Consider the following 57,671-nt stretch of genomic DNA (forward strand, 5'->3'; position numbering starts at 1 on the left):
ACCATCGCCGAGGCCAAGCGCCTCCACGCGAAGGTCCAGCGCACCAACGTGCTCATCAAGATCCCCGCGACCCTCGAGGGCCTGGAGGCCATCTCGGCGACGCTGGCCGCGGGCATCAGCGTGAACGTCACCCTGATCTTCTCCCTCGAGCGCTACCGTGCCGTGATCAACGCCTACCTCACCGGCCTCGAGCAGGCCAGGGACAACGGCCACGACCTGACCAAGATCCAGTCCGTCGCCTCGTTCTTCGTCTCCCGCGTCGACGCCGAGATCGATGCCCGGCTCGATAAGATCGGCACCGACGAGGCCACCGCCCTCAAGGGCAAGGCAGGCCTGGCCAACGCACGCCTGGCCTACCAGATCTTCCAGGAACAGTTCTCCACCGAACGCTGGCAGGTCCTCAAGACCGCCGGCGCGAACGCCCAGCGTCCCCTCTGGGCCTCGACCGGCGTCAAGGACCCCAACCTCCCCGACACCCTCTACGTCACCGGCCTCGTCGCCGCGCACGTCGTGAACACCATGCCCGAGAAGACCCTCGAGGCCACCGCCGACCACGGCGTCGTCGAGGGCGACACCATCACCGGCACCTACGACGAATCCAACGAAATCCTCAACCAGCTCGACGCGATCGGCATCTCCTACGACGAAATCGTCGACAAACTCGAAACCGAAGGCCTCGACAAATTCGTCACCAGCTGGTCCGAACTCCTCGAGACCGTCCAGACCGCCCTCGACTCAGCGAAGGGCTGACTCCGATGGGTTCGTTTGCTCTTATCGCGTCGGGTGCGGCTCTTGCTGCTGTCGAGTCGGTTGTACCTGTGTTGGTGAGGGATCGTTTCGCTTCGCGGTTGTTCGCGAAGGACTCCACCTTGTGGGGTGTTGATGCGGAGCGTGAGGCATCGGTTCGTCTTGGGTGGATCGATTTGTTTGAGGGTTCGCGTGCCCTGGTGTCGGAGATCGCCGGTCTTCGCTCCGACCTGAACGCGGAGGGCGTGGATCGGATCGTGCTGTGCGGCATGGGTGGTTCCTCGCTTGCGCCGGAGGTCATCACGAAGGAAGCCGGCGTTGAACTGGTCGTGCTGGACGCCACGGATCCCGAGCAGGTGGGTTCGGCCCTGGTGGATCTGCAGCGCACGGCGCTCGTGGTGTCGTCGAAGTCCGGTTCTACCATCGAGACGGACTCGCAGCGCCGTTTGTTCGAGCAGGCGTTCAGCGACGCCGGCATCGACGCCGCTTCCCGGATCGTGGTGGTGACGGACCCGGGGTCCCCGCTGGAGGAAGCAGCACGGAAGGCCGGTTACCGCAAGGTCTTCAACGCCAATCCGCAGGTTGGTGGCCGCTACTCGGCGTTGACCGCTTTCGGACTGGTTCCTTCCGGCCTTGCCGGAGCGGACATCGAGACCCTGCTCGATGACGCCGAGGAAAGCGCGGAGTTCCTCGGTGACGATGACGTCGACAATGTCGGACTGCAGTTGGGGGCGGTCCTGGGTGGCACTGCGCCTTTGCGCGACAAGATTGTCTTCGCCGATGCCGGTTCGGGTCTGCCGGGCTTCACGGACTGGGTTGAACAGCTCATCGCCGAATCCACGGGCAAGCTCGGCACGGGCCTGCTGCCCGTCGTCGCCTCGACCGGCGCCCCGGAGTTGGCCGCGGTGGCGGAGGACGTCATGCCGGTGATACTGGCACCCTTCAATGAGGCACCCTTCAATGAGGCACCCGGTGGTGAGTCTGGTGGTGAGTCTGGTGGTGAGTTTGGTGGTGAGTCCGGTGGTGAGTTGATGACCGGTACCGGTGTGACCGTCAGCGGGACCCTGGGCAGCCAGATGTTCGTCTGGGAGTATGCGGTCGCGGTCGCCGGGCGCCTGCTGGGGATCAACCCGTTCGACCAGCCCGACGTCGAGGCTGCGAAGAAGGCCGCCCGTGGTTTCCTGGAGGCGCAGCCGGAGCCCACGGCGGCCGCGTTCGTCGATGGCGCCGTGGAGATCCGCGGCGAGGCCGGCCTGCTGGGCTCGTCGGGCACGCTCGGGGAGGCACTGCGGGCACTGCTCGCTGCGTTGCCCGCCGACGGTTATCTGTCGGTCCAGGCGTATCTGGACCGTTTCCGTCAGGTGGCCCTGGAGGAGGTCCGCTCGCCGCTGGCGGCTTTGACCGGCCGCCCGGTGACTTTCGGGTGGGGGCCCCGGTTCCTGCATTCCACGGGGCAGTACCACAAGGGTGGTTCGCCGATCGGCGTGTATCTGCAGGTCACCGGTGCCAGCGGCACGGATCTTGCGGTCCCGGACAGGCCGTTTACTTTCGGGCAGCTGATCTCCGCGCAGGCTGCAGGGGATGCTCAGGTGCTTGCCGATCAGGGGCGGCCCGTGCTGCGCCTGCATCTGACGGACCGTGCTGCGGGCGTCGCTCAGCTGCGTGCTGCCATTTCCGCCCTCGCCGTTTCCGGCCAGGGCCATCACGAGAACGGTTGAGTATGGCTGACAGGACGACGGCCAGAGCCGCCAATCCCCTGCGGGATCCGCGTGACCGGCGGTTGAGCCGGATTGCCGGTCCCTCGTCGCTGGTCCTGTTCGGTGTGACCGGGGACCTCGCGCGGAAAAAGCTCATGCCGGCCATCTACGATCTCGCGAACCGGGGGCTCCTGCCGCCAAGTTTCGGTCTGGTCGGTTTCGGCCGTCGGGACTGGAGCGACGAGGACTTCGTGGAGCAGGTCAGGGAGTCCGTGACGCAGTACGCACGAACACCCTTCAACGAGACCGTGTGGCAGCAGTTGTCGGCGGGCATCCGGTTCGTGACGGGGGAGTTCGACGACGACGAGGCCTTCAAGAACCTCAAGGGGTGCCTCGACGAGCTCGACCAGAGCAGGGGCACCCGCGGCAACCACGCGTTCTACCTCTCCATCCCGCCCAACGCGTTCGAAGCGGTCTGCCAGAAGCTCTCCGAGCACGGCCTGGCCCAGCCCGACGACGGACAGTGGCGTCGCGTGGTCATCGAAAAGCCCTTCGGGCACGACCTCGAGTCCGCGCGCGAGCTCAACAGCATCGTCGAGGAGGTCTTCCCGCCCGATGCCGTGTTCCGCATCGATCACTACCTCGGCAAGGAGACGGTTCAGAACATCCTCGCGCTGCGCTTCGCGAACCAGCTGTTCGAACCCCTGTGGAACGCCAACTACGTCGACCACGTGCAGATCACCATGGCCGAGGACATCGGGATCGGCAGCCGGGCAGGCTATTACGACGGGGTGGGCGCGGCCCGCGACGTCATCCAGAACCACCTCCTGCAGTTGCTCGCCCTCACCGCGATGGAGGAACCGATCTCGTTCGACGCCCAGCACCTCCGGGCCGAGAAGGAGAAGGTCCTCGCGGCGGTCTCCCTGCCCGAGGACCTCTCCGGACGGTCGGCGCGCGGCCAGTACGAGGCCGGGTGGCAGGGCGGTGAGCGCGTGAACGGTTTCCTCGAGGAGGACGGCATCCCGGCCGGCTCCACGACGGAGAGCTTCGCCGCGCTGCGCCTGGACATCCATACGCGCCGCTGGTCCGGGGTGCCGTTCTACCTTCGCGCCGGCAAGCGGCTCGGTCGCAGGGTCACGGAGATCGCCGTCGTGTTCAAACGCGCTCCTAACCTGCTGTTCCGGGACCACAACGAGGAGGACTTCGGGCAGAACGCCGTCGTCATCCGGGTCCAGCCCGATGAGGGCGTGACCATCCGGTTCGGTTCCAAGGTGCCCGGCACCCAGACCGAGGTCCGCGATGTCACCATGGACTTCGGCTACGGCCACTCCTTCACCGAGTCGAGCCCCGAAGCCTACGAGCGGCTCATCCTCGATGTCCTGCTCGGCGAACCCCCGCTCTTCCCCCGCCAGGAGGAAGTGGAACTGTCGTGGAAGATCCTCGACCCGTTCGAGAAGTACTGGAAGTCCCTCGACGGCCAGCCCGAACCCTACGTGCCCGGCAGCTGGGGTCCGGCATCCGCCGACGAGCTGCTCGCAGCCGATGGACGAACCTGGAGAAGGCCATGATCGTAGAACTCCCCGACACCACCACCTCGAAGGTGTCCAAGGAACTGATGTCCATGCGCGAACGCGGCGGCGTCGTAGCGCTGGGACGCGTGCTGACGCTCGTGGTCATCACCAAATCCGGCTACGAGGAACAAGCCATCGACGCCGCGAACGAAGCGAGCCGGGAACACCCGTGCCGCATCATCGTCCTGGCCGAGGAATCCCCCCACGAGCCCACCCGGCTCGACGGCCAGATCCGCGTCGGCGGTGACGCCGGAGCGTCGGAAGTCATCGTGCTCCGCGGGTACGGCGAGCTCGCGCACGAGAACGAGTCCCTGGTATCGGCCCTCCTGCTGCCGGACGCCCCGATCGTGGCCTGGTGGCCGCACGGAGTGCCGAAAGCCGCCTGCCAGACATCGATCGGCAGCATCGCGCACCGCAGGATCACCGACTCCGCCAACGAGCCCGACCCCACAGCCGCGCTGTTCAACATCAGCAGCACCTACGCCGCCGGCGATACCGACCTCGCCTGGACGCGCCTGACCCACTGGCGCATCCAACTCGCCGCCGTCCTGGACCAACTCGAGGGCGACGAGCCCATCACCGCGATCACCGTCGAGGGCGCGTCCGACTCCCCCAGCACCGTGCTCCTCGCGGCCTGGCTCACCAGAGCGCTCAATGCCCCCGTGACCATCGTCGCCAGCGAAGCGGGAACCGGGCTCAAGCGCGTTCGCCTCACAAGAAAAGGCGGAGACATCGAACTGCACCGCCCCCACCACGACGTCGCCGAACTCCACCAACCCCACCAGCCCGTCCAGCACATCTCCCTCCCCCGAAGGGGCCTGCGGGACTGCCTCGCGGAAGAACTACGACGACTGGACCCGGACGAGGTCTTCGGCGAAGTCATCACCCAAGGCCTCACCCGCACCAACCTGAGGAGTGTCCGAACCAGTGAGCGCTGAACCGAAAGTCAGCATCCATCCTTCCCAGACCTCGCTCGCGGCGGCGGTGGCGGCCCGCCTGATCACGCGGCTGGTCGACGTTCAGAGCGACCGCGGCACGGCGACCGTCGTGCTGACGGGAGGATCGATGGGCACCGCTGCGCTGGAGGCCGTGGCAGAGTCCCCGGCACATTCCGCCGTGGATTGGGCGAATGTCCATTTCTGGTGGGGTGACGAGCGGTTCCTGGGGACCGACGATCCCGACCGCAATGCTGTCCAGGCCCGTGGTGCGCTCCTCGACCACATCACGGTGGATCCGGACAAGGTGCACGAGTTCGGGTCGAAGGACGAGTTCCCCGACGAGAACGCGGCGGCCCTGGACTACGCCGAGCAACTGGCGGCAGCTGCGAGGGCGGAAGTCGACATCGACGCGGATGCGGTGCAGCCGGATCCCCGCCTACCGCGCTTCGACGTCCTGCTGCTGGGTGTCGGTCCCGATGCGCACATCGCGTCCCTCTTCCCTGAGATGGCGGGTATCCGCACCAAGGGTACGACGACGGTGGGCGTCGCCGATGCGCCGAAGCCTCCTCCGCAGCGAGTGTCCCTGACGCTCGAGACCATCAATACTGCGCAGGAGGTCTGGCTGTCCGTCAGCGGCAGCGACAAGGCCGGCGCCGTGGGCCTCGCCCTCGCAGGAGCAGGGCACGTCCAGGTCCCGGCTGCGGGAGCCCGTGGAGTACGGAAGACGCTATGGCTCATCGACCAGGACGCGGCACAAAAACTGCCCGGCCGGCTGATCGACCAGGATGACGAATCGGGCGACTGATACCGGCATCGGACATGACAGGGCCCCCGCTTCCTTCTTGGAAGCGGGGGCCCTGTCGGGTCTGAAGCGAGCCTGAAGCCCTACGACTCGCCTGCGAAGCGCTGAATCAGCCCGAGAGCGACGATGACGACGCCCCAGGCGAGACCGAGTGCGACGGTGAAGCGGTTGAGGTTCCGTTCGGCTACTCCGGACGATCCCATGCTCGAGGTCATACCGCCACCGAACATGTCCGACATTCCGCCGCCACGGCCCTTGTGGAGCAGGATCAGCAGGGTCAGCAGGAGGCTGGTGATCCCGAGCAGGACGAGCAGGATGATACGAAGGATTTCCACGGGGCCCTTTCAAGGCTCGAGAGCCGCTCGATGGAGCGGCAGGCGCACGGAACTAGTCTGTCACCAGATGCTGTTCGAACCTGACAATACTAGCAAACTCGGAAACGTCGAGGCTCGCACCGCCGACGAGCACGCCGTCGACGTCGCGCTCCCTGAGGATGCTCGCGGCGTTGGCCGCCTTCACCGATCCGCCGTAGAGCAGGCGGGTTTTGGACGCGGTCTCGGTGTCGAACAGGGTACCGAGTTCGGCACGGATGGCGGCGCACATCTCCTGGGCGTCGTCCGGTCCTGCGACTTCTCCCGTGCCGATGGCCCAGACGGGCTCGTAGGCGACCACGAGGGCCGCAGCCTGTTCCGCGGACAGACCGGCTACGCCCTTGCGGAGCTGCTCGAGGGTGTGCGCGACGTGCGTTCCGGCCTGGCGGATCTCGAGGCCCTCACCGATGCAGAGGACGGGCACGAGTCCGTGACGGTAGGCAGCGTGGACCTTGCGGTTCAGCACCTCGTCCGACTCGTTGTGGATGGTGCGGCGTTCGGAGTGGCCGACCAGCACGTAGGTGCAGTCCAGTTTGCCGAGGAACTGACCCGAGATATCGCCGGTATACGCGCCTGAATCCTCGGGCGAGAGGTCCTGCCCTCCGTAAACCACTTCCAGGTTGTCACCCTTGACGAGCGTCTGCACGCCGCGGAGGTCGGTGAAGGGAGGGAAAACCGAAACCTCCACCCGCGAGTAGTCGTGGCCCGCGTCGTCGAGAGTCCAGGCGAGCTTCTGCAGGAAGGTGATGCCCTGCATGTGGTCGAGGTTCATCTTCCAGTTACCCGCGATGAGCGGTCGGCGGTCGAACGCGCCGTTGGTCGAGGTGGTCATCGTCTACTCCATCTGCTTCGTTTCATGGCGGCGGGATCCGCGCGGCCTGAGCCCCGCGGATCCCGCCCGTCCTGTGCGCCCGTGTCGGGCGGCTGGTCCTGCGGGGTTGCTAGCCCGCCGACCGCCTGGTTCTCCGCTAGTCGCGGGAGAGGGCGGTCAGGCCTGGCAGTTCCTTGCCCTCGAGGTATTCGAGGCTCGCTCCCCCACCGGTCGAAATATGCCCGAACTGGTCGTCGGCAAAACCGAGACCGCGCACGGCGGCCGCGGAGTCTCCTCCACCGACCACGGTCAGCGCACCGGCAGCCTGCGCATCGACGAGGGCCTGGGCCACCGAGCGCGTGCCACCGGCGAAGGAATCGAACTCGAAAACTCCCATCGGTCCGTTCCAGAACACGGTCTTCGCCTCGGCGATGTTCGCCGCGAAATCCTCGCCCGTCACGGGACCTATGTCGAGCCCGATCCCCTGCGCGCCGTACGGCCCCGACTCGATTGCATCGGCCGCGATCACGCTGTGCCTGGCATCCGCAGCGAACTTCTCCGCGACGACGATGTCCGTGGGCAGGACGAACTGGGTACCGTCGCGTGCCCCGCGCTCGAGGTAGCCGCGGACAGTGTCGACCTGGTCCTCCTCGAGGAGACTCGCGCCCACCTTGTGTCCCTGGGCGACGAGGAACGTGAACACCATTCCCCCACCGACGAGGATGCGGTCGGCGGTGCCGATCAGGTTCTCGATCACGGCGAGCTTGTCGGAGACCTTCGAGCCACCGAGCACCACGACGAAGGGCCGCTGCGGGTCCTTCGTCAGCTTCTCGAGCACCACGAGTTCCGCCTTGACCAGGTCACCCTGGTAGGCAGGCAGGAGGGCTGCGATGTCGAACACGCTCGCATGCTTGCGGTGCACCGCGCCGAACGCGTCGTCCACATAGGCCCCGTCCTCCCCCGCGAGGTCGGCGAGCTCGCGGGCGAACGCGGAACGCTCACCGTCGTCCTTGCTCGTCTCCCTCGCGTCGAAGCGCACGTTCTCGAGGACGAGCACCTCACCCTCGGTCAGGGCGGCAGCCGCACTCCGGGCTTCGTTCCCCGTGGTATCGGCGGCCAGGGTGACGGGGAAATCCGCCAGATCCCTCAGGACATCGACGGCCGGCTTGAGTGAGTACTTCTCCTCGGGCGCTCCCTTGGGCCGTCCGAGGTGGGCCAGGACGATCACGGCGGCCCCTGCCTCGCTCAACTTGCGCAGAACGGGCAGGGATGCACGCACGCGGCCGTCGTCGGTGACCTTGAGCGCAGGGGTCTCGCCCTCGAGCGGGACGTTCAGGTCCGAGCGCACGATGACGCGACGTCCACGTACTCCTTCAGCGAGGAGCTCGTCGAGTGATGCGTAAGCCATGGGCGGGTCCGCCTAGGAAAGCTTGGCAGCGACGATTTCGGTCAGGTCGACCAGGCGGCTGGAGTAGCCCCACTCGTTGTCGTACCAGCCGACCACCTTGACCTGGTTGCCGAGGACCTTGGTCAGGCCCGAGTCGAAGATGCACGACGACGGGTCCGTGACGATGTCCGAGGAGACGATCGGGTCATCGGTGTAGGAGAGGTAGCCCTTGAGTGGGCCATCCGCTGCGGCTGCGGCGTAGGCTGCATTCACTTCGTCCACGGTGACCTCACGGCCCAAGGTGACCGTGAGGTCGGTAGCCGAGCCTGTGGGCACGGGAACGCGGATGGCGAAGCCGTCGAGCTTGCCCTTGAGCTCCGGGAGGACGAGGCCGATCGCCTTCGCTGCGCCCGTCGAGGTGGGAACCATGTTGATCGCTGCTGCGCGGGCGCGGCGGAGGTCCTTGTGGGGGCCGTCCTGCAGGTTCTGGTCCGCCGTATAGGCGTGGATCGTCGTCATCAGACCGCGTTCGATGCCGAAGGCGTCATTGAGCACCTTGGCGAGGGGGCCGAGGCAGTTCGTGGTGCAGGATGCGTTGGAGATGATGTGGTGGTTCTCGGGGTCGTAGTCACCGTCGTTCACTCCGAGCACCACGGTGAAGTCCTCGTCGGACGCGGGAGCGGAGATCAGGACCTTCTTGGCGCCGGCGTCGATGTGCTTCTGCGCATCGGCTGCCTTGGTGAAGAAGCCGGTCGACTCGATCACGATGTCGACACCGAGGTCTGCCCAGGGGAGATTCGCGGGATCGCGCTCGGCCAGGACCTTGACGCGCTTCCCATCGACGACGAGGTCACCGCCCTCGACCTCGACGGAAGCCTTGAGGCGACCGGTGACGGAGTCGTACTTGAGCAGGTGCGCGAGGGCCTCGGGACTCGTCAGGTCATTGACGGCAACGATCTCGAGGTCGGTGCCCTGCTCGAGGGCCGCGCGGAAGTAGTTGCGGCCGATACGTCCGAAGCCATTGATTCCAACACGAGTAGTCACGGGTTTCCATCTCCTTCATAGGTGGTGCCGCCGGCCGACCGGTTCTCGGGTGGCGCCGGCGACAAATACATCTAGTACCGGGCACCCCTTCGTGCCGACGTTGATCGGGTCCTGCTCACTCCCTGCGGAGCGGTATCCGTGGCGGGAGCCGTACCGGGATCACTCCCTGCACGGCTCCAACCTTACTCAGCGCGGCGTTTCCGCACGCACTCGTGACGCGGGTTGCTCCGGTGGTGTGCCCATGATCAGGCACACCCGTCCGGAGCAGGATTTCCTTCGTGGTCCGTGAACGGGGGTCAGCGGCCCGGCGTGATGAGGATCGAGGCGCCGGTGGTCGCTGCCTGGAAACGGGTCTGGACATCGGCCCAGTTCACCAGGTTCCACCAGGCCTTGACGTAGTCGGGCTTGACGTTGACGTAGTCCAGGTAGAACGCGTGCTCCCACATGTCGAGCATCAACAGCGGGATGGTGCCCACGGGTACATTGCCCTGCTGGTCGTAGAGCTGCTCGATCACGATGTTCTTGCCCAGCGGCTCGTACGCCAGGACGGCCCAGCCGGAGCCCTGCAGCGACGTCGCCGCGGCGGTGAAGTGCGCGCGGAACGCGTCGAAGGACCCGAACGCGTCGGCCAGGGCTGCTGCGAGCTCGCCCTCGGGCTTGTCGCCGCCCTCGGGGGACATGTTCTTCCAGAAGATGCTGTGGTTGATGACACCGCCGACGTGGAACGCGAGGTCCTTGGAGAGCTTGGGGATGGTGCCGAACTCGCCCTTCTCGCGGGCCTCGGCGAGCTGCGCGAGAGCGTCGTTGGCGCCCTTGACGTAGGTGGCCTGGTGCTTGGAGTGGTGCAGCTCCATGATGCGGCCCGAGATGTGCGGCTCCAGGGCCGCGTAGTCGTAGTCGAGATCCGGCAGTACGTATTCGCTCACGTAGTCCTCCATGTAGTGATCTGATGTACCCGCGCGCTCCTGGGCCCCTTCAAGGGTCCGGACGGTGGGCGCCCCGCTCGATCAGAAGCGGGCTTGCCGTTCCATCCTATGCACTCATTCACTCGTCCAGCATGTCCGGGGTCACATTCGCATCGGTCCCCGGGATCCCGATGTCGGAGGCGCGCTTGTCCGCCATGGCCAACAACCTGCGGATGCGTCCCGCGATGGCGTCCTTGGTCATCGGCGGGTCGGCGAGGCGCCCCAGTTCATCGAGGCTCGCCTCCTTGTGGGCGACCCGCAGCTCACCCGCGTAGCGCAGATGCTCGGGCACCGCCTCCCCCAGGATCTCGAGCGCGCGATCGACCCGCGCTCCGGCCGCGACGGCGGCTTGGGCGGACCTCCGCAGGTTGGCGTCGTCGAAATTCGCGAGGCGGTTTGCCGTCGCCCGAACCTCCTTCCGCATGCGGCGCTCCTCCCAGACCATCAGGGCGTCATGGGCACCCATGCGGGTCAGCAGCGCTGCGATGGTGTCGCCATCGCGGATGACGACCCGGTCGACGCCGCGCACCTCCCGGGCCTTGGCCGCGATGTCGAGGCGACGCGCGGCGCCCACCAGGGCCAGCGCGGACTCGGGTCCGGGACAGGTCACCTCGAGGGAGGACGAGCGCCCCGGCTCCGTCAGGGATCCGTGGGCGAGGAACGCTCCGCGCCAGACCGCCTCCGCGTCGGCCGTGGAACCATTGACGACGGCGGACGGCAGACCCCGGACGGGGCGGCCGCGGGTGTCGAGCAGGCCCGTTTGGCGGGCGAGGGATTCGCCGTCGCGCACCACCCGTACGACGTAGCGGTTGCCGCGCTTCAGGCCTCCGCCGGTGACGACGATGATCTCGCTGTTGTGTCCGTACACCTCGGCGATGGCAGCGCGCAGGCGGCGTGCCGTCGAGGCGAGATCCACTTCGGCCTCGATCACGATCCTGCCGGAGATGATGTGAAGGCCCCCCGCGAATCTCAGCAGCGCGGACACCTCGGCCTTGCGTACCGAAGACTTCTTGACGTCGAGGTGGGACAGCTCTTCTTTGACGTCGGCGGTCAGGGCCACAAATACACTCCTAGTTCTCCCCAAACATGTCGTTGTAGGACGTCGCCAGCCGCAGCGGATCGTGTACGGGCTTACCGGTCGAAGCTCCCACTCTACCGAAGACCGCGCGTCCGCCCATCCTCGCGACGGCGCCCTCGAACTCCGCGCGGTCCGCGACGACGGCGGGATCGGCAAGGACGACGTCGACCGTGAATTCGGGGGCGTAGCGCGAGATCACGGTGAGATGGTCGATCGCACTCATGCCCTGGGTTTCCTTGGTGTCATTGCTCAGGTTCATGGTGAGGCAACGTTTGGCAGACGTCCTGCAGAGGGCATCGCGGAGCTCGGGGAGCAGCAGGTGCGGCAGTACGGACGTGTACCAGGAGCCGGGCCCGAGGATCACCCAGTCGGCGAGTTCGATCGCTTCCAGTGAATCCTTGCAGGCGGGTGCGGACGGCGGCAGGAGCCGGACGTTGCTCACATTGCCGCCCTCTGCGGCGACCGCGAGCTTCGCCTGGCCGGTGACGGTCCTGACGCGCAGCGAGCCGTCCACCTCGCTCAGCACATCCCCCTCGATGGTCAGCGGCACACTGGCCATCGGCAGGACCCGTCCGCGGGCTCCGAGCAGGGCCCCGGCCCACTGCAGGCCGGCCACCGGGTCTCCGAGCAGCTCCCACAGGGTGACGATGAGGAGATTCCCCATTGCATGGCCGTCGAGGGATCCCTCCACGCCGTCGCGGGAGGTGAAACGGTGCTGCATGACGTCGCGCCAGGTGCGTCCCCAGTCGGTGTCGTCGCAGAGTGCCGCCAGGGCCATCCTGAGATCCCCCGGAGGAAGCATCCCGAGTTCGTGGCGGAGGCGGCCGGAGGATCCGCCGTCGTCGGCGACCGTCACTACGGCGGTCAGTTCCTGCGTCAGGAGGCGCAGTGCGGAGAGCGACGCCGAGAGTCCGTGACCGCCCCCCAGCGCGACGACGGAGGGCCCGGCGCCTTGCCCCTCACCCTTCCTGCGGGCGGCCGGGGGGATGAGGGGCAGCGGCCCCGAGAACAGTGCCACTACTCACGCCCGAGGTCGCGGTGGTGCGCCGTGACCTGGACGCCCGGCAACTGCGCCAGGCGCTGCGCAATCTCCTCCGTCACCGCGACAGAGCGGTGCTTTCCGCCCGTGCAGCCGACGGCGATGGTGGCGTAGTGCTTGTTCTCCCGACGGTAGCCGTCGAGGACGGGCGCGAGCGCGTGGACGTACCGGTCGATGAAGTCCCCCGCCCCCTGCGCGCCGAGCACGAAGTCGCGCACCGGAGCGTCGAGGCCAGTCTGCGGACGCAGGACGGGCACCCAGTGGGGGTTCGGGATGAACCGGACGTCCGCCACATAGTTGGCGTCCACGGGCAGTCCGTACTTGAAGCCGAAACTCATGACGTTGAGCCTCAGGACGATCGGTCCTGATTCGGAGAACAGTTCGGTGACGCTGGTGGCCAGGGCGTGCACGTTGAGTTCGGTCGTGTCGATCACGATGTCGGAGGAGTGCTTCAGCTCTTTCAGTACCTCGCGCTCGGCAGCGATGCCGTCGGAGATACGTCCGTCACCCTGCAACGGGTGGGGGCGGCGGCCCTGCTCGAACCGGCGCACCAGCACCGCGTCATCGGCGTCGAGGAAGAGCACCCTGTAGTTGACGCCCGCCGCACGGAGTCCCGCGAGCGACGCCTTGATGTCACTGAACAGCTCCTTGCCGCGGACATCGATCACCACGGCGAGCTTCGGGATGGATTGCGGGGTGCGGGCGACGAGCTCGGTGAGCGTGGTCAGCATCTGCGGTGGAAGGTTCTCCACCACGTACCAGCCATGATCCTCGAGGGCGTTGGCGGCCGTACTGCGCCCGGCGCCAGACATACCGGTCACCACCAGCAGCTCGGACTCGGTGGGTTTGACCGGAGTCAGGCTCGTGGCCTCAGTCATCGTGGTGCATCCGTTCCGGCTCGACGGGGGCTTCGGTCACTCTGGATGCCCCGGTATATGCGGTCTGTGTGATCTCTGCGGCTCTGCTGCGGCAGCGCCTTCAGCCTAACTAATCTTCCATGATCTCGCCCGTGGTCATGTTGACGGCAGGAGCGGGAGCATCCTCGGCACCCACGGCGAGGGAGGTTCGAATGGTCTCAGCGAGGGAAGGACCGACGCCGGGCACCTCGACCAGCTCCGCCACGGACGCCACGCGGATCTTCTTGACCGAGCCGAAGTGCTTGAGCAGGGCCTTCCGCTTCGCCGGACCCAGGCCGGGCACCTCGTCGAGCGCGGAGGCCGTCATCGATTTGCCGCGCTTCTGCCGGTGGAACGTGATCGCGAAGCGGTGTGCCTCGTCGCGAATGCGTTGGAGCATGAAAAGGCCCTCGGAGGCGCGCGGCAGGATGACGGGGAATTCACTGTCCTGCACCCACACCTCCTCGAGTCGCTTGGCGAGGCCGATGACGAAGACGTCGTCGATCCCGAGGTCCGCGAGCGCGCGGGAAGCCGCAGCCACCTGGGGCGGTCCACCGTCGACGACGACGAGGCTCGGCGGGTAGGCGAACCGACTACGGGAGATTGCCGTCGTCGTGTCCCTGACGGGCTCCCCCTGCTCGCCCACCTCGGGGTGCTCGAGGATCGAACCCTCGTCCTCGGCCTCAGGATCCGCCCCAAGGTCCGGATCCGGAGCAGCCGGATCGCGCTGCTCGCCGGCCTTGCCTGCAAGGTAGTTGCGGAATCGGCGGTAGATGACGTCGTACATCGACGCCGTGTCGTCGCGGGCCGCTTCTCCCGTGATCGAGAACTTGCGGTACTCGGACTTGCGCGGCAGTCCGTCCTCCACGACGACCATCGACGCCACCACGTTGGTGCCCTGCACGTGCGAGATGTCGAAACACTCGATGCGCATCAGGGGCTGGGGCAGGTCGAGGGCTTCCTGGAGTTCCTGCAGCGCAGCGGACCGCGTGGTGATGTCACCGGCCCGGCGGCTCTTGTGCAGGCGGAGAGCATCAGCGGCGTTCTGCTCGACCGTGCCCATCAGCGTGGCCTTGTCGCCGCGCTGCGGCACACGGACGTCGACGCGGCCTCCCCGGAGTCCGCGGAGCCACTCGAGCACCTGGTCGGCGTTGCTCGGGAGGACCGGGACCAGGACCTCCTTCGGGATCTGTTCGTTGCTGCTGCTGGCGTCCCCGTAGACCTGCTGCAGCAGGTGTTCCACAAGGTCCGGCGTGTCCATGTCCTCGACCTTCTCGACGACCCATCCCCGCTGTCCCCTGATACGACCTCCCCTGACGTGGAAGACCTGGGCCGCAGCTTCGAGCTCGTCCTCCCTGAGGGCGAAGATGTCCGCGTCGGTGTCCTCGCTGAGGACGACAGTGTTGCGCTCGAAGACCCGGCGGAGCGCTGAGATGTCGTCACGCAGGCGCGCGGCGGACTCGTAATCGAGTTCCGCGACGGCCTCCGCCATCTTCTTCTCCAGGCCGGAGATGAATTTCTTTGCCTCGCCCGACATGAAATCGCAGAAGTCGTTCGCGAGGGCCTTGTGGTCCTCGGCGCTGATCCGGCCGACGCACGGTGCGGAGCACTTGTCGATGTACCCGAGCAGGCAGGGCCGGCCGGTCCGCTCGGCGCGCTTGAAGACTCCGGTGCTGCACGTCCTGACCGGGAAGACCCGGATCATCGTGTCGACCGTCTCGCGGATGGCCTTCGCCGGGTAGAACGGCCCGAAGTAGCGGGTGTCCTTCCGCTTGTCCCCGCGCATGACCTGTACTCGGGGATACTTCTCCCCCAGGGTCACGGCGAGATAGGGGTACGACTTGTCGTCGCGGAACATGATGTTGAAGCGCGGATCGAACTCCTTGATCCACGTGTACTCCAGCTGGAGCGCCTCCAGCTCGCTGCCGACCACGGTCCACTCGACACTAGCTGCGGTGAACACCATGGTGCGCGTCTTGGCCAGGAGTCCCTGCGGGTTCGCGAAGTAGGAGTTGAGGCGGGAACGGAGGTTCTTGGCCTTCCCGACGTAGATGACCCGACCGTGCTCGTCCCGGAAACGGTATACCCCAGGATCGAGCGGGATCTCGCCTGTTTTCGGCCGATATGTCACTGGGTTCGCCACGCCCTCAATCCTAGGACGGACCGGTGACACGTCGTGACCCGGCGGATTGCTTTCCGCTGACCGCTGACGGGATCCGCGACGCAGGTCCGGCAGGTACAGGAACGCTGTGCTGCTGCGCTACTCGGCAGCTGGGCTCTGGTTGTAGTGGGGGGCGCGCTCCTGACCGCTGAGCGCGGCGATGCTGTCCATGATGGTGTCCGTGGCGGTCCGCCGCGCCGGCAGCGGGTGAGCCGGTCCGGTCTTCGCGAAGACGAGCGGTGCGCCGATCCGCATCGTGAAGTGCTGGGGGCGGACTCCCCTCCTGCCTGCAGGCTGCAGGGCATCGGTGTCGACGAGGCCGACGGGCACCACGGGCGCTCCCGTGGTGAGTGCGAGCCACCCGACGCCGGTCCTTCCCCGGTAGAGACGGCCGTCGCGCGAGCGGGTCCCCTCGGGGTATATGCCCACGCCGTCCCCGCGCTCCAGCAGTTCGAGAAGGGTACGCAGTGCCTGGACGCTGGCGGCCTGCTGCCCGCGCTCGACCGGTATGGACCCCACGCCCTCGAAGAAGGATTTCATCAGGGCCCCCCGGACCCCGGTTCCGGTGAAGTACTCGGCTTTGGCGAAGAAGGCGACGGGCCGCGGCATGAGCGCCTGCACGAGCACGCTATCGAGGAATGACAGGTGGTTGGGCGCGACGATGAACGGTCCGTCCTTCGGGACGTGGTGGAGCCCCTCGACGGTGGGCCTGCAGAGACCGGCGATCAATCCTCGGGTGGTGCTGCGCGTCAGGTCATAGACCCCCACGAAGTACCTCCAGCAGTTCGTCCGCGGACTGCACGACGGCGGCAGCACCCGCATCTTCCAGTTCACCTGGAGCGGCGAACCCCCACCCGACACCGATGCAGGGAATGCGGTTCGCGGTGGCACCCTCGACGTCGTGCCTGCGGTCACCGATCATCACGGCGTGCTCCGCGTCCTGCCGATGGGCATCGAGTGCAGCGCGGATGATGGGGGCCTTACCGCCGACAGTCGCACTCTCGTCACGCGGAGAGCCGTGCACGGACGCGAAGAGATGGCGCATCCCCTGCGCGGTCAGAAGCTCCTCCGCCAGCCACTCGGGTTTCTGGGTGGCCACGGCGACGACGGCTCCCTCGGCGGTCAGCGCCTCGACGCATCTCGCAATTCCCGGATAGGGACGGCTCTGCGCCATCCCCGTCGCCACGTAGCCTGCGCGATAGGTCGCCATGACCTGCGGGATGCAGGAATCAGGTACCCCACCGAGCGCTGACAGCGAATGCACCAGCGGCGGGCCCACCATCGCCTGGAGCACGCCCTCGTCCGGCACGGGCAGACCATGCACCCGCAGGGCGGCGCTGATGCCTCCGGTGATGGCTCCCGCCGGGTCGACGAGCGTTCCGTCGAGGTCGAAGAGTATCAACGCATGCATATGTGCCACCGGCCAAGCTTGCCATAGCACCGGGAGGGCATGCATCACGCATGCCCTCCCGGGTATATTCGCGGTCGGCCGAGGTGCTAGACGGCGGCCTTCTCCAGGACCTCTTTGAGGAAAGTCCCGGTGTAGCTCCTGTCGCTCTTCGCCACCTGCTCGGGAGTACCCGTCGCGATGATCTGTCCACCGCCCGAACCACCGTCCGGCCCCAGGTCGATCACCCAGTCGGCGCTCTTGATGACGTCGAGGTTGTGTTCGATGGTGATCACGGTGTTGCCCTTGTCCACGAGACCCTGCAGCACGATGAGGAGCTTCCGGATGTCCTCGAAGTGCAGGCCCGTCGTCGGCTCGTCGAGGACGTAGACGCTACGACCGTTGGACCGCTTCTGCAGTTCGCTCGCGAGCTTCACGCGCTGCGCCTCGCCTCCCGACAGGGTCGTCGCGGGCTGCCCGAGCCGAACATAGCCGAGCCCGACCTCCACGAGGGTATTGAGGTGTCGCGCGATCGGGCTGAAGGCCGCGAAGAATTCCGCGCCCTCCTCGATCGGCATGTTGAGCACATCGGCGATGGTCTTTCCCTTGTAGTGCACCTCGAGCGTTTCGCGGTTGTAGCGCGCTCCGTGGCACACCTCGCACGGGACGTAGACATCGGGCAGGAAGTTCATCTCGATCTTCAGCGTGCCGTCGCCCGAGCACGCCTCACAGCGGCCCCCCTTCACGTTGAAGGAGAACCGGCCCGGGAGGTAGCCGCGGACCTTCGCCTCGGTGGTCTCCGCGAACAGCTTCCGGATGTTGTCGAAGACGCCGGTGTAGGTGGCCGGGTTGGAACGGGGAGTCCGGCCGATGGGGCTCTGGTCCACGTGGATCACCTTGTCCAGGTGCTCCAGTCCGTCGATGCGCTTATGTCGCCCGGCTACCTGCTTGGCACCGTTCAGCTTGTTCGCCAGCACCTTGTAGAGGATGTCGTTGACCAGGGTCGACTTGCCCGAACCGCTCACGCCGGTGACGGCCGTCAGGACGCCGAGCGGAATCGTGGCGTCCAGGTTCACGAGGTTGTGCTCCCGCGCACCGACGATCTTCAACTGGCGGGACCGGTCGATCTTCCGACGTTTCTTCGGGATCTCGATCTTCCGCCGTCCCGAGAGGTAGTCCCCGGTCAGCGACCTCTCGTTCGTGAGCAGATCCTCGAGCAGGCCAGAGTGGACCACCTCACCGCCGTGCTCCCCGGCACCCGGCCCGATGTCGACGATCCAGTCGGCCTCGGCAATCGTGTCCTCGTCATGCTCGACGACGATCAGCGTGTTGCCGAGGTTCCGCAGGCGGGTGAGCGTCTCGATCAGGCGGCGGTTGTCACGCTGGTGCAGTCCGATGGACGGCTCGTCGAGCACGTAGAGCACACCGACGAGTCCGGAACCGATCTGCGTGGCAAGGCGGATGCGCTGGGCCTCGCCCCCGGAAAGTGTGCCGGATGCGCGTTCGAGGTTCAGGTATTCGAGACCGACGTCAAGAAGGAACGTGAGCCGCGCCTGGATCTCCTTGAGGACCTGGTTGGCGATCTGCGCCTCACGCCCTGTGAGCACGAGATTGTCGAGGAAGTCGGCACAGTCGCGCATCGGCATCGCGGCGACCTCGGCGATGGAGCGGCCGTTGATGAGGACCGAGAGCGAGGCGGGATTGAGCCGAGCGCCACCGCACGTGGGGCACGGGATTTCCCGCATGTACTCCTCGTAGCGGTCCCTGGCATTGTCCGACTCCGTCTCGAGGTGCTTGCGCTGGATGTACTGGATGGCGCCCTCGAAACCGGTACTGTACTTCCGCTCGCGGCCGAAACGGTTCTTGTACTGCACCACGACCTTGTGGTCCTTGCCGTAGAGCGCCGCCTCGCGGGCCCGGTCCGGAAGCTTCCGCCACGGCGTCGTGATGTCGAAGTTGAGCTCCGACGCGAGTCCCTCGAGAAGGCGCGTCCAGTATTCGAGCGTGGCAGTCCCGAGGGACCACGGGGCAATGGCGCCCTCGGCGAGGCTGAGGTCGGGATTGGGGACGACGAGCTCCTCGTCGACTTCGAGCTTGGTGCCGATGCCGGTGCAGGCCGGGCACGCACCGAAGGGGTTGTTGAACGAGAATGAGCGCGGCTCGATCTCGTCGATGGCGAGCGGGTGCTCGTTCGGGCAGGCAAGGTGCTCGGAGAAGGCGTGCAATCGCTTCTCGTCATCCTCGGGAAGGTCGACGAACTCGGCGAGCACGCGCCCATCGGCCAGCTTCAGCGCCGTCTCGACGGAGTCCGTGAGCCGCTGCTGGATGCCGCTCTTCACCACGAGGCGGTCGATGATGACCTCGATCGTGTGCTTGTACTGCTTGCCGAGCTTCGGCGGATCACTGAGCTGGACCAGCCTGCCGTCGACACGGGCGCGGGAGTAGCCCTTCGCCGTCAGCTCCTGGAAGAGATCGACGAACTCACCCTTCCTCGCCCGGACGACGGGCGCGAGGACCTGGAAGCGCGTGCCCTCGTCGAGTTCGAGCAGCTGGTCGACGATTTGCTGCGGCGTCTGCTTGGCGACCGGCTCTCCGCAGACGGGGCAGTGGGGGCGTCCGACGCGGGCCCAGAGGAGCCGCATGTAGTCGTAGATCTCGGTAATGGTGCCCACGGTGGAGCGCGGATTCTTGCTCGTCGACTTCTGGTCGATCGAGACCGCGGGAGAGAGACCCTCGATGAAGTCGACGTCGGGCTTGTCGACCTGGCCCAGGAACTGGCGGGCGTAGGCGGACAGCGATTCGACATACCGACGCTGCCCCTCCGCGAAGATGGTATCGAAAGCCAGGGAGGACTTGCCCGAGCCCGACAGCCCGGTGAAGACGATCATGGCGTCACGCGGCAGATCGAGGTCGACGTTCCGCAGGTTGTGCTCGCGCGCACCCTTGACGATCAACCGCGACAGGTCCTGGGGGGCCGGCTGCGGATTGTGGGCGTGCTGCTCGAGGGATTTCGCTATAGACACCAGACAACTGTAGGTGAAAAGGAGTTCGAAGACATATTCGAATAGCCCTTGTTCCGCGCGAATCTGGTTCCTTGTGCCGGACCGTTCACGCTCGGCGCAATGCTGCCCGCGCGATAGCGACCGCCTCGCTCTCGAGTAACCCTGCAGACCGCACGACGGCGGCGAATTCGTCCGCTGCGCTCGCGACCCGGCGGCGGGCGTCGTCGCCCCCGGCAGTGATCACGGTCCCTGCCCGTCCCTTCGTTTCCACGACTCCGGCCTGCTCCAGTTCCCGGTAAGCACGCGCGACGGTGTTCGTCGCGATGCCCAGGTGTGCCGCGAGCGCGCGCACCGCCGGCAATCTGGTCCCGACAGCCACCTGACCCGAATTGGCGGCGGCGAGGATGGATTGCTTGATCTGCTCGAACGGGGGCATCCTGCTCTCTGGGTCCAGCTGCAACCACCGCGCGATCTCCTGCTCCACACCTGACCTCCCGCCGTCGTCCTGACTTGCCGGCCTCGAGCCCGAGCCGGGTACACCTGCACCCTACCGCCGTCGGGAGCGGGGCAAGGTGCCCGCTCCCCCGGTGTCCGGCGGCGTCCGCACCTGGCCCGCCCTTCGACGCGGCGTCACACCCTGCCGACGCCGCCTGCATCGCGCTGCACCGCCTGCCTAGACTGGGCTCATGCATCAGCTCAGCGAAGTGACCATCCGCTCCATCTCCGTGTCCGAGATGGACAACAATGTCTACCTGCTGACCTCGAGGTCGACCGGCGCGCAGGTACTGATCGACGCCGCGGACGACGCCCCGGCGATCCTCGCGCTGCTCGCGGATGCCCAGGAGGACACCGATGCGGAGGCACGGCTGGCCCTCATCATCACGACCCACTCCCACTGGGACCACGTGCGCGCGCTGGAGGAGGTCAGGGAGGCCACGAAGGCGCGCACTGCCGCCGGCGCGGACGACGTCGAGGACATCCCGGTACCGACGGACGTCCTGCTACAGCATCACGACGTCGGCTCGTTCGAGGGCTTCGAGCTCGAGGCCATCCACCTGCGCGGACACACCCCCGGCTCCGTCGCACTCCTGTACCGCGACCCCCATGGTCCGGCACATCTCTTCACCGGAGACTCGCTCTTCCCGGGGGGTGTTGGACGTACGACAACAGCTGACGACTTCGACAGCCTCATCGACGACGTGACCACGCGGGTGTTCGACTACCTACCCGATGACACCGTCGTTCATCCCGGCCATGGGGCGGGGACGACGCTCGGCGCTGAGCGTCCGCACCTGCCCGAATGGCTCGAACGCCGCTGGTAGGTAGCTCCTCCGGATCCAGAGGGATCAAGACGGGGGCATTCACGCTTGCCGCCACCTGCGCTCCTGCGAGTCGTGCTCAGGGACGAACCTCGCCCCAGGACGCTGAACGCAGCGAAGGGTAGCTTTCGCTGTGCGGTGACGGGTGAGCGGCCATCCGCCTCTGTCCGGACGGGTCGGCGCGGGTCTACCGTGAGTCCATGTCGAGCCCTCCAGGAGACCCACGCGTCCAGGACGCCGACGCCGCCGGCGTGTGCATGCGGGATGTGATGGGGCAGCTGCTCCAGAAGCTGAGATACGAGCCGACGGTGAAGCGCATCCGCGCCACGCTCGGTGGAAAGACCGTCGTCGACACCACGCGCGCGATGCTCGTGTGGGAGCCACGACGGGTCGTGCCCGGGCATGCGGTCCCGATCGAGGACATTCGCGTTGAGATCTCGCTTCGCACCCCAGCGCCACTCGAGGATGATCCGGCCGGATTCATGCTGTCCGACCTGTCGAAGATCCCCGTGTTCGACCCGCGTATCCCATTCGACGTGCGTTCGACGCAGGGCGAGCCACGAACCTGCCTGTCCGGTACTACCTTCCGATCGAGGACGTCGTGGTGCCGCTCGAGCCCAGCCCGACACGCTCGATGTGCTCGTACAAGGGTCGTGCGACCTGGTACTCCGCGATCATCGGGGACAGAAGAGTGGATGACATCGCGTGGCAGTACGAGCACCCGCTGAGTGACGCAGCCGACGTGCAGGATTACGTCGCGTTCCTCGACGAGCGACTCGACCTCGTCGTGGACGGCGCGCAACAGAGCCGTGCAGTCACTCCGTGGTCGTGACGTCCGTAGGTCCTCACAGCTTCGAGCCACCGTCGGCACGTCGCGTCGGCAGAAACCGGAAACCGGGACGATCCGCGAATCATCACCAGCACAGGTCACCTCACACTCCCAACCGAGGGGCGATGGCTCGAAGGATAGGTCTGCTGCGGTAGGTGCTACCTAGGCCGGAACCGCCATCTACGTCCATGCCAGGATCTGCATCCTCGACGACGACTGGTTCGTGTGCGGCTCGGATATCTTCAACCGTCGATCCTGGACCACGGACAGCGAACTCACGTGCGGCCGTACTCGACACCACTCGAGTCTTGTCCGAAACGTCCGGCGCAGATACCGGACAGGACCCTTACCGTCCGCTGGCCCGACTACGGATGCACATCCCGGAATCGGTGCGGACGGCCTGTCGACGTCCGTCATCGAATGGGCTGAAAATGTCACTCGGCGGACTCATGGAGGTGAATCCATGCGGGGTGACTCGTTCGGGCGGTGATAGCTGGATGAGAGCTCGTGAACTTAATCGGACTCAAACAGGGTCGAAGGGTGGAAAGTGCCCTAGATTACAGAACGTCTACTGGCGGGCTCACAGTCTCGCCAGTTGGCCGTGCACGGGAATCGGCGGTGTGACTCGCGGGCGGACAATGTGCCTGCGGGTCCTGGTGCCGTTTCGGCGTGCCCTTACATAGGAAGAAGTCCACATTGATCATTGAACATGCAACGCTGACGATTCGACCCGATGGCCACGAGGCGTTCCTTGCGGCCTTCCCGCAGGTCCAGGCCCACCTTCTGGCATCAAAAGGTTGCCGCTCCGTGGACCTTCACCCGAGCGTCGACCGGGAGGCAGTGTACCTTTTACGCGTGACGTGGGACACGCTCGAGGATCATACCGAGGTGTTCCCTGCCAGCGAGCACGGCCGTGCCGTGCTCGCGGAACTGCAGAACCACGCTCAGGCACTCGACATCATCCATTTCGATGGGATGCCCGCCAGTACGTCAGCGTGATCGATGGCGGCGGTGTCTAGCCGCTTTCTCACCTAGCAGAAGAACGTGAGGTTCGACAGAGCCCGGGTGATTGGGGGCGGATCGCGTCGGTGTGCGCCGAGGATCGCGACCGCCCGGGTGATGTCGTCCACGGACACGGTCGTCGGGATGCGGAGCTGATGGGCGCGTCGGAATGGATCCAGCCAGGAACTCGACGCCGCCGCGACCCTGCTCGACAACCACCCTGCTCGACAACCACCCTGACATGCGGGAAGGGACGGGGCGCCGCCCGTCCCTTCCCGATGTCGGGATGGCCTCGGTGCTAGTGGTGGCCAGCTTCCGTGGTGCCGAACATCAGGGTTCGGCGCTGAACGTCGTAATAGACGGTTTCAGCTGAGGAGAGCAGGTCCTGAAGATTATCTGCATCATCAGCGTCGATGGTCAGGACTTCCTCCCACGCACCCTGATCAAGGACCAACTGAAGGGTCCACGAGCCAGGCTGGCCAGGTTCTCCCGCCACCCAACTGAACTGGTAGTGGCTGAGTTGACGCACCTTGATGCTGTCATCGGTAACGGGCTGATTCAGGTTCTGTGCCATGGTGCTGTCTTCCTCCTTGTACAGCCCACCCGATGGGCAGGCTTCGGGATTAGATGGAGCAGGAATCGGGACTCCGGTCGGCTTCACGCAATGAACGGGTCGACCCGATGGCCTCAACCTAGTCCCGCGTCCGGCGCTGGTAAATCAGTACATGCCGTCTTCCGACCACTTGACTCGTGCGACTCCTCGCTGGGCCGATCAACGGTCGGACAGCGGTCAAGAGGCTGAGACCGAGTTGTTTCCTTCTGTCTCGATGCTCGGGTCACCGGATTGGTAGGTGATGGTGTTGTCATCGCCTTGAACGTCGATATCGCGGGTTTCCTCGACCTCGATCGTGTTCCTGTCCCCGTCGACGCTGACTTCCTCGACCGACCCACTCGTGGCAGTGTTACCGTCGCCTTCGATATCGATCTTGTCCGCAGCACCACCGGTGACCTTATTGGTATTCCCATCTATCTCGATGTCCTCGCAGTCGCCGGTCACCGTTAGGTCCACGTCATCGGTCTCGACATCAATGTCTCCACCCCCGGAGCATTCGACCGTTACCGTCTCACCCGAACTCGTGATCTTGTGCTCCGCTCCAGCCACCAACGAGATCGCGCCTGCGGAGCCGACTCCAGCCGAAGCGGAACCCGAGGCAGATGGTTCCGGCGATGCTGTTGCCGACGGCGTTGCTGTCCTGCTCGAGGTGGCCGATGCGGTGGGACTTGCGGACGCCGATTCCGTTTCCTCACCCGCGGTAGGCGCCGACGTCGAAGTGTCACTGTTAGTCGGAGCAGTCCCGGCGTCTGTGCCGGAATCCAAGGAACATCCCGCGAGGAAGAGGACGGCGGAAGCGAGCAGTCCCACACGCGTAAGGGTTTGGTTCTGGGGGTTCATCGGTTCTCCCTGACTGGCAATGAGCTCTTCTGTTTAATGTCTCCTGAGCCGGTCGTCCTGCCGAAACCCGCCAGAAAATAAGCGTACTTGCTCGTTGCGTCCGTGACGATGGAGCAGTTACTGCCGAATGAACGGACAAGTGGGGTAGGCGGGCGTTGACCACGACACCACATATCTGGAACAAGCCTGAACAGAGTCTCGAGGACCTGAGGTGGCCTTGTCCAAAAGGGACGGCGCATCGCGGAGGGTTTCAGGATCGCCGCCGCCTGGACCCATCCCGTCGATGAGCGGTTCCGCGGAAGAGCTACCGAAATCCATGGGATGCGCCTGAATTGATGCGGGAACCTTGTGCGGCAATGCTCACAGCTGACGTGGCGAACACCTGAGGAGAGAACCGGCACCCGGCGTACAGCAGATCGCCCGCCTAGGGGGAAGGTTCCAACCGTGCATTCAACCTCATTGCAGCGCCGAGAAGGTCTGCGGCGCCCCACCACTCCGCCGCCAGCCCGTCCTCGAACCGAACAAGGTGCATGGCATTGATTGCTATCTGCCGGCCGGTACCGGGCAGGCCGAGGAACTCCCCTTCGTGTGTGCCGGTCCACAGCACCCGCCCAGCGATCTTGTCGCCTTCCACCACGGTGTCGGAGACGACGCCCGTCATATCGGGAGAGGCGGCATGCATACTGCGCACCCAGAAGATGAAGCCTGCGCGCCCTTCAGGCTGACCGGGCACAGGCATGTGGTCGATCAGATCAGCAGCAATCAGTTTTTCCAGCGCTACGGAATCACCAGCGCCCACCGCACCGATGATCCTTCCATACGCTTCGCGAAGGTCTGAACCGTCTGACATTGCGGCTCCTCGTACACCGTTTCAATCGCTGCTCACCGGCCACCTCCTGCAAGTGTGAGCCGGTGGCCGCGGGTAGGCAAGAATCAGCTGTCGAATGAGTGCCCCACGCTCTCACCAAGCCCTGGCAATCAGTGAGACGACGATCTGGACCTGGGGTCTAGGCGGTCGGTTGACCGGTCGAGATCACCATCGTCTCGAACACCTTCCTCATTTCTGCTCGAGGGGCCGCGCGGGAAACTGAACTCAGGCCATGTCCTTTGAGGAGTGAATGCCTGGCTACTCGACGGGACCGTAGCCGCCGGCGCGATCAAGCGCAGGGGTTAACGAGTATCCCGGAGTGGGTCATCGGGAGTGGGTTGTGGGTACGCTTCCACTCATGCAGATCGTGACGCGTTACAGGTGATCGACGTATCGGATTCGGTGCTCGATAGCGGGAGCATCACGGACTTCTTCAAACAGCTCACCTTCGGCGGCGGGAGGTTCTTCAGCGATGACGGGTCGGTGGAGTGTGGGCTGATGTTCAAAGGTGAGAGCGGGCAGACGTTGTTCTGCGGCGGTTCACCGACAATTACCAGCATGTATATGGGGATCGATGCTCAGCACGCGATCGGTGAAGGTCCTGCCCTGCAGGCCCTGAGCGCATTGGAGTTGCAGGTAGCCGACGACACCAGCGATGTGGATCATCCGCCGTTCTTCCAGATCCCTGCGTCTTTGGGGTTTGCCTCGATCCTCAGCGTTCCCTTGAAAATCGGTACTGCAGGCTTCGCGGCACTGAACTTCTATGCGCAGCCCGTAGCTTTCTTCACAGTCGAAAGGCAGCGCATCGCATCGGTCTTCGCGGAGCAGGTAGGTACGTCCGTGGAGATGAGGGTACGCCTGACCCGGTACCAGGAGTTGACGGTGAACATGCGCTCGGCAATGGAGTCACGTACCACCATCGACACGGCCATCGGCATCATCATCAGCCAGAATCAGTGCACCCAGGAGGAGGCTTTCGCCATCCTTCGACGAGCCTCGAATTCCCGCCAGATCAAATTGCGCGACGTGGCAAAGAACCTCGTCATGCGGGCAAGCGGTGTTCCACCGATCACTCACTTCACGACCTGACCGACAGGGGACTCTCGTGTCCGCCGGTCATCGATCGTGGTTCTCCGATCGTCGCTGTACCAGCATCAGGAACTCCCCTGGGCCGACGTGATGACCTGGACGACCTCACGGGCAAGATCAACGCCGGACCACGAACGGTTATCGACGGCGGCATGTTCTCCGGTACCTTCATGCCTCAGGGAGCGCCACTCCAGCAGGGCCTACCCGGCCTCCCTCGAGCCGGATGACGTGGTCGGCTGCAGTGAGTGCGACGTCGTCATGGGTTACACAGATCATGGTGGCGCCGCGCGCCCGTTCGGTGAGCAGGATATCTGCGACGACTTCCCGGGTAACGGCATCGAGGCCGGTCGTGGGTTCGTCGAGCAGGACGATGTCGGCGCGTTGCGCCAACCCTTGTGCCAGGAAGGCGCGTTGCCGCTGACCACCCGAGAGGGCGCTGAGGAGGCGGTCCTGATAGCCGTCAAGGCCCACGAGACCGATGCAATCGTCGATGATCTGATGGTCTTGGGCGCGCAGGCGTCGCACCAGGCCCGCGGTAGGCCATCGTCCCATGGTCACAGCGTCCCGCACCGTCAGCGGCATGCTGTCGGGGACCTCGCTGCGCTGTACGACAAGGGCCCTGCGGACCCGCGGGGGTACGGACACCATGCCACTGCGGGGGTTCAGCAGGCCGGCGAGAACCGCCAGAACCGTCGATTTCCCTGACCCGTTGGGGCCGGTGATAGCTGTCACAGCACCCGGCTGGATCGACAGGGAGATGCCGCACAGGGCGTCAATCCCGTCGTGGTCGAACCATACATCGGTCAGCGTGAGCACCCCCTGATTGGCCGCACTTGGCCGGGGAGCAGATCGAGCGGAAGAGGTTCTGATCAGGGACATCACCTAAAAGTACCATATTGAGAATGATAATCATTTAAGCCTATGGTTGCCCGGTGACCTTGCTCCTGGAACCGTTCGCCACAGACTTCATGCTGCGCGCCCTCTTGGGCGGATCGCTCTGTGCTGCGATCTGCGCCGTCGTCGGAACATGGGTCGTGATCCGGGGAATGGCGTTCCTGGGCGAGGCGATGGCGCACGGAATGCTGCCCGGTGTGGCACTGGCGACCCTGGCTGGGGTTCCCGTGATCCTCGGAGCGGCGGCCAGCGCGATCGCCATGAGTCTCGGCGTGAGTTTCCTGGCACGCCGTGGGCGCCTCTCACATGACACGAGCATCGGCCTGTTCTTCGTCGGCATGCTCGCCGCCGGGATCATCATCATCTCCTACTCGAGAAGTTTTGCGACCGACGCGACGGCAATCCTGTTCGGGGACGTGCTGGCGATCGGGTCCGACGATGTGTGGGGCCTTGCCGGTGCACTGCTCGTCACCGTCCTCGTCGCGGGCGCCTTCCATCGCGCCTTCGTGGCCCTCGCCTTCGACCGCCGGATAGCGCAGGTCATGGGTTTGCGCCCACGCCTCGCGCAGGTGCTCCTCGTGGGGCTGGTGACACTCGCCGTCGTCGCCTCCTACCAGGCTGTCGGCGCGCTGCTCGTCATCGGATTGCTCCTCGCCCCAGCCGTTGCTGCTGCTCCTTGGGCCTCGCGCATTCCCACCACGATGGTGCTGGCGGCACTGATCGGCGCAGCATCCGTCTTCCTCGGTCTCCTGGCCTCCTGGTACTACGGCACGGCGGCCGGCGGGTCGATCGCTCTTGCAGCCATCGGCTGCGCCTCTCTGTCAAACATCACCCGCAACCTCACCCGCTGGCGCCCGACCCGCAACAGCTCCAGTGGCTCCAGCGACAGCTCTGGTACCAGGTCCACCGGTCCGGAATCGACAATCCCTTCACAGAAAGCTCTTCGTGCACACGCCTAGCATCCTGCTTCTCTCCCTTCCCTTGCTCGCCCTCACCCTTGCCTCCTGCTCCTCGACGGACTCGTCCGGGGATGCCGTGAATAATCCTCCGGTCGCTTCCGGTTCGGCACCTGCTCCTGTTGGTGATGGACACGGGACTCTTCAAGGCTCCACGGAAGTAGCGGAGCCTCAGCTTCACCTGATGACCGTGGACACGGACGGCCACGTCGACCTGCTCGACCTGGCAGACGAGACCACCACTGGTATCGGTGAAGTCCAGGACGTCAGTGACACCTTCACGGACGGCCGCTATCTCTTCACGTCGTCCGCCACGACCGGGGTCATGACGGTCATCGACAGTGGCATGTGGACCTGGGACCACGAGGACCACTTCCACTACTACCGCGGCGAACCGAAGATCATCGGGACGATCGACGGCACGGGCGAAGCGATGGTGACGCCCGGCTCCTCTGGCACGGGAGTCTACTTCCCTGACAGCGGTGAGGGCGCAGTGCTCGACAACGACGCCCTCGCGCAGGGCGAACTGACCGTTCGTACCGAATTTTCGGGACAACCACACGGAGGGATGCTCATCCCACTGTCGAACCTCACCCTCCTGACCCGACCAGGAATCGATGCGACAGCGGCGTCCGTTCAGGTATACGACGCTGACGGCGAACTGGTGGATGGTTCGTCAGCTGAATGTGTCGACGCCCAGGGCACTATCACCACACCTGTCGGCATCGTCATCGGGTGCGACGACGGCGCCCTTCTGGTAACGCTCGATGGTGACCAGGTCGCGTTCGAACGAATCCCCTACCCGGCAGACGCGCCCACGGACAAAGCAACCGAGTTCCGGGCCCGTGAAGGGCGGCCAACAGTCGCCGCGGTCGCCGGGGACCAGGGCGCCTGGTTACTGGATACCCGTCGACGTTCCTGGCAGTTCATCCCCACGGAAGCTCCGTTGCTGCAGGTTTCCGCCGTCGACGACAGGGAAGGCCACGTCGTCGCCCTCGGGAACGACGGTCGCATCCTCGTGCTCTCCGCCGAGACTTCCGGAACGATCGCCGCAACCGAACCGCTTCTGGCCGGGACCCTGAAGGATCCGGCACTTCTTGCCGGGGTCGAACTGACCACCGATCAACAGCGGGCTTACCTCAATGCTCCCGCCGAGAAACAGCTCCATGAGATCGACTTCGCGGACAACGCGCGCATCGCCCGGACCTTCGCCACCACCAGCGTTCCTGCGCACTTCGCGGAAACCGGCCGATGAGCAGGGTCCTCTTCAAGCCCCTGGCCCTGGTCCTCGCCTCAGCAACGGTCATCGGAGCGTCGGGGTGCGCTACCGCCGGCTCCAACAAACCCGTCATCGTGGTCACCACCAACATTCTTGGAGACGTCGTCCAGAACGTCGTCGGTGACGAGGCCGAGGTACGCGTGCTCATGCAGCCGAACGCCGACCCGCACTCCTTCGAAATCTCCGCGCAGGACGGAGCCATGATGCGGCAGGCAGACCTGATCGTCACGAACGGTCTTGACCTCGAGGAAGGTTTACAGCAGCACATCGACAGCGCACAGTCCGACGACGTGCCCATCCTCGTCGCGGGCGAGGTCATCGAGCCCCTCGCCTATACGGAGGGGGACACCGAGGGTGCGCCGGACCCCCACTTCTGGACCGATCCGGCCCTCATGGTCGACGTCGTCGACACGCTCGAGCAACGGGTTCTGAGTATCGACGGCATCGATCCCCGAGCCATCGAAACCTCGGCGGCCACCTATCAAGCAAAGCTCGCAGACCTCGACGCAGCCATGACAGAAGCCCTCGCAGCGATCCCCGCTCACCGGCGGAACCTCGTGACCAACCACCACGTCTTCGGCTACCTCGCCGCACGATACGACTTCCGCGTCATCGGCGCCGTGATTCCGGGCGGCACAACCCTGGCCTCGCCCAGCGCCTCCGACCTGCGCGACCTCGTCGCGGCCATCGAAGAGGCGCAGGTGAACACCATCTTCGCCGAGTCCTCCCAGCCGGACCGACTCGTGCAGGTCCTCGCGGACGGCGCGAACATCGACGTCGACGTCGTCGAACTCTTCACCGAGTCACTCACCGATCCCGGTGAGGGCGCAGACACCTACCTAACCATGATGCGCACCAACACCGAGCGCATCTCCACCGGACTCTCACCCTCGAATCAAAGAGAAACAGAAGGAAAACAATGACAGCGAATCAGCTCACGAAACACCGGAGGCACCTCGCCCTCGCGGCGACCGTCGCCAGTTCCGCCCTGGTCATGACGGCATGTGGATCCGCCCCGGAACCGGCGTCCGAAGCATCAGCCACACCAGACCCCACCCCCTCGGCGACCTCCGCGTCACCCACCCCCCGCGTCGCACTGTCCTACGACGGCGGCATCACCGTCGTCGACGGCACCACATTGGAACTCGAGGGCGATCTCCCCATCGACGGGTTCACACGGCTCAACCCCGCAGGCGACGGGCGCCACGCCCTTGTCACCGTCCCCGAGGGCTTCCGGGTCCTGGATCTCGGGACCTGGACCGATTCCTCCGGATCCCAGCAGGCAGAACCGAAGCTCACCGACCTGATGTTCGAAGCCGGAACCGCCGGACACGTGGTCCAGCACGGTGACAAGACCGTCCTCTACGCCGACGGCACCAGCGATACCACCATCTTCACCACTGACGACCTGCTCGATGCTGGAGACAGCCTCCCCGCGACCGACGTCATCACAGGCGATGAGGCGCACCACGGCGTCTCCATCGTCCTCGAGGACGGCACCTTCCTCACCACGGTCGGCAACTCCGAGAGCCGATCGGGTATCAAGGTCCTCGACGCCAACGGGAACGAGACCGCCCGCAGCGACGAGTGCCCCTCGATCCACGGTGAAGGCACCGCGATGAACGAGGTGGTCGCCTTCGGCTGCAGCGACGGCGCCCTCGTCTACGACAAGGGCGAGATCACCAAGATCATCTCGCCGGACGAGTACGGACGCATCGGCAACGCCTATGTCAGCGAGAACAGTCCTATCATCGCCGGTGACTACAACTCCGACCCCGACGCCGAGGGCTACCTGCTGAGCGAACTCGCCCTGATCGACACCGGGACGAAGACCATGCAAGTCATCGACCTGCCCGAGGGTGTCGAGTACACGTTCCGCGATGTCGCCCGCGGACCCGATGACGAGATCCTCATCATCGCCACCGACGGCGCCCTGCACACCCTCGATCCCGAGACCGGGGAGGTCACGAATTCCATCCCTGTGATCGAGGCCTGGGAAGGGCCCATCGAGTGGCAGGACCCGCACCCGGCCATCGAGGTGATCGGTGAAACCGCTTACATCACCGACCCCGCCGCGAAGAAGCTCTACGCCGTGGACATCACCACCGGGGACATCACCTCATCCGGAGAACTCCCCGGCGTCCCGAACGAGATCGCAGCAGTCGAAGGCTGATCCTATTCGTTCTCGGTGGAGCTGGAACCTCGACGGCGCCAGCTCCACCGTCGATGACCTCGTGTCCAGCGTGCGGCGCCAGCACGCCCTGACAATCAGTGGGACAACAACGATCTGACTCGGTTCACCCTGCGATGCGTTGATCGGCCAGGACCACCGTCCGGCTCACGAACACCGCCCCGTTGAGAAGTCAGGACCCGAAGTCGGAGGAGCTAATGACTGCGTCAGCACCTGCTTCCTCCAGGTAAGTACTGAGGATCCCAGTCAGGATGCCAGCGAGGATGATCGCGACGGCTCGCGACGGGCGACGACCAGGTGCGAGGCTGGTTCCATCTGCCCTTCGTCCGTGACTCCCCTTCTGCCCATGACGGTCCTTTGTCACTGTGAAGATCTGAGATCTGGGGGAGATTCCCGTTCTGCAACTCATGGGATTCGGGACAACGAAAACGAGACATCACAATCGCTTACGGGCAGCCCTACACAGTTCATGGTGCTAGTACGGGACGGCGATGACGGTATTCGGTGGGAGTTGTGCCGACTTGGCGTTTGAACGCTGTGCTGAATGCGTAGGCGTTGTTGTATCCGACGCTGTGGGCAACTCCTGCAACCGTGTTGGATGGAGTGTGGAGTAAGTCGCCAGCGAGAGTGAGTCGCCATCGGGTGAGGTAGGTCATCGGTGGCTCTCCGACGCTCGTTCGGAAGCGGGCTGCGAGTGTGGCCCGGGAGGCGTTCACCTGGCGGGCGAGAGTGTCCACGGTCCAGGGGGCAGCGGGATCAGTGTGCAGGCATTCAAGGGCGCGGACAACCATCGGATCGTTGCAGGTGTTTGTTGTTCGCGAGGCCCAGACTATTCCCGGGCACTTCTCGTCAGCCGGTTGGACGGAGGGAGGTGATCATTGCCCTGATCTTTTGGTACTCCTCGGTCTCCGCGTAGACCTCCGGGGTGTCTACGTGCATGGGCCCGCCGGGCGAGGTGTCGAAGGGGTCGTAGATCCCTTCGAATGCCGCACCGCTGGGGGGCCAGGTGAAGAAGTGGGCGCTGGGGCAGGCATCCGGCCCGGTGGGAGCCGGAGACGAGGTGATGCCGTACGCGAACGTCACCATCTTCACGGGATCGGTGGCGTATGGGTTGGTGCGGGACTCGAACCGGAACGTCGGCGTCTCGCCTGCTTGTGCCAGTGCAGGCAGCGGTTCGGAATCGATCACGGAGTATGGAACTTTCTCAGTGCACACCGAACCGGTGACGAGGTTGGTCTGGAGCGTGGCGAGTTGCCTTCCGGCAGCATCATTGACGACGACGGACACCCCGCCAGGTGCTGCCGCATCGGGGCTCTCGGCCACCGTCCAGTCGATCGGATGATCAAAGGACAGGGCGCCATCAGACGTCGTGTAGGTGACGACATCTGCCTCCGGAGCGGAACTTGCCGGGGCGGAGGTGGCTGGATCGGCGGTGGCTGGAATGGCAGTGGGGTTGCTCGTGGCTGAACCGTCTGGATTCGCAGGGGTAGTTGTCGAGTCGGATGGGGGCGATGACGTGGATGTTGCTGCGGGTGGGGTTGTTTGCGGGGTGGCCGGGTTGGCTTGCGGAGTAGCGCAGGAGGTGAAAATGAATGCGAGGCATACGGCCCCGGTAAATCCAACGGTTGGGGTTGCTGAACGGCCCATGGTTATTCCTTTGTAGCTAGGTGGACCGTTCTATTGTGGTGCTCAGTTCGCTGGTGGAAAACGGCCTTAATGAAATTGTTGCGGCCGTCATTCGATCGTTGCCGTTCCGTTAGTCCGTTGTGTCCACCGCTTGCCAGCTGTCCGTCGAAGTTGTGTGGTCGAAGCGGTCGAGGGCAGACCGGAACCGATGCTCCAGACGAGGCTCCGAACGTCTGCAACGAGGCGCGCAGGCTTCCGCCCGGGCGAGATGTCCGCGCGGAAGCTCGATGTGCACACATGGCAAGATCATTTGCATGACTCTGCGTTCTCCTGCCAAGGAGCTCCTCTCGATTCTCCTGCTCCTGTCGTTGGCTCCCGGGGCAGGGAAGCAGAGCCCCAGCATGAATGCCAATTGGCTGCTTCTGATCTACCGGCTACCCAGCGAGCCGTCGCGTTTACGTGCCATGGTGTGGCGGCGACTCAAGGCTGCGGGTGCGATCTACTTGGCAAACTCGGTCGCGGCGCTGCCTGAGTCTCCTTGGGCGGAACGGACGATGCGCAAGCTGCGGGCCGAGGTCGAGGGCCTTGGCGGCTCCGGTCAGCTTCTGCGGGCTGAGACGCTCGTCGGTGTCGAACAGATCGTCGCGGAATTCAACGCTGCTCGGGATGCGGAGTATGCCGAACTGCTCGGCAAATGCGCGGACTTCCATGCCGAGCTTGAAAAGGAGACCAAAGCGGAGAAGTTCACATACCCCGAGCTCGAGGAGAACGAGGAGGATCTGGCCAAGCTGCGTGCCTGGCTGGACAAGATCAGTGCGCGTGACACGCTCGAAGCTCTGTGTGGGGGGGAGGCGCGGGAAGCTGTTGAGGCGTGCGCCGAGGCGTTGAATGAGTTCGCAGAGCACGTTTACGCTGCCGAGTTGGACGGCACATCCTAGTCACGACTATCACCCGAAACCTGATCGGACGGGGTGAATCCAGGCCACGAGGACGGAACTGCTGGCGGTCCTGCTGACCTTCGGCACAGTCTTGTCGGATTGCTCAACACCACTCTCCTGGCCACATTGGTGCTGGCCAACCGCTACCGGCCTTGGTTGGTTTGGCTCGGTGTCACGATGGCTCTTACTGTTCAGACCGCGAGTGCAATCGCTTTTCGTCGTCAGAGTCACGGCTTGGGTCAATCTCAGGTGACGTAGATCTGGTTGAGAACCGCATCAACGGTCGCGACGTATTAGATACGATCAGCTAATTTTGGCGATGTGTTGCATAAAGACACAATCAGAAAATGTTCGATGCATCGAGGGAGTCCTCTTCCGTTGACCATTCTGGTCGTTACGGTGGAATTCCTACAATCGAGACGAAGTGATTAGGGCCCTATAAGCCTATTCGGCCATGGTGTCGAGGGTGTCCGGAGAGTTGTTCGCTTCTGAATCAGGCGGCAAGCGTGACGAAGGTCGAGGTGGTCCCGGTTTCAGCAACGATGTCCTCAAGCACGGCGACTACCTCCGCGGCCTTCAACGACGGACGCTGAACGACCGCCAGCGCAATGCGCGTCTATTCGTCCGCGACGTCCTGGAACCGGTTGTGCCGGCCGCAGGAGTTCAGCGCGAATTGGAGGTTCAAAGCGACTACGTGTATCAGGTATTCCGCTGCGAGGCGTTTCTGATTCCCGCCCCAGGATTTCGCATAGCGCTTCTTCCGCCCTGCGTTGATGAATAGGGCTTTCGTCGCGCCAGAGCCGGCGCGCCCCGCTTCCGGTTTAACGCCACCGGCCCAGATCCGTTGGTTCAGCAGGTGCCAGCGGGTCTTCCGCCACCTCCACACCTGGTGCTTTGCGGCGACAGCATGCGGAGCTGCCCGGAGCTGTACTTCGGCGAAGCCGATGTCGGGTTTTTCTTGCGTAACGCGGATCGGTTCTGACCGATGATCTTCCAGGATGATTTCGGTTGTCCCGAACTTCTAAATCGCCATACGCACAGCACGACGGCGGGGCCCAGAGCTCCACAATCCGCCTACGCCACTTCACGATGTCATTGACGAGGACCTGATACGCCAACAGCCGTTTGAGGCGGGCGTTTACCTCCGACTCCTAGGTCCGCTTGCACTCCTCGGCGTTCTATTCGGGCCCGTACTGGCTCGGCCACCGGTACCACGTAGCCTCAGTTCCTCCTGTGTCCATCCTCGGACACGAAACTCACACAGACACCGAATTCCATCTGGGGACCAGATGTAACCACTGTTATTCACGTTTCATAACACTGGTCACTATATTTATGTGGTCCCTGGTTGAATGCCTCAAAGAGGAGAGAAAAAGGTCTTCCTCCCCGTTGTGATGTCAATTACAGTGAAGGCGTCCCCTCGGTACTCACACGTTCAAAGGCCTCGTCAAGACATTATGGTTTATATGATCACGTTCATTCTTGGCGCAGCGCTATTGATCTACGCCGCCGACAAACTCGTCAGCCATCTGGTCGGCGCAGCGCGAGGCCTGACGGTCTCGGTCTTTCTACTCGCCATAATCTTCACCGGGATCGAGTTCGATGATGTAGCCCTCGGGGTTGTTCTCAACTTAGAGGATATGGACGGGGTTGCAGTCGGCATTGTTTTCGGAACCACTGTGTCGTACAGCGGTATCGTCCTCGCTATTGCGGCAATCGTGGCTCCGACGAGAGTCAGCATCCCGCGGGATTACCTCGGTATCTTTGCCCTCTCACCTCTCATACTCATCCCGTTCCTCTTGACCGGGCCAATGACAATCGTCCACGGATTCATTCTGGTGGGCCTCTTCCTGGTGTTCCTCACCTACGTGGTCGTCCGGGAATCCAGGGCTAACAGGCCAGTTTTCCGTGATGCTGAGATGTTCGAGGCCTATGAGATGGCTCGCACGCCCGGCAGTCAAGCCGCTTCCAGCACAGACACGCTGACCTTGACCCGCGGCGAAGGTGGGGCGTCACCAAGCCAATCGAGCAAGTTCTTTACCAAGAAAATGCCGTTCCCGGAAGCGAATCGGCGCGTTGGCTTACCTGCACTGGCGCTGGCCGCCCTCGCGCTCGTCGGGCTCATCCTCGGTGCCTATCTTGTCGCTGAGGGAACCGGAGGCATTCTGGAAGACCTCGGCATGGAAGCGACCGTTTTCGGCGCGACGATCGCCACCCTCGTCCTGACTCTCGAAGACCTTTACCTCACGGTCAGGCCTGCCATGAAAGGCGCTCCAGAAATAGGCATCGCCAACCTGATCGGCAGCGCCGTCTTCTCAGTGACGGCAAAACTCGGCGTGCTTCTGCTGTTCGGCAGCGTAATCGTCGACCCCCAGGTGTTCACGTGGCACCTGCCCGCACTGACGCTGATGACCTGGGTCGCGACATACTTCCTCTGGACAGGACATCTGCGCAGATGGCACGGCTTTGTCCTCCTTGGTCTCTACATCGTCTATTGGACGGTCACCTTCTTCGGCTTCGGGGAAATACCAGTCGAGATGGACTGAACTCTTGGACGACCCTTAATCAGTTGAGATCAACTAAGTCCCTGCCAGTTTCCACAACCAATCAGATGCTGGATGGGTACAACTCGTGGGACTTGAGTCAGTCACAGCCAACCCGACACCTGCATCTACACCTGCGCGGTCCGACGCCGGAGTGTCTCCGCGTCGTCGGGTTGGCACATCAGCAGGTGGAACACTGGCATCACGGGGTTCGTGGCTCGTTGTCGACACGTACTCGCCAGTACACGATGAGGTCTTTACCATCGGAGAATGGGTGTGGCTGGGGTCACATGGGGCAAGCCCTATCCCGTTACAGGGCCAGATCGGGACGCAGCGTTGCGTTCAGGTTTTGATGACGAGCCCGAGCAGTCCTTCTGCCCGGGTGATTCCAGGGGGAATTCATGGCCGCGGTGATCGAACTTTTTCATGATCGAGACGATGCATACAGGTTCAGATTGAAAACACCCGACGGGACGGTGCTCGCCGTGTCCAAACCGTTCCCGGACAAGGCTGCGGCCGTAGCGGGGATCCGTGCCGTCCGTGAGTGCGCCGGAACCGGCCTCATTACGGACCTCTGCATACCGAGACCTCACACTGCAGGAGCCCCGCGACGACCGGTAGGACCCGCAATCAATTAGGCCCTCAGAGGGCGAGTGCAGCGTCAGCGGACATGGTTGACGCCCGCGGCTCGGCGCCCCGAACAGATCGGTGACCGACATTTATATCCCGGGATGGCTCGCACCGCACCTCCGCCTACTTCATGTACGTAGCGCTGTACCAGTGAGCGTCCGGCGAACCAGCAGTCACCCGTACCGGACTCTTCCTCCGTCTCCTGGAGAGGGCCTCTCCGTCTTCGGCGTTTCTTCGGTTTTCTTTCGAGCTTCAACTAGTAGTGATTTGAGGGGTGGGGATCAGGATTGGTTCTAGAAGGAACGGCGCCTTGGGGGTGCCGGACCACGAACATGAAGCACTGCTCCTCCTGATTGCCACGCCTGGCATCTCTTCACGAAACGGGTCTCACCATGGCACGCACCGCACGCACGTCCTCCACCCCGGCTAAGCGCATCAGCATGAAGTCCACCTCCGGCAAGGTCCTCGCCTCCGTCGCACTGCTCGGTGTCGCCGCTTCGGTGGCGGGCCTTGGCACGTATGGTTCGTTCACCTCCACCACCTCCGCCAGCGAGACCGTGACCGCCGGCACCGTGAAAGTAGCCCTCGGCGACGCCGGCACCGCCACCAACCGCCTCACCGTTCCGGCCATCGGGGTCATCCCCGGCGACTCCGTCCAGCGAGTGGCAACCCTCACGAACGCCGGCAACCAGGATTTCGGCGGTGTCACCCTCACCACCACGGCCGTGACCCCGAATGCGCAGACCCTCCCCACGAAGCTCGTCACTGACGCCGCCCTCGGCCTGCAGGTCACCGTCGACGCGTGCACCGAGCCCTGGACCGAAGCCGGCACCGCCCCCGCGTACACCTACACCTGCACAGGCACCACCACCAGCGTCCTGTCCACCCGCCCCATCCTCGGCACCGACTACGCCCTCACGAACCTGCAGTCGATCGTCAGCGCCAAAACAGACAACCTCCGCGTCACCGCGACTCTGCCCACCACCGCCGACAACACGTTCCAGGGCCTGACCGGTTCCGTGAACTTCGCCTTCACCGCCACGCAGCGCGCCGCCACCAGCCGCTGACCCTCCGGGCACGAAGCGCGGCGTCCTGGGATTCCTCCGGGCACGGGCTCACCGCCCGACGTCGACCTGGTCTTCGGGCCCGATATGAAGGAGATGGATCCGTATGACGGTTATCGACCGAGGCCCGCAGTCCACTCCTTCGACGCCGGCACCGGTTCGCACGGGTTCGTCTCCCGAACCCGGTGAGGGTCCGGGTGGATTTGAAGGCTCCCTGATAGGGCGGGTCGTTCGCCGCCTGGTGAACCTGACCGGCACGCTCGTCGTGATCGGCGCTGTGCTTGTGTTCTTGTTCCTCGCTGTCGGACCGCGTTTCATGGGTTACCAGACAGCGACGATGCTCACCGGCAGCATGGCACCGGAGATCGTCCCGGGCGACGTCGTGGTCACCACCGAGCAACCCGTCGCCGACGTACAGGTCGGCGACGTCATCAGCTACCACATCCCCGTGGAAGACCATCGGGTCGAAACCCACCGGGTCGTCGAGGTCATCGCCAACCCGGATGGGACGATAGCGGTCCGCACCAAGGGCGACGCGAACGATGCGGTGGACCCGTGGGTCGCAACCCTTGACGGCGACTTCGTCTACGAACAAGCATTCGTCGTTCCCGTCATCGGCGACGCCATCCGGGCCCTTCGCACACCCATCGTGAACACCATCCTCGTCTACGAGGCGCCCGCGGTCCTGGTCCTCGGCGTTCTCATCAAGATCTGGTCACGCCCCACTACCCCCCACGCAGACACCGACGGAGGCACAGACACCAGTTCTACCTCGCATGTCGATGCTGGTCCTGCCGCCGGGGCTTCTGACGCTGGCGGTTCTGACGCTGCAGTTGCTGGGCGTCAGTGAGTTCACGCCCGCTCCTGCCGTCGGTGGGCACGTGGCACGGGGAGGTGCCTGCGATAGTGCCAATCGTGGACCTGCCCGCCTTCGGTTGCCTCGTGCAGGAACTATCCTGCCGTGCTTGGGCCCTGGCATTCGTGGGCACGTTCACGTCGATGCTCGAATCCCGCATCGAACGGATCGGCACGGCGTTGAACCGGCTAGACGAGGAAGAGGGACGGGTGGCGATGCTCAGCCTGATGGCCAGCGCGGCGATGGTCGGAGCCGCACGGCTCCACGCCGTGGTCGACGCCGCGCTGACAGCCCCTTTCTCCCACGTCGACAGCGACACCGTGGTGAAGGTGCTGCACTTGGAAGCGCACCGCTTCCGCGACGCATTCAAGGCGCTCGCTACCTGAGCCGGGCAGGTCAGGGCCTTCTCGATGAGATTTTCGGGAACTCCCCGTGCTAGCGCCCTTGTCCCCTGCGACCGGGGTAGGCACTTTATCCTCAGTTCTTGCGCAGCATCGGGCGGTTGGTCCCGTCGCGAGGACCACTACGGCATAGGCTCGACGATCGGGACGTGGTGAGGCACCACGGCGGCGTGAGTTCAGCCGTTCAGGAAGCATGGGCCCACCGTGATCTGGGGAGACACATGGGATCGACGCGCGTTGCAGCGAACGGCTCGGCATGACACCTGGGCTGCAAAGGTACCGACAGGCAAAGCCATTGCTGGTCAAGGTCCTTGCTTCCGTAGGCGCTGTCGGGGCGGCAGCAGCTGCCGCTGGCGCTGGCACGTATGGTTCCTTCACCTCAACCACATCGGTTGATGACACGCTGACCGCCGGCACCGTAGAGGTCCGTCTCGGTACCGCGGGTACCGCTGAGAATCGCCTCACCGTCGCCTTCGCCGGGGGTGTGCCCGGCGACGCGATGCAGCGCGTGGCTACCCTCACCAACGTCGGCAACCAGAACTTCGGCCGTGTCACCCTCACCACCACAGCCACCACCGCGGCCACCAAGCTCACCACCGATGCAGCCAACGGCTTGCAGGTCACCGTCGACGCCTGCAGCATTCCCTGGACCGAAGCCGGCACCGCGCCTGCCTACACCTACACCTGCGGTGGGACCATTGCCAGCGTCCTGCCGATGCGCCCCATCATCGGCGCAGACCTCGTCCTGTCCAACCTTGCATCCATCAGTACCACCAGGGCGGACAACCTCCGCGTCACCGCTACCTTGCCCACTACCGCGAACAACGACTTCCAAGGCCTGGCCGGCTCCGTGAACTTCGCCTTCACCGCCACCCAACGCGCCACTACAAACCGCTGACCAGGGTGCTCCCGAGACAATGGAGCGAAGGCGGCAGGAAAACCAGCCGGGCCTCACCTCATCTGGCACCCCTCGACGGTTATTCTTCGTAATTCAGTCGCCGTGGCGTGATCTGGGCCTATACAGGCCCTTCGCCGACGTGGGCAAAACCGTTCAGATGAGGTGAGGCGCGGTCAGCTCGTCTGGATGTCCCTCAGCGCCCTCAGGGAATGTTTCACCTACGGCTTTGAACCCGTCCGGCAGACCGACCGGCTAGGGCACTGGGTTTTCCTGCCGACCAGTGTTGCGACAGGTGGTGGCCGCGATTCGACGAACGAATTGTTCCCAGGTGCTGCAGCACTTTATCCATCCGCTCCGGCAGCCTGCCAGAGCTGGATAGCGTGCCCCTCCGGATCCTGAAGGTCCGCGAACACCCCGTTCGGATAACTCACCGGGTCACGCCTGACAGGTATGCCTGCATCCTCGAGCTGAGTGACCATCGCGGCGAGGTCCCGCACCCGAAACGTCACAGCCCACGCCGTTCCGGCCGGAAAGTGATCTGATCCAACAGGCAGTGCAGCGAACACCGTGGCCCCAGCCTCCTGTCTCCACGACGAAACATCGTAGGACCCGGGCGGAACATCAACGCCCAGATGATCGCTGTACCACCGAGTCAGAGCCTCCGGATCCCTGGCTTGGAAGAACATGCCACCGATACCCGTCACGCGCTCCATCCCCCTGACGATAGCCGTGACTGTAACGACGTCAAGAGCCGTCCCAACCGCTTCCGCTTCCGCTTCCGACAGACCAACGGGTGCACGTTGTTCGAGGCAGGTCCAACCGAGCGATGGCTTAGCTCCCGTTGCGAAGCGAGGATCAATTGTCCCGGCTAGGCTCGGAGGGAAGGCAGGCAAACGGTGGGGGAAGTCATGGCTTTACGCGAATTCAGCATTCTCATCGTTCCGGTGATGTGGCTGATCATCGGTTCTTTCCTGTACCAAATCACCCAGCGATGAACAACTACTCCGTGCCAATGAATGATTATGCAGGGTCAGAGGGAGCGTTCTTCTGGTTCGCTGTGGCCGTCATCAACGCGGGGCTGGCCGAACACAAGAATCGATCCCGATTGGCGTGGTTCTTCCTGTCCCTGTTCTTCGGGCCGTTTGCCACTCTGCTGATCGTCGTGATGAGGCCGGCAAGGCCAGTTCCTCGTTCGACCTCGCGCCGGGGTAGAAAGCCTTGCGAGTAGTTGTTGGAGGGAAGCTTCCGACGCTCACCGTGCGGATGAAAGGAGCGTAGGGCGATCGCTCGACGGAAAGCTTCGTCCTGGGATCGCCCGACCGGCCGCGTGGATGACGTCATACGGAGCACTCGAGCCCCCAGACGACCGGCGATGGGCGCCTTAGCCCGTCCAAAGTTCGTGCGGCGCCGACAGGATGCCTCGAGGATCGGGGTAGTCCCTGCCCGGGCTAGGTTGGGTACTTCTTGTGCTCGATGCAGCGCTTCGACCGCTCAGTAGCCCTCTGGCTTGGTGGCGATACCGTCGAGCCACAGGTGGTCCTTGGGGTCACTGTGGGCACCGCCCGTGCCGACGTGTTTGCTACCGATGCTGTCGCCTCTCGTGATGACGTGAACCATGGCCATGCCGTGGCCCCGCCCGAGTCCGTATTCCTCCGACAGCCATGTGAGGATGGGTCCCGCCTTGGTCTCGGGACCTAAACCGCGCTGCTGCGCAATGCCGATCAACTGGCGCGGTGTAAGCCCCGTCTTTTTCTCGACCGTATCGAGGTAGGCCTGGAACGACATCGATGTCTCCTTTCTTTCGGTCACTGTGCCTCATCCCTTTGGAGTCCGCTACCCGATCCTTTACCGCGAGGGGTCGCCTGTAGCCGTCAGGAGTTTCCATTATTTCGGCGGGGCGCGAAGAGGCCCAGGCTGTAGGTAAGCAGGATGAGCGACATGACCAACCCTGATCCGACAGCGGCTCCAAGAGCGCTGGCCTGGGTGGCGACAATAAGGCCCAAACCACCCAGAAAGGCGAGTATTCCGCCTAGCGTGTAGAACATGCGCTCCTTGAAGGCCCAGGCAAAGGGAAGAAAATGTAGGCCAACGGTCAAAGCGATCAACGCAGGCCGTAGCTCTAATTCCCCCACCGACTCGAGCCATCGGCCACCGGCCGCTATCAGCGTGAACTCCATGACGACGCAAAGGATGTAGACCCCGATGTGCCACCCGCGAGGCGGTACAAAGAGGCCGAGGGAGCGTGGGGCGGCGAAGAGGAACCAGAGGGTTGCACCGACGCACGCGACGACAAGAATGCGCGCCGCGGTGGATGGTACGTCGGAGAATCCTGGTGTGTAGGAGAAAACGAAGACGCAAGCACCCACCAACCCAACGAGAGTTCCTATCCGCCGTGGATCCGCGAATCGTGGAGGTGCGGCGGTCGGAAGTGGATGAGGTGTGCTGTTATCGGTCACTGAAGGAGCCTCCCAGACAACGTCACAGCTCACCAGTTCCTGCAAAGGAATCATGAGGTGAATCGCCCGACTTCACCTCGCGGCCCTCCTACTGGACGGCCAAGTCTTCCAAGCACGGCATATCGTCCGCACAATCCGCCTGAGCGAGTTGATGAAGGAAGGTCGGCCCGTCTCATTCGCCATTCATGAGGCGACATATTGTCCGAGCTCCAGCCTTGCGCACATTGCTTCGCCCTACTCCTGTCCAGCCCACTCCACCTTGACAGTAGGATGAGACGCTCGTAATGCGTTGACCCCATTACCCGATCCGAACAGGACATTCGTCGTGCTGCCACTGCGTGCTACCCGATTCAGCAAGTCTCGCGCCCTGTCCATTGCGGCCGTACTGCTGGTCCTTACCGGTTGCTCGTTCGCCGATCCAGAACCCGATGCCCCGCAATCACCCGCAGGATCACCGGTAAGCTCGGCACCCTCCACAGAGCCTGCGACCGATGCGGCCGTCGACACCGTCGATGACGCATGTGCTCGGATTCTTGACCTGGTGCGCACGGCACCTGAGCAGCTAGCCACCGATCCGCTGGGACTGCTGGTCGAGATCGATGAGATTGCCAGGACGGCCCCGCCGGAGCTGGCCAGCCAAATCACTGAGCTCCGTGATGCCGTCGAGAGCTTTCGGCAGGGCGACGAATCACTGATCAGTGTCGTGCGGAAGGCTCGGCAGCTGCAGGAGCGCTGCTCGGCCTGACGCTCATGCACTCCGTTCCGGGGCGATGAACGGTCTTAGGCTTGGCAGCTCCTACCGGGTGTCAGAAAACGGGCGTGCAGCAATACCTCGAATGCGTCAGTTCAGGGCACTGATCCATTGCCCTGCTGTAGCGTGCGAGCGGGCACGTAGGGAACGCGTTTCCACTCGTGGTGGTGTTGATGGTCAGGACACTGCTCCACAGTCCGGCCAAAGGTTCGTTCCGTTCAGGCTGCTCTATACCCGACGGCGAAGAGTCGACGGAAGCCGAAGACCGTCCCATGCCCGCTCCGCGGGTATGCGGCGCGGAGCAACTCTCCGTAGCCGGCCTCGAACTCTCCGCCCTCCTCTGCGGACAGCGCGTCCAGGATCGGCCGGAGGCCGGCGCCGCGCATCCAGTCGAGGACGGCGTCCTCCCCCTGGAGCACCTGCTGGTAGATCGTCTCCCACACGTCCGCCTCGAGCCCCGCGGACAACAGGATGTGGAGGTACTCCGGCGGCTCGCCCACGGCATCGTCGTGGCGCAGCACCCCGTGCAGCCGGTCCTTCCACCGCTCGTTCGCGGCATGCCGGCGCAGAAGGGTGTGGGATGGAGCCGAGAAGTTACCGGGCACCTGCATCGCGAGCCATCCTCCGGCCGGCAGGCCCCCCGCCCATGCTGCAAGGAGATCCTGATGTCCAGGGACCCATTGAAGGGCTGCATTGGTCACGACGACGTCGTCCCCGCCCGGCTCGTAATGGCGCAGGTCCCCGGCTTCGAACGACAGGTTCGGCATGAGAGGGCGATGCCCGGCTGCGTCGATCATGTCCCTGCTCGCGTCGATCCCCCGCACCGCCGCATCCGGCCATCGAATCGCCAGCATCTCGGTCAGGTCACCGGGTCCAAAGCCGAGGTCGACGACGGAGCGCGGCGCATCATGCCCGATCCGCCCGACCAGGTCCATGAACGGGCGTCCCCGAAGGCCCGCATGGTGGCCGTACAGTGCCGGATCCCAACGCATGATTCACCCTAACTCCGGACGACCCCGCCACCGGTAGGCTGAACGGACCATGAGGATCCAAGAACACCTTCCACGGCACGACGACGGCCGACTCACCGCGGACGCGGTCTACGAGGCCTTCACGACTTGGGCGACCACGCGCGGACTGGCGCTGTACCCCGCCCAGGACGAGGCGGCGATGGAGTTGGTCTCGGGGAACAACGTCATCCTGGCGACGCCCACCGGGTCCGGTAAGTCGCTCGTCGCGATTGCCGCACACCTGAAGTCCTTCGCCGAGGGGCGGACGAGTTACTACACCGCCCCGATCAAGGCGCTCGTTTCGGAGAAGTTCTTCGCACTCTGCGACATCTTCGGTCCGGAGAACGTCGGCATGATCACCGGCGACTCCGGCGTCAATCAGGATGCCCCAATTATCTGCTGCACGGCGGAGATTCTCGCGAACCTGGCCCTCAGGGAGGGTTCCGCGGCCGACGTCGACACGGTGGTCATGGACGAATTCCACTTCTACTCCGACCCGCAGCGGGGGTGGGCCTGGCAGGTGCCGCTGCTCGAACTGCCGCAGGCCCAGTTCCTCATCATGTCGGCAACGCTCGGCGACGTCACGCGGTTCGAAAAGGACCTGACCGAACTGACGGGCCGCGCGACGGCCACCGTAACCTCCGTCGAACGGCCCATCCCGCTGCACTTCTACTACGTCGAGACACCGGTACAGGAGTCCCTCGAGGAACTGCTCTCCACTCGGCAGGCGCCGGTGTACGTGGTGCACTTCAGTCAGGCAGAGGCCATCGAGCGCGCCCAGAACCTGATGAGCGTCAACGTCTGCACGCGCGAGGAGAAGGACCGCATAGCCGAGCTCATCGCGTCCTTCCGGTTCTCCGCCGGCTTCGGCAAGACCCTCAACCGGCTCGTCCGTCACGGCATCGGCGTCCACCACGCGGGCATGCTCCCCAAGTACCGTCGCCTCGTCGAACAGCTCGCGCAAGCCGGCCTGCTGAAAGTCATCTGCGGAACGGACACGCTCGGCGTCGGAATCAATGTGCCCATCCGGACGGTACTGCTGACCGCCCTGAGCAAGTACGACGGCGTCCGCACCCGCCTGCTCAACGCGCGGGAATTCCACCAGATCTCAGGCAGGGCGGGGCGCGCGGGCTATGACACCGCCGGTACCGTCGTCGTGCAGGCGCCGGAGCACGTCGTCGAGAACGTGAAAGCCATGGCGAAGGCGGTGGGCAAGTTCGGCGACGACCAGAAGAAGCTGCGCCAGGTGGTGCGGAAGAAGCCGCCACAGGGCTTCGTCTCCTGGGGTAAGCCCACGTACGAGCGGCTCGTCGAGAGCGTCCCGGATCCTCTGACGTCGTCGTTCTCCGTCAGCCATTCGATGCTCCTGAACCTGCTGGAACGGCCCGGCGACCCCTTCATTGCGGCCAAGCGGCTGCTCAGCGAGAACCACGAGACGCGCGCCTCCCAGCTACGCCTGATGAAGCGGGCTATCGGCATCTACCGCGAGCTCGTCACAGCGGGCATCGTGGAGAAGCTCCCGGAGCCGGAAGCGGATGGACGACGGGTGCGGCTCAAGGTGCACTTCCAGGCCAACTTCGCGCTCAACCAGCCGCTGTCCCCCTTTGCCCTCGCCAGCCTGGAGATCCTGGACCCCGAGGCCCCGGGCTACGCGCTCGACGTCGTCTCCGTCATCGAGGCGACGCTCGAGAAACCACGTCAGGTGCTCAACGCGCAGGAGAAGAAGGCCCGCGGCGAAGCGGTGGCTGCAATGAAGGCCGAAGGCATCGACTACGACGCGCGCATGGCCCGCCTCGAAGAGGTCAGCTACCCGAAGCCGCTCGAGGAATTGCTCCAGCAGGCCTTCGATGTGTACCGGTCGTCCGCTCCCTGGCTCGGCGATTTCGAACTCGCGCCGAAATCCGTGGTGCGCGACATGTACGAGCGGGCCATGAGCTTCGGGGAGTATGTCGCCTTCTACTCCCTCACCCGTTCCGAGGGCATCCTCCTCCGCTACCTCGCCGACTGCTACAAGGCGTTGCGGCACACCGTGCCCGTCGAGGCCCTGCGGGAGGATCTCAGCGACATCATGGAGTGGCTCGGTGAACTAGTCCGCCAGGTCGACAGCAGCCTCCTGGACGAATGGACGCAGCTCGCGGCCGGCATCACCACGGGCGCTGCGGTGAACGCCGTGGACCTGCCCGAGGAACCGCCGTCGGTGACGTCGAACGAGCGGGCTTTCCGCGTCATGGTGCGCAACGAGATGTTCCAGCGCGTGAAACTGTTCGCGGACGAGCAGGACGAGGCCCTCGGCGCGCTCGATGCCGACTCGGGGTGGACCGCGGACCGGTGGGCCGAGGCCCTCGACGGCTATTTCGGAGATTACGAGGACATCGACGACGGGCCCGAGGCCCGGGGTCCGGATCTCCTGCTCATCACGAAGACGCCGGGTGCCTGGAAGGTCCGGCAGATCCTCAAGGACCCGGAGGGCAACGGCGACTGGGGCATCAACGCCGAAGTGGACCTGGCGGCGTCGGACGAGGCTGGCACCGCCGTCGTACGGATCCTCGGCGTCGGAGCGCCTGCCTCCTGACGGAGCGTCCACCGGCGGGGATAATTCGGGAGCCGGCGTGGCTAGGCTTGGGGTATGACTACCATTCGGGAAGCACGGCCGGCAGACGTCCCGGTCATCCTCCAGCTGATTCATGACCTCGCCCTCTACGAGCGGGAGCCGGATGCTGTGAAGAACACCGCCGAGTCCCTCCGGAACGCGCTGTTCGGCGAGCGGCCCTCCATCTTCGCCCACGTCGCGGAAGATCACCACCAGGTGCAGGGCTTCGCCCTGTGGTTCCTCAACTACTCGACCTGGGAGGGAGTCAACGGCATTTACCTCGAGGACCTGTACGTACGTCCTGAGGCACGAGGGGCCGGGCACGGCAAGGCACTGCTCGCCAATCTCGCGCGAATCGCCGCGGACCGCGGCTATGCCCGGGTCGAGTGGTCGGTATTGGACTGGAACGGGCCGTCCATCCGCTTCTACGAGAGCCTCGGTGCGCGTCCGCAGTCCGGCTGGAGCACGTTCCGGCTGACGGGCGATGCCCTCGCCGAGGTGGCCGCTCTCCGATGAACCGCTCGTCCACCGATCCCGGGGATGCAGCCCTCCCGACAGCTGACCACGTGATCGGCACGACCGCCGTCATGCGAGGCCTTCGCGCCACCCCACACTTCTTCCAGGTTCCCCTGGACCACAGCAGTCCGGCCTCTCCGCTCATCGAGGTGTTCGCCCGCGAGTACTCATCCCTGGACCACAGCGACGACGACGCCACCCGTCTTCCCTGGCTGCTCTTCCTGCAGGGTGGCCCGGGAGGGCGCGGCGTCCGGTCCACCCAACTCACGGGGTGGATGAAGTCTGCGGCGAAACAGTTCCGGATCCTGATGCTCGACCAGCGGGGTACCGGCTTGTCCGCACCGGTCGACGCCGCGACCCTGGCCTCGCTGCGGAGCCCGCAGGAGCAGGCCGACTACCTGACGCACTTCCGGGCGGACTCGATCGTCGCGGATGCCGAGCTGATTCGCAGGCGGTTAGGCAGCAATCCGTGGACCGTGTTCGGGCAGAGCTACGGCGGCTTCTGCACCCTCACCTACCTGTCCACAGCGCCTGAAGGCATCGATCGCGCACTGATCACCGGCGGTCTCGCTCCCCTGTCCGGAGTTGCGGACGACGTGTACCGGGCGACCTTCGCCCGCGTGGAAGAACGCAACCGTCAATACTTCTCCTGGTACCCCGAGGACCGCGGTACCGTCACTCGAATAGCGCGTCACCTCGACGACGTCGCGGAGCACCTTCCCAGCGGCGAACGCCTGACAGCGCAGCGCTTCCAGATGGTGGGTTCGCTCCTCGGCGGTAATACGAGGGTTTACGCGCTCCACTACCTGCTCGAGGACGCCTTCATATTAGTCGGCGGCCGCCCACGTCTTTCTGCGACCTTCCTGGAACAGGTGCACGGCATGGTGAGCCGGGCTGCGCAGCCGCTCTACGCCGTCCTGCACGAGTCGATCTACTGCCAGGGTGCTGCGTCAGCGTGGGCCGCGCAGCGCGTGCTGAAGGAATACCCGCAGTTCCGTGCTGACGCGAAGGAGACGCTTCTCACCGGGGAGATGATCTACCCCTGGTACTTCACCGAGGACCCCGCCCTCAGGCCCCTGCAGCCGGTCGCCGAGATCCTCGCTGCGAAGGAGGACTGGGGTCGGCTGTATGACATGGACGTGCTCGCCACCAATACTGTCCCGGTGGCTGCAGCGGTCTATCGGCACGACATCTACGTCGACCGCGACCTGTCGCTGCGGACAGCGGCAGCCGTCCGCAACCTCGAGGTGTGGGAGACGGACGAGTTCCACCACGACGGCATCGCCGACGACGGCGAGTCGATCTTCGAGCGGCTGCTCGCAATGACCCGCGCCTAGCCGCGCCCGGCACGAATACGTCGGGCCGCACCACCCCGCGGGCCCTGCCACCGGGTAGGCAAGCCGCTGACCCATAAACGCATCGGCATCGGGCGAACATACAGAAGGACCCCGCACGCCGTGCGGGGTCCTTCTGTATGTTCCGGCGTGAGTCACACCCCGTACGCCGAGATACTAACGCCGGCGGTCCTTGACTCCGGCCTCACCTGCAGCCTCGTCGAGTTCCCCATCGACGACGGGAGCGTCGGCGACCTCGCCGGCTGCATCGGACCGGGCGGCACTGTTGTCGGTGACGCGCGAGCGGATCAGGCTGGCGATGACGGCGACGACGATCGTAGCCACGATGACGGCCAACGAGACGAAGGTCGGGATCTCGGGCGCCCACTCGATGTGCTCTCCGCCGTTGATGAACGGCAGTTCATTGACGTGCATCGCGTGCAGGATCAGTTTCACGCCGATGAACGCGAGGATCACGGAGAGGGCGTGCTTGAGGTAGATAAGGCGCGTCATGAGGCCGCCGAGCAGGAAGTAGAGCTGGCGCAAGCCCATGAGGGCGAAGATGTTCGCCGTGAAGACGATGAAGGCGCTCTGCGTCAGACCGAAGATCGCGGGGATGGAATCGACCGCGAAGAGCAGGTCCGTGAGGCCGATCGTCACGAAGACGATCAGCATCGGGGTGAAGACCTTCTTGCCGTCGACGACGGTCCGCACCTTGTTGCCGTCGTAGGACTCGGACATCGGCAGGACCGACTTGAGCTTGGAGATCAGCTTGTTGTCGCCCGCGTGCTCCTCGTCCTCCCCCGAGTCGGTGGCCTGCTTGTAGGCCGTGTACAGGAGGAAGGCACCGAAGATGTAGAAGATCCAGCTGAAGTTCTCGATCACCGCGGCGCCCAGGGCGATGAAGATTCCGCGGAGGATCAGCGCGATGATAATGCCCACCATGAGCACTTCCTGCTGGTACTTCCTCGGTACCGAGAAGCGGGCCATGATGATGATGAACACGAAGAGGTTGTCGATGCTCAGGCTGTATTCGGTGATCCAACCTGCGACGAACTGGCCGCCGTACTCCGGCCCGGTGAACACGAACATCAACGCCGCGAACACGAGCGCGAGTCCCACGTAAAAGGTGACCCAGAGACCGGCCTCCTTCATGGAGGGCTCATGCGGGCGTTTCAGGACGAGCAGCAGATCGAACAGCAGGATGATACCGAGCACGACGAACGTGCCGATCTCGAATATCAGGGGCAATTCGGGCATGGAGTACCTTCCGGAGGATGCAATGAATGTCCGTAAGTCTCTCCGCCGCGGCCTTCAGCCGGCTGACCGCTACGTCCGGCTGGGCGACGGTGCCCTGCGTGTTGACGTTCGTAGCGCTTGGGATACTCCCCTACGTTCCAACAATGGTACCCGGACAGCTGGAAGCTACCCAACGAGGTTCATCGCTGGACAAGGAACGGCTTGTCAGGGTGCCGCCCACGCCACTGCAGCTCCCTCACCTCGCAGACCAGGACGATAGCGGCTCCGGCCGGCGCGCCCGGTTCCGCAGCAGTGGAGCTAGGCGTGCCCGGCGGACTGCATCTGCCGGAGTTCCTTCTTCAGGTCGCCGACCTCGTCCCGGAGGCGGCCGGCGAGCTCGAACTGCAACTCGCCGGCGGCGGCGTGCATCTGGTCCGTGAGCTGCTGGATGAGATCGGTGAGATCTTCGGCCGGCACCGAGGCGAGCCCGGTGTGGCGCGCTACGCCCTTCTTCGGCTTCCTGCCCTTCCCCGCTTCCTCCAGGAGCGCGCGCGTGTCGGCGTCCTCGCGATTGATCGTGTCGGTGATGTCGGCGATCCGCTTGCGCAGGGGGGTGGGATCGATGCCGTGCTCGAGATTGTGGGCGACCTGGATCTCACGGCGCCTGTTCGTCTCGTCGATCGCCCGTGCCATGGAGTCGGTGATGCGGTCCGCGTACATGTGGACCTCGCCGGACACGTTACGGGCTGCGCGGCCGATGGTCTGGATGAGGGAGGTGGCACTCCGGAGGAAACCCTCCTTGTCGGCGTCGAGGATACTGACGAGCGACACTTCGGGCAGGTCGAGTCCTTCGCGGAGCAGGTTGATGCCGACCAGGACGTCGAACGTCCCCATGCGGAGCTCGCGCAGGAGTTCCACGCGCCGCAGGGTGTCCACATCCGAGTGCAGGTACTCGACCTTCACGCCGTGCTCGACCAGGTAGCCGGTGAGGTCCTCCGCCATACGCTTGGTGAGGGTGGTGACGAGCACGCGCTCGTTGATCTCCACGCGCTTCCGGATCTCCCCCAGGAGGTCGTCGATCTGACCCTTGGTCGGCTTCACGACGATCTCGGGATCGATGAGGCCCGTGGGGCGGATGATTTGCTGCACGAAACCATCGGCCTTGCCCAGCTCGTACTTGCCCGGCGTCGCTGAGAGGTAGACCGTCTGGCCGATGCGCTCGAGGAACTCGTCCCACTTCAACGGGCGGTTGTCCATCGCGGAGGGCAGGCGGAAACCGTGATCCACGAGGGTCCGCTTGCGGGAGGAGTCGCCCTCGTACATCGCGCCGATCTGGGGAATGGTCACGTGCGACTCGTCGACGACGAGCAGGAAGTCATCAGGGAAGTAGTCGATCAGGCAGTGCGGCGCCGACGCCGGCCCGCGACCGTCGATGTGCCGGGAGTAGTTCTCGATGCCGTTGCAGAAGCCCATCTGCTGCATCATCTCGAGGTCGTAGGTCACCCGCATGCGCAGCCGCTGCGCCTCGACGAGCTTGTTCTGCGATTCGAACTCGGCGAGCCGCTGCTGCAGTTCATCCTCGATGTCCTTGATGGCACGCGTCATGCGGTCCTCGCCGGCCACGTAGTGCGACGCAGGGAAGACGTACATCTCCTCCTCCTCGCGGATGACGTTGCCCGTCAGGGGGTCGAGGGTGTAGATGTTCTCGACCTCGTCACCGAAGAACTCGATGCGGAGGGCGTGCTCCTCGTACATGGGGATAATCTCGACGGTGTCGCCGCGCACGCGAAAGGTGCCGCGGTGGAAGTCGATGTCATTGCGCGTGTACTGCATGCCGACGAACTGCCGCAGCAGCTCATCCCTGTTCATCTGGTCCCCGCGGCGCAGCGTGACCATCTTGTTGATGTACTCCTCGGGCGTACCGAGGCCGTAGATGCATGACACCGTGGCAACGACGATGACGTCCCTGCGGGTCAGCAGCGCATTGGTCGCGGAGTGACGCAGCCGCTCCACCTCCTCGTTGATCGAGGAGTCCTTCTCGATGAACGTGTCCGTCTGCGGGACGTACGCCTCGGGCTGGTAGTAGTCGTAGTAGGAGACGAAGTACTCGACCGCGTTGTTGGGCAGCAGCTCCCTGAACTCGTTGGCGAGCTGCGCCGCGAGGGTCTTGTTCTGCACCATGACGAGCGTGGGCCGCTGCACCTGTTCGATCAGCCAGGCGGTGGTCGCGCTCTTGCCCGTCCCGGTGGCCCCGAGCAGGACGACATCCTTCTCCCCGGCGTTGATCCGCTCGGCCAGTTCCTTGATGGCGGTGGGCTGGTCACCGGCCGGCTGGAACTCGCTGATGACCTCGAAAGGCGCCACGACACGCTTGATATCCTGCGCAAGACTCATGCCTTAACGGTAGTCCCTGCCGGTGACACTTCCCCCCGGATTTGCTCGCGGCTGAAAGGCCGCGCTGCTCGGCCGAGCCCTTCAGTCCGGTCGCGGTGGGGAGGAAATGGTGACCGTGACATCGATCGCCGGATCGGCCGAGCGATGCAGGACGAGCGCACCAGTCGATGGGGACCCGCCCCGCTCGGCGTCGCGCGGAAAACCGGCTGCCGTCACGACCGTCGAAGCCTCCGCTCGATCGTCCTCCTGACCGAGGCGAACCTGCAGGTGCGCCCGAACGACGTCGTCCGTTCGATCCAACCCCTGGGTGGCCGATCCCGGCGCAGCCGACCCGACGCGCATCCCGGCCGACAGTGCTGCCACCAGTTTGCCCGTCATACGCCTCTCGAGTCCGCTGGTTCCCGGAAGGCCCCACGCCGCAGCATCCCCGCCGGCTACGACGTCGGCGGAAGACACCGCGGTGTCCACAGCACCAGCACCAGCGCCAGCGCCAGCGCCAGCAAGGGTTGGGGACGCCTCCGGACCGTCGGACCGTGGAGCCGGCCTGCCGGCCGCAAGATTGTCGCGGAACGGCACGATCCGGCGTTCCCACAGGACGGTCGTCGCGGTGAGGAGGTCATTGAGCGCACGGTCGTTCACGAGGACGGCGTCCGCGGCGGCGAGGCGTTCCGCGCGGGAGGCCTGCGCGGTGATGCGTTGCCGGGCGTCGCCCGGATCCATACCCCGCCGCTCGACCATCCGCGCGATCCGCTGTTCGTCCGGCGCATCGACGACGATCACCAGGTGGAACCGGGCGGCCTGGCGCGTCTCGACCAGCAGGGGGATGTCCTCGACCACCACTGCGTCGCCGGGGGCCCGCTCGATCAGCCGGGCGGCTTCTGCGCGGACGCGGGGATGAACGATCGCGTTGAGCCGCTCCCGCTCGGAGCGGTCGCGGAAAACGAGGCGACCCAGCGCAGGTCGGTCCAGAGCGCCGTCCGTTCCGAGGACTCCTGGCCCGAAGGCGGCCACGACCTCGTCGAGGCCCTCGGTCCCCGGCTCGACCACCGCCCGCGCCAGGAGGTCGGCATCCACGATGACGGCCCCGAGGCGCCCGAGTTCGGCGGCAACGGCGGATTTTCCGGCCGCGATCCCTCCAGTCAGTCCGATGCGCAGCATGAGCACACCCTAGCCCGTCCTCGCCCGTGCTTTCCGAAGGTCCCTCCGGCTGTCAAGGGACCGTCGGGCGCAGAGGGCAACTCGGGAAATGGCGGGACCCATGAATACGCTCAGTGCACTTACTTCTTATCGAGGAGAACCGTGACGATCACCCTGCAGGACCTTCAGGACACCGCCGCTTCCACCTTCGGCTGGGACGATCTGCGCCCCGGCCAGGAGCGGGCCATGGAGGCGGTGCTCGAAGGTCACAGCGTCCTGTGCGTCATGCCCACGGGGTCCGGGAAGTCGGCGATCTACCAGGTGCCGGCGATGGCGCTTCCCGGCGTCGCCGTCGTCATCTCCCCCTTGATCGCCCTACAGCACGACCAGGCGGAGTCGATCAACGAACACGCAGGCGCCACCCGGGCCCTTGCCATCAATTCGAGCATGAGGAAGAGCGAGGTCGCTGCGGCGTGGGAGGCGGCGGACGACGACGACGAGTCCACGCGCGCGAAGTTCCTGTTCCTGGCCCCCGAGCAGGTCGCGCGGGACGACGTCGCGGCACGCCTGCGCGCCCTCGACGTCTCACTGGTCGTCGTTGACGAGGCGCACTGCGTCTCGTCGTGGGGACACGATTTCCGGCCGGACTACCTGCAGCTGGGCCACCTCGTGCGCGAACTCCAGGTGCCGGTGATCGCCCTCACGGCGACGGCCTCCCGCCCCGTGCAGAAAGAGATCGTCGAGAGGCTCCACCTGAAGGACCCGGTCGTCATGGCCGAGGGCTTCGACCGCCCGAATATCTTTCTCGACGTCATGCAGCATGTCGAGGGGGACGAGAAGCAGCGAGCCGTCCGCGACCACGTTCTCGGACTCGCCGGGCCGGGGCTCGTCTATGCCGCGACGAAGAAGGCGGCCGACAGGCTCGCCTCCGAGCTGCAGGAACATGGGCGGAGTGCGGACGTTTATCACGCCGGGCGGCTGAAGAGCGAACGCGAAGCTGTCCACGAGGGCTTCCTCGACGGCTCGATCGATATCGTCGTCGCGACGACGGCCTTCGGCATGGGCATCGACAAGCCGGACGTGCGCTTTGTCGTGCATGCGGACATTTCGGACTCCCTGGACAGCTACTACCAGGAGATCGGCCGTGGTGGCCGTGACGGGCTCGACACACAGGCCGTTCTGCACTACCGCCCTGAGGATCTGTCCCTGCGACGGTTCTTCGCTGCGAAGTCAGTCAACCGTACGCAGGTCCGCGAACTGTTTCTGCTCATCGCCGCCCAGGACAAGCCGGTGAAGATGAAGAAACTGAAGGAGCTGTCGGGCCTTTCCCCGCGTAAACTGACCGGGCTCCTCAACCTGCTCGCGGCGTCAGAGAGCATCGGTGACGGGGTGAAGGGCTACCGGGCCAGGAAGATCACCGCGGACGAGGCCGTCGAGAGAGTGGTGGAGCAGGCGGAGAACCGGGAGCGGATCGATCAGTCACGTGTCGAGATGGCCCGCCGCTACGCAGAGACGAAGGGATGCCGCCGACAGTTCCTGCTCGCCTACTTCGGGGAGGAACTCCCGGAGCCCTGCGGCAACTGCGGCAACTGCGCACGGGAGGCATCCGCGGTCCGGGCTCCCGAGCCGGCAGGAGCGACGCCCGCCGGAGAGGATGATGTGCCCTTCGAGGTCGACGCGACGGTAGAACATCCGGAGTGGGGACCCGGCACCGTCATGGGCTACGAGGAGGGCATCATCACGGTCCTGTTCGACTCGGTCGGCTACAAGACCCTCTCGCTGGCGCTCGTGGAGGACAAGAACCTCCTCGCAGAAGTGCCGCCCGCCGCATAGGGCGGGCGGCATGCCGATCCACGACTACCGCGGCTGGGCCGGGTTGGTCGGGTCCCCTTGAGACGGCGGGTTGATCGGCGGACCGGACGTCGCAGGGCTCACCGGTGATCCGCCGGCGGTGCTCCCGACTTCCGGCAGCGAGGTTCCCGCGCCCTCGGACAGGTCCGCACCGCCCTGCACTGCGCGGAGCCGCTGCTGCAGCACCAGCTTCACGGGCAGGCGATCCCCATGGGCTTCCTCGTAGTCGAGCAACGCTTGCAGGCCCCCCTCGTCGAGCCCCGTGATGCGTGTCGGTAACGTCCCGAGGGGGATGTGGTCGTAGTCGGGCAGGGGCAGTTCGTCACGGCCTGGTGATGCGGTCACGTCAACTCCTAGTTCAATTCAGAAGCATGCTGAGTGATTCCACCCTAGGGATCGCCGGCGGCGAGGGGCAAGCACCTTCTCTCCCGTCGCCGGATGGACCAGCGCACCGGAAGCCGTGTAGCGGTAGCCCCTCAATGGCACCCGCGCGAGGCCGCGTGTGGGCCGATGGTGAGGGGTGTCCGCTGTGTATCCTGTAACTTCGTACTCGATCAAGACGACCCTGTTGCCGAGGCTGGAACTGTGACTTCACCGATGGAAGAACTGACTTTCGTCTTCGCCAGGCTCAAGGGCCTCCTGCTGACGGATTCGAAGGCCAGCGAGGCGGTCGAGGACCTTGCGGAGGCCGTGAAGAAGTCGGTACCCGGGTCCCTCGGAGCCGGCGTGTCCCTCATCGACGATCAGGGCCGGAAGCGGAGCACGGGCTACACCGACGATGTCGTGGCGGCAGCCGACGAGCTGCAGTACGAGCTCGGCCAGGGCCCGTGCCTCACGGCCTGGGCTGCTGAGTCGACAGTGCAGATCGACGACGTCCGGACCGACGACCGATGGCCGCTGTGGAGAGAAGCCGTCGCCGATCTTCCGCTGCGCTCCACCCTGAGCATCGCGCTCGTCCATGACAGGAGGAGCATCGGCGCCCTCAAGGTTTACTCACCCCTTCCCTCCGCCTTCTCCGCCCAGGATCGCAAGCAGCTGGTCCTTCTCGCCTCCCCGGCCGCGACGCTGCTCGGTACCGCCCAACCGGACACTGCTCCCGCCGCGGCGAGCAAAGCCCTTCAGCACGCCCTGGCCACCAGGGACCTCATCCATACGGCGCGGGGCGTCCTCATGGAACGACACGGCCTCGATGCAGACACCGCCATGCGACGCATGCTGACCGAGGCGGCCTCCACGAAGACAGACCTCAGAGCCGTAGCCCTCTCCGTCATCAACGGCACCGCCGGCAGCTCCCACTGAAGGCGCAGCCCGTGGAGAACCATCCAGATCACGAATTCCAGCGGGTCAACCTCCTCCGGGCGGTTCGTCATGCACAGATCGAAGCGAGCCAACTCTGGCTGCACTACTTCGGCCTCGGCGGAGACGCCGGCGAGTACGAGGTGGAAGCCTACCTGCACGGCTCCTTCACCCTCCCGCCCCTTCAGCGCGACCTCCTCGCGCACGCGGCGAACGAATTGATCGACGGTCTGCCCCCGCCACCGAGAGCCCCCTACAGTACCGACTCCGCCGGCGACGCCGGGCCCGGACCCGACACCGAACCGGCCGAGGCGGATGTCGTCCGATCGGCTGGCACCTCCCTCGACTGGCTCTTCGACGCCGCG

General features: G+C 64.9%; 56 protein-coding genes (1 of these 56 running past the window's edge). 29 read left to right on the plus strand and 27 right to left on the minus strand.

Annotated features, from left to right (window positions below; all coding sequences use genetic code 11):
- The 5 genes from tal to pgl all read left to right on the plus strand — a co-directional run.
- The coding region (tal, locus tag RCH21_RS09460; protein ID WP_326964164.1) for a transaldolase at positions 1-750 on the plus strand (750 nt) is incomplete at its 5' end.
- A 5-nt stretch (positions 751-755) separates the two neighbouring features.
- Positions 756-2,465 carry a glucose-6-phosphate isomerase gene (locus RCH21_RS09465; protein WP_326964165.1) on the plus strand — a complete coding sequence of 570 codons (1,710 nt, stop codon included), beginning with the start codon at positions 756-758 and terminating at the stop codon, positions 2,463-2,465.
- A gap of 2 nt (positions 2,466-2,467) precedes the next feature.
- Positions 2,468-4,012: a glucose-6-phosphate dehydrogenase gene (gene zwf, locus RCH21_RS09470; RefSeq protein WP_326964166.1), complete on the plus strand. Its 1,545-nt coding sequence runs from the start codon at positions 2,468-2,470 to the stop codon at positions 4,010-4,012.
- Positions 4,009-4,953 (plus strand): glucose-6-phosphate dehydrogenase assembly protein OpcA, encoded by a 945-nt coding sequence (locus RCH21_RS09475; RefSeq protein WP_326964167.1) that lies wholly within the window; start codon positions 4,009-4,011, stop codon positions 4,951-4,953. The genes zwf and RCH21_RS09475 overlap by 4 nt, the downstream gene beginning before the upstream one ends.
- Positions 4,943-5,758, plus strand: a complete 816-nt coding sequence (gene pgl, locus RCH21_RS09480; RefSeq protein WP_326964168.1) for a 6-phosphogluconolactonase — start codon at positions 4,943-4,945, stop codon at positions 5,756-5,758. Before RCH21_RS09475 ends, pgl begins: the two co-directional genes overlap by 11 nt.
- Positions 5,759-5,838: 80 nt before the next feature.
- Here pgl and secG read toward each other — a convergent pair whose 3' ends face one another.
- The 13 genes from secG to RCH21_RS09545 all read right to left on the minus strand — a co-directional run bounded on the left by secG (position 5,839) and on the right by RCH21_RS09545 (position 20,380).
- A complete protein-coding gene (gene secG / locus RCH21_RS09485) occupies positions 5,839-6,090 on the minus strand; it encodes a preprotein translocase subunit SecG (RefSeq protein WP_043445180.1) in 252 nt (83 codons plus the stop codon).
- 52 nt (positions 6,091-6,142) lie between these two features.
- Positions 6,143-6,958: a triose-phosphate isomerase gene (tpiA, locus tag RCH21_RS09490; protein WP_326964169.1), complete on the minus strand. Its 816-nt coding sequence runs from the start codon at positions 6,956-6,958 to the stop codon at positions 6,143-6,145.
- A 136-nt stretch (positions 6,959-7,094) separates the two neighbouring features.
- Complete coding sequence (locus RCH21_RS09495) at positions 7,095-8,345, minus strand: phosphoglycerate kinase (protein WP_326964170.1); 1,251 nt, start codon at positions 8,343-8,345, stop codon at positions 7,095-7,097.
- 12 nt (positions 8,346-8,357) lie between these two features.
- Positions 8,358-9,368, minus strand: a complete 1,011-nt coding sequence (gap, locus tag RCH21_RS09500; RefSeq protein WP_326964171.1) for a type I glyceraldehyde-3-phosphate dehydrogenase — start codon at positions 9,366-9,368, stop codon at positions 8,358-8,360.
- A 296-nt stretch (positions 9,369-9,664) separates the two neighbouring features.
- Positions 9,665-10,294, minus strand: coding sequence for a superoxide dismutase (locus tag RCH21_RS09505; protein ID WP_120149257.1), 630 nt, complete (start codon positions 10,292-10,294; stop codon positions 9,665-9,667).
- A 118-nt stretch (positions 10,295-10,412) separates the two neighbouring features.
- The gene (gene whiA, locus RCH21_RS09510; RefSeq protein ID WP_326964172.1) at positions 10,413-11,393 is read right to left on the minus strand and encodes a DNA-binding protein WhiA; all 981 of its coding nucleotides are present in this window, start codon (positions 11,391-11,393) and stop codon (positions 10,413-10,415) included.
- 10 nt (positions 11,394-11,403) lie between these two features.
- Positions 11,404-12,429, minus strand: coding sequence for a gluconeogenesis factor YvcK family protein (locus RCH21_RS09515; protein WP_326964173.1), 1,026 nt, complete (start codon positions 12,427-12,429; stop codon positions 11,404-11,406).
- Positions 12,429-13,328, minus strand: coding sequence for an RNase adapter RapZ (gene rapZ, locus RCH21_RS09520; protein ID WP_120148978.1), 900 nt, complete (start codon positions 13,326-13,328; stop codon positions 12,429-12,431). Before rapZ ends, RCH21_RS09515 begins: the two co-directional genes overlap by 1 nt.
- 109 nt (positions 13,329-13,437) lie before the next feature.
- Positions 13,438-15,489, minus strand: a complete 2,052-nt coding sequence (uvrC, locus tag RCH21_RS09525) for an excinuclease ABC subunit UvrC (protein WP_326964174.1) — start codon at positions 15,487-15,489, stop codon at positions 13,438-13,440.
- A 117-nt stretch (positions 15,490-15,606) separates the two neighbouring features.
- Positions 15,607-16,275, minus strand: a complete 669-nt coding sequence (locus tag RCH21_RS09530) for a lysophospholipid acyltransferase family protein (RefSeq protein WP_326964175.1) — start codon at positions 16,273-16,275, stop codon at positions 15,607-15,609.
- A complete protein-coding gene (locus RCH21_RS09535) occupies positions 16,262-16,918 on the minus strand; it encodes an HAD hydrolase-like protein (RefSeq protein WP_326964416.1) in 657 nt (218 codons plus the stop codon). The genes RCH21_RS09530 and RCH21_RS09535 overlap by 14 nt, the downstream gene beginning before the upstream one ends.
- 86 nt (positions 16,919-17,004) lie before the next feature.
- On the minus strand, positions 17,005-19,917 hold the full coding sequence (gene uvrA / locus RCH21_RS09540; RefSeq protein WP_326964176.1) for an excinuclease ABC subunit UvrA: 2,913 nt from the start codon (positions 19,915-19,917) through the stop codon (positions 17,005-17,007).
- An 85-nt stretch (positions 19,918-20,002) separates the two neighbouring features.
- Complete coding sequence (locus RCH21_RS09545; RefSeq protein WP_235830676.1) at positions 20,003-20,380, minus strand: GntR family transcriptional regulator; 378 nt, start codon at positions 20,378-20,380, stop codon at positions 20,003-20,005.
- Between the two features lie 202 nt (positions 20,381-20,582).
- On the opposite strand from RCH21_RS09545, the gene RCH21_RS09550 reads away from it, so the two are divergent.
- From RCH21_RS09550 to RCH21_RS09560, 3 genes are all read left to right on the plus strand, one after another.
- Complete coding sequence (locus RCH21_RS09550) at positions 20,583-21,218, plus strand: MBL fold metallo-hydrolase (RefSeq protein WP_326964177.1); 636 nt, start codon at positions 20,583-20,585, stop codon at positions 21,216-21,218.
- A gap of 562 nt (positions 21,219-21,780) precedes the next feature.
- Positions 21,781-22,047: a DUF427 domain-containing protein gene (locus RCH21_RS09555; protein WP_442784698.1), complete on the plus strand. Its 267-nt coding sequence runs from the start codon at positions 21,781-21,783 to the stop codon at positions 22,045-22,047.
- Between the two features lie 666 nt (positions 22,048-22,713).
- Complete coding sequence (locus tag RCH21_RS09560; RefSeq protein ID WP_326964179.1) at positions 22,714-23,043, plus strand: antibiotic biosynthesis monooxygenase family protein; 330 nt, start codon at positions 22,714-22,716, stop codon at positions 23,041-23,043.
- 301 nt (positions 23,044-23,344) lie between these two features.
- Here RCH21_RS09560 and RCH21_RS09565 read toward each other — a convergent pair whose 3' ends face one another.
- The 3 genes from RCH21_RS09565 to RCH21_RS09575 form a co-directional block, all read right to left on the minus strand.
- A complete protein-coding gene (locus tag RCH21_RS09565; protein WP_120148987.1) occupies positions 23,345-23,620 on the minus strand; it encodes a hypothetical protein in 276 nt (91 codons plus the stop codon).
- Between the two features lie 216 nt (positions 23,621-23,836).
- Positions 23,837-24,208, minus strand: coding sequence for a DUF3060 domain-containing protein (locus RCH21_RS09570; RefSeq protein WP_326964180.1), 372 nt, complete (start codon positions 24,206-24,208; stop codon positions 23,837-23,839).
- Between the two features lie 715 nt (positions 24,209-24,923).
- Complete coding sequence (locus RCH21_RS09575) at positions 24,924-25,349, minus strand: ester cyclase (protein WP_326964181.1); 426 nt, start codon at positions 25,347-25,349, stop codon at positions 24,924-24,926.
- A gap of 399 nt (positions 25,350-25,748) precedes the next feature.
- Between RCH21_RS09575 and RCH21_RS09580 the strand changes: the two genes are divergently transcribed.
- Complete coding sequence (locus RCH21_RS09580) at positions 25,749-26,456, plus strand: GAF and ANTAR domain-containing protein (RefSeq protein WP_326964182.1); 708 nt, start codon at positions 25,749-25,751, stop codon at positions 26,454-26,456.
- A gap of 168 nt (positions 26,457-26,624) precedes the next feature.
- Here the strand turns inward: RCH21_RS09580 and aztA are convergent, their stop codons facing one another.
- Positions 26,625-27,272: a zinc ABC transporter ATP-binding protein AztA gene (gene aztA, locus RCH21_RS09585; RefSeq protein ID WP_326964183.1), complete on the minus strand. Its 648-nt coding sequence runs from the start codon at positions 27,270-27,272 to the stop codon at positions 26,625-26,627.
- Between the two features lie 116 nt (positions 27,273-27,388).
- On the opposite strand from aztA, the gene aztB reads away from it, so the two are divergent.
- The 4 genes from aztB (at position 27,389) to aztD (ending at position 31,758) form a co-directional block, all read left to right on the plus strand.
- On the plus strand, positions 27,389-28,309 hold the full coding sequence (aztB, locus tag RCH21_RS09590) for a zinc ABC transporter permease AztB (RefSeq protein ID WP_326964184.1): 921 nt from the start codon (positions 27,389-27,391) through the stop codon (positions 28,307-28,309).
- Positions 28,310-28,490: 181 nt separating this feature from the next.
- Positions 28,491-29,561, plus strand: a complete 1,071-nt coding sequence (locus tag RCH21_RS09595; RefSeq protein ID WP_326964185.1) for an ABC transporter — start codon at positions 28,491-28,493, stop codon at positions 29,559-29,561.
- Positions 29,558-30,508 carry a zinc ABC transporter substrate-binding protein AztC gene (gene aztC / locus RCH21_RS09600; protein WP_326964186.1) on the plus strand — a complete coding sequence of 317 codons (951 nt, stop codon included), beginning with the start codon at positions 29,558-29,560 and terminating at the stop codon, positions 30,506-30,508. Before RCH21_RS09595 ends, aztC begins: the two co-directional genes overlap by 4 nt.
- Positions 30,505-31,758 carry a zinc metallochaperone AztD gene (gene aztD / locus RCH21_RS09605; protein WP_326964187.1) on the plus strand — a complete coding sequence of 418 codons (1,254 nt, stop codon included), beginning with the start codon at positions 30,505-30,507 and terminating at the stop codon, positions 31,756-31,758. Before aztC ends, aztD begins: the two co-directional genes overlap by 4 nt.
- Before the next feature lie 485 nt (positions 31,759-32,243).
- On the opposite strand, the gene RCH21_RS09610 is transcribed toward aztD, so the two are convergent.
- Together RCH21_RS09610 and RCH21_RS09615 are read right to left on the minus strand one after the other, a co-directional pair.
- Positions 32,244-32,567 carry a helix-turn-helix transcriptional regulator gene (locus RCH21_RS09610; protein WP_326964188.1) on the minus strand — a complete coding sequence of 108 codons (324 nt, stop codon included), beginning with the start codon at positions 32,565-32,567 and terminating at the stop codon, positions 32,244-32,246.
- Positions 32,568-32,625: 58 nt separating this feature from the next.
- On the minus strand, positions 32,626-33,099 hold the full coding sequence (locus tag RCH21_RS09615; RefSeq protein ID WP_326964189.1) for a hypothetical protein: 474 nt from the start codon (positions 33,097-33,099) through the stop codon (positions 32,626-32,628).
- Positions 33,100-33,716: 617 nt separating this feature from the next.
- On the opposite strand from RCH21_RS09615, the gene RCH21_RS09620 reads away from it, so the two are divergent.
- The 9 genes from RCH21_RS09620 to RCH21_RS09655 all read left to right on the plus strand — a co-directional run bounded on the left by RCH21_RS09620 (position 33,717) and on the right by RCH21_RS09655 (position 40,732).
- The gene (locus RCH21_RS09620; protein WP_326964190.1) at positions 33,717-34,340 is read left to right on the plus strand and encodes a Chromate resistance protein ChrB; all 624 of its coding nucleotides are present in this window, start codon (positions 33,717-33,719) and stop codon (positions 34,338-34,340) included.
- Positions 34,341-34,373: 33 nt separating this feature from the next.
- Entirely contained in the window at positions 34,374-34,598 is a 225-nt protein-coding gene (locus RCH21_RS17175) for a TMEM165/GDT1 family protein (protein WP_442784694.1), read from the plus strand.
- A 208-nt stretch (positions 34,599-34,806) separates the two neighbouring features.
- Entirely contained in the window at positions 34,807-35,121 is a 315-nt protein-coding gene (locus RCH21_RS09625; RefSeq protein ID WP_326964191.1) for a hypothetical protein, read from the plus strand.
- A gap of 685 nt (positions 35,122-35,806) precedes the next feature.
- A complete protein-coding gene (locus tag RCH21_RS09630) occupies positions 35,807-36,886 on the plus strand; it encodes a sodium:calcium antiporter (RefSeq protein ID WP_326964192.1) in 1,080 nt (359 codons plus the stop codon).
- Positions 36,887-37,284: 398 nt separating this feature from the next.
- A complete protein-coding gene (locus tag RCH21_RS09635; protein WP_326964193.1) occupies positions 37,285-37,521 on the plus strand; it encodes a YegP family protein in 237 nt (78 codons plus the stop codon).
- A gap of 384 nt (positions 37,522-37,905) precedes the next feature.
- Positions 37,906-38,580, plus strand: a complete 675-nt coding sequence (locus tag RCH21_RS09640) for a TasA family protein (protein WP_326964194.1) — start codon at positions 37,906-37,908, stop codon at positions 38,578-38,580.
- A 103-nt stretch (positions 38,581-38,683) separates the two neighbouring features.
- Positions 38,684-39,427 carry a signal peptidase I gene (locus RCH21_RS09645; RefSeq protein ID WP_326964195.1) on the plus strand — a complete coding sequence of 248 codons (744 nt, stop codon included), beginning with the start codon at positions 38,684-38,686 and terminating at the stop codon, positions 39,425-39,427.
- A 56-nt stretch (positions 39,428-39,483) separates the two neighbouring features.
- Complete coding sequence (locus RCH21_RS09650) at positions 39,484-39,819, plus strand: hypothetical protein (RefSeq protein ID WP_326964196.1); 336 nt, start codon at positions 39,484-39,486, stop codon at positions 39,817-39,819.
- 271 nt (positions 39,820-40,090) lie between these two features.
- Positions 40,091-40,732, plus strand: coding sequence for a TasA family protein (locus RCH21_RS09655; protein ID WP_326964197.1), 642 nt, complete (start codon positions 40,091-40,093; stop codon positions 40,730-40,732).
- Between the two features lie 341 nt (positions 40,733-41,073).
- Here the strand turns inward: RCH21_RS09655 and RCH21_RS09660 are convergent, their stop codons facing one another.
- The 3 genes from RCH21_RS09660 to RCH21_RS09670 all read right to left on the minus strand — a co-directional run bounded on the left by RCH21_RS09660 (position 41,074) and on the right by RCH21_RS09670 (position 42,777).
- The gene (locus RCH21_RS09660; RefSeq protein ID WP_326964198.1) at positions 41,074-41,445 is read right to left on the minus strand and encodes a VOC family protein; all 372 of its coding nucleotides are present in this window, start codon (positions 41,443-41,445) and stop codon (positions 41,074-41,076) included.
- 778 nt (positions 41,446-42,223) lie between these two features.
- A complete protein-coding gene (locus tag RCH21_RS09665) occupies positions 42,224-42,517 on the minus strand; it encodes a DUF4287 domain-containing protein (protein WP_120149008.1) in 294 nt (97 codons plus the stop codon).
- Between the two features lie 86 nt (positions 42,518-42,603).
- The gene (locus RCH21_RS09670; protein ID WP_326964199.1) at positions 42,604-42,777 is read right to left on the minus strand and encodes a hypothetical protein; all 174 of its coding nucleotides are present in this window, start codon (positions 42,775-42,777) and stop codon (positions 42,604-42,606) included.
- Positions 42,778-43,729: 952 nt separating this feature from the next.
- Between RCH21_RS09670 and RCH21_RS09675 the strand changes: the two genes are divergently transcribed.
- A complete protein-coding gene (locus RCH21_RS09675; protein WP_147394341.1) occupies positions 43,730-43,933 on the plus strand; it encodes a hypothetical protein in 204 nt (67 codons plus the stop codon).
- Between the two features lie 224 nt (positions 43,934-44,157).
- Here RCH21_RS09675 and RCH21_RS09680 read toward each other — a convergent pair whose 3' ends face one another.
- Positions 44,158-44,931, minus strand: a complete 774-nt coding sequence (locus tag RCH21_RS09680) for a methyltransferase domain-containing protein (protein WP_326964200.1) — start codon at positions 44,929-44,931, stop codon at positions 44,158-44,160.
- A gap of 49 nt (positions 44,932-44,980) precedes the next feature.
- Here RCH21_RS09680 and RCH21_RS09685 point away from each other — a divergent pair, with 49 nt between their 5' ends.
- From RCH21_RS09685 to RCH21_RS09695, 3 genes are read left to right on the plus strand one after another with little or no spacing between them, the layout of a single operon-like run.
- The gene (locus RCH21_RS09685; protein ID WP_326964201.1) at positions 44,981-47,521 is read left to right on the plus strand and encodes a DEAD/DEAH box helicase; all 2,541 of its coding nucleotides are present in this window, start codon (positions 44,981-44,983) and stop codon (positions 47,519-47,521) included.
- A gap of 54 nt (positions 47,522-47,575) precedes the next feature.
- Positions 47,576-48,055, plus strand: a complete 480-nt coding sequence (locus RCH21_RS09690; protein WP_120149013.1) for a GNAT family N-acetyltransferase — start codon at positions 47,576-47,578, stop codon at positions 48,053-48,055.
- The gene (locus RCH21_RS09695; RefSeq protein ID WP_442784695.1) at positions 48,052-49,392 is read left to right on the plus strand and encodes an alpha/beta fold hydrolase; all 1,341 of its coding nucleotides are present in this window, start codon (positions 48,052-48,054) and stop codon (positions 49,390-49,392) included. The genes RCH21_RS09690 and RCH21_RS09695 overlap by 4 nt, the downstream gene beginning before the upstream one ends.
- A gap of 174 nt (positions 49,393-49,566) precedes the next feature.
- Here RCH21_RS09695 and RCH21_RS09700 read toward each other — a convergent pair whose 3' ends face one another.
- The 3 genes from RCH21_RS09700 to coaE all read right to left on the minus strand — a co-directional run bounded on the left by RCH21_RS09700 (position 49,567) and on the right by coaE (position 54,180).
- A complete protein-coding gene (locus RCH21_RS09700) occupies positions 49,567-50,649 on the minus strand; it encodes a TerC family protein (RefSeq protein ID WP_120149015.1) in 1,083 nt (360 codons plus the stop codon).
- 297 nt (positions 50,650-50,946) lie between these two features.
- Positions 50,947-53,022 carry an excinuclease ABC subunit UvrB gene (gene uvrB, locus RCH21_RS09705; protein ID WP_326964202.1) on the minus strand — a complete coding sequence of 692 codons (2,076 nt, stop codon included), beginning with the start codon at positions 53,020-53,022 and terminating at the stop codon, positions 50,947-50,949.
- A gap of 81 nt (positions 53,023-53,103) precedes the next feature.
- The gene (gene coaE / locus RCH21_RS09710; RefSeq protein ID WP_326964203.1) at positions 53,104-54,180 is read right to left on the minus strand and encodes a dephospho-CoA kinase; all 1,077 of its coding nucleotides are present in this window, start codon (positions 54,178-54,180) and stop codon (positions 53,104-53,106) included.
- A 141-nt stretch (positions 54,181-54,321) separates the two neighbouring features.
- Between coaE and RCH21_RS09715 the strand changes: the two genes are divergently transcribed.
- Positions 54,322-55,992: a RecQ family ATP-dependent DNA helicase gene (locus RCH21_RS09715; protein ID WP_235830680.1), complete on the plus strand. Its 1,671-nt coding sequence runs from the start codon at positions 54,322-54,324 to the stop codon at positions 55,990-55,992.
- Positions 55,993-56,016: 24 nt separating this feature from the next.
- Here RCH21_RS09715 and RCH21_RS09720 read toward each other — a convergent pair whose 3' ends face one another.
- Positions 56,017-56,355: a hypothetical protein gene (locus RCH21_RS09720; protein ID WP_326964204.1), complete on the minus strand. Its 339-nt coding sequence runs from the start codon at positions 56,353-56,355 to the stop codon at positions 56,017-56,019.
- A 252-nt stretch (positions 56,356-56,607) separates the two neighbouring features.
- On the opposite strand from RCH21_RS09720, the gene RCH21_RS09725 reads away from it, so the two are divergent.
- Both RCH21_RS09725 and RCH21_RS09730 read left to right on the plus strand, forming a co-directional pair.
- Entirely contained in the window at positions 56,608-57,309 is a 702-nt protein-coding gene (locus RCH21_RS09725; RefSeq protein ID WP_326964205.1) for a GAF and ANTAR domain-containing protein, read from the plus strand.
- Between the two features lie 11 nt (positions 57,310-57,320).
- Positions 57,321-57,671: the 5' portion of a hypothetical protein gene (locus RCH21_RS09730; RefSeq protein ID WP_326964206.1), read on the plus strand. Its footprint extends 57 nt past the window's final position; 351 of the gene's 408 nt are visible here — the first part of the coding sequence; its start codon is at positions 57,321-57,323; the stop codon falls past the right edge of the window.

The sequence above is a fragment of the Arthrobacter sp. PL16 genome (assembly GCF_035985055.1).
GTDB classification, from domain to species: domain Bacteria; phylum Actinomycetota; class Actinomycetes; order Actinomycetales; family Micrococcaceae; genus Arthrobacter_D; species Arthrobacter_D cheniae.

Coding starts and splice junctions, on each gene's coding strand:
- RCH21_RS09670 (WP_326964199.1), bottom strand. CDS start 42,777: ATGTTCTACACGCTAGGCGGAATACTCGCCTTTCTGGGTGGTTTGGGC.
- RCH21_RS09620 (WP_326964190.1), top strand. CDS start 33,717: ATGACTCTGCGTTCTCCTGCCAAGGAGCTCCTCTCGATTCTCCTGCTC.
- coaE (WP_326964203.1), bottom strand. CDS start 54,180: ATGCTGCGCATCGGACTGACTGGAGGGATCGCGGCCGGAAAATCCGCC.
- RCH21_RS09700 (WP_120149015.1), bottom strand. CDS start 50,649: ATGCCCGAATTGCCCCTGATATTCGAGATCGGCACGTTCGTCGTGCTC.
- RCH21_RS09645 (WP_326964195.1), top strand. CDS start 38,684: ATGACGGTTATCGACCGAGGCCCGCAGTCCACTCCTTCGACGCCGGCA.
- tpiA (WP_326964169.1), bottom strand. CDS start 6,958: ATGACCACCTCGACCAACGGCGCGTTCGACCGCCGACCGCTCATCGCG.
- RCH21_RS09535 (WP_326964416.1), bottom strand. CDS start 16,918: ATGCATGCGTTGATACTCTTCGACCTCGACGGAACGCTCGTCGACCCG.
- RCH21_RS09550 (WP_326964177.1), top strand. CDS start 20,583: ATGCATCAGCTCAGCGAAGTGACCATCCGCTCCATCTCCGTGTCCGAG.
- RCH21_RS09565 (WP_120148987.1), bottom strand. CDS start 23,620: ATGGCACAGAACCTGAATCAGCCCGTTACCGATGACAGCATCAAGGTG.
- RCH21_RS09595 (WP_326964185.1), top strand. CDS start 28,491: ATGACCGTGGACACGGACGGCCACGTCGACCTGCTCGACCTGGCAGAC.
- RCH21_RS09610 (WP_326964188.1), bottom strand. CDS start 32,567: ATGGTTGTCCGCGCCCTTGAATGCCTGCACACTGATCCCGCTGCCCCC.
- aztD (WP_326964187.1), top strand. CDS start 30,505: ATGACAGCGAATCAGCTCACGAAACACCGGAGGCACCTCGCCCTCGCG.
- RCH21_RS09495 (WP_326964170.1), bottom strand. CDS start 8,345: ATGGCTTACGCATCACTCGACGAGCTCCTCGCTGAAGGAGTACGTGGA.
- RCH21_RS09635 (WP_326964193.1), top strand. CDS start 37,285: ATGGCCGCGGTGATCGAACTTTTTCATGATCGAGACGATGCATACAGG.
- RCH21_RS09575 (WP_326964181.1), bottom strand. CDS start 25,349: ATGTCAGACGGTTCAGACCTTCGCGAAGCGTATGGAAGGATCATCGGT.
- aztC (WP_326964186.1), top strand. CDS start 29,558: ATGAGCAGGGTCCTCTTCAAGCCCCTGGCCCTGGTCCTCGCCTCAGCA.
- RCH21_RS09685 (WP_326964201.1), top strand. CDS start 44,981: ATGAGGATCCAAGAACACCTTCCACGGCACGACGACGGCCGACTCACC.
- RCH21_RS09465 (WP_326964165.1), top strand. CDS start 756: ATGGGTTCGTTTGCTCTTATCGCGTCGGGTGCGGCTCTTGCTGCTGTC.
- RCH21_RS09665 (WP_120149008.1), bottom strand. CDS start 42,517: ATGTCGTTCCAGGCCTACCTCGATACGGTCGAGAAAAAGACGGGGCTT.
- RCH21_RS09630 (WP_326964192.1), top strand. CDS start 35,807: ATGATCACGTTCATTCTTGGCGCAGCGCTATTGATCTACGCCGCCGAC.
- RCH21_RS09475 (WP_326964167.1), top strand. CDS start 4,009: ATGATCGTAGAACTCCCCGACACCACCACCTCGAAGGTGTCCAAGGAA.
- zwf (WP_326964166.1), top strand. CDS start 2,468: ATGGCTGACAGGACGACGGCCAGAGCCGCCAATCCCCTGCGGGATCCG.
- rapZ (WP_120148978.1), bottom strand. CDS start 13,328: ATGACTGAGGCCACGAGCCTGACTCCGGTCAAACCCACCGAGTCCGAG.
- RCH21_RS09695 (WP_442784695.1), top strand. CDS start 48,052: ATGAACCGCTCGTCCACCGATCCCGGGGATGCAGCCCTCCCGACAGCT.
- RCH21_RS09725 (WP_326964205.1), top strand. CDS start 56,608: ATGGAAGAACTGACTTTCGTCTTCGCCAGGCTCAAGGGCCTCCTGCTG.
- RCH21_RS09640 (WP_326964194.1), top strand. CDS start 37,906: ATGGCACGCACCGCACGCACGTCCTCCACCCCGGCTAAGCGCATCAGC.
- RCH21_RS09690 (WP_120149013.1), top strand. CDS start 47,576: ATGACTACCATTCGGGAAGCACGGCCGGCAGACGTCCCGGTCATCCTC.
- RCH21_RS09655 (WP_326964197.1), top strand. CDS start 40,091: ATGACACCTGGGCTGCAAAGGTACCGACAGGCAAAGCCATTGCTGGTC.
- RCH21_RS09660 (WP_326964198.1), bottom strand. CDS start 41,445: ATGGAGCGCGTGACGGGTATCGGTGGCATGTTCTTCCAAGCCAGGGAT.
- RCH21_RS09680 (WP_326964200.1), bottom strand. CDS start 44,931: ATGCGTTGGGATCCGGCACTGTACGGCCACCATGCGGGCCTTCGGGGA.
- uvrB (WP_326964202.1), bottom strand. CDS start 53,022: ATGAGTCTTGCGCAGGATATCAAGCGTGTCGTGGCGCCTTTCGAGGTC.